The sequence below is a fragment of the Pseudomonas sp. DE0010 genome (assembly GCF_007680745.1).
GTDB classification, from domain to species: domain Bacteria; phylum Pseudomonadota; class Gammaproteobacteria; order Pseudomonadales; family Pseudomonadaceae; genus Aquipseudomonas; species Aquipseudomonas parafulva_B.
The window spans coordinates 1-57,671 of the sequence record NZ_VEJQ01000026.1 but is presented as its reverse complement, the minus strand read 5'-3'; the positions used below and the strand labels follow the sequence as shown (position 1 = coordinate 57,671).

Annotated in this window: 43 protein-coding genes (1 of these 43 running past the window's edge); 22 read left to right on the top strand and 21 right to left on the bottom strand. The window is 56.8% G+C overall.

The features are described 5' to 3' along the window. From FS767_RS18210 to FS767_RS18185, 6 genes are all read left to right on the top strand, one after another. Positions 1–1,128, top strand: partial view of a DUF4214 domain-containing protein gene (locus tag FS767_RS18210; protein WP_144967227.1) — the 3' portion only. Its footprint begins 318 nt before the window's first position; only the last 1,128 of its 1,446 coding nucleotides appear in the window; its start codon lies off the left edge, out of view; its stop codon occupies positions 1,126–1,128. A 145-nt stretch (positions 1,129–1,273) separates the two neighbouring features. Continuing rightward, positions 1,274–3,745 carry a glycosyltransferase family 2 protein gene (locus FS767_RS18205; RefSeq protein ID WP_144967247.1) on the top strand — a complete coding sequence of 824 codons (2,472 nt, stop codon included), beginning with the start codon at positions 1,274–1,276 and terminating at the stop codon, positions 3,743–3,745. After that, a complete protein-coding gene (locus tag FS767_RS18200) occupies positions 3,742–6,189 on the top strand; it encodes a glycosyltransferase (protein ID WP_144967225.1) in 2,448 nt (815 codons plus the stop codon). The genes FS767_RS18205 and FS767_RS18200 overlap by 4 nt, the downstream gene beginning before the upstream one ends. A 20-nt stretch (positions 6,190–6,209) precedes the next feature. Continuing rightward, a complete protein-coding gene (locus FS767_RS18195) occupies positions 6,210–7,814 on the top strand; it encodes an aldolase catalytic domain-containing protein (RefSeq protein WP_144967223.1) in 1,605 nt (534 codons plus the stop codon). Beyond that, positions 7,811–8,506: a cytidylyltransferase domain-containing protein gene (locus FS767_RS18190; RefSeq protein ID WP_144967221.1), complete on the top strand. Its 696-nt coding sequence runs from the start codon at positions 7,811–7,813 to the stop codon at positions 8,504–8,506. Before FS767_RS18195 ends, FS767_RS18190 begins: the two co-directional genes overlap by 4 nt. Beyond that, complete coding sequence (locus tag FS767_RS18185; protein ID WP_144967219.1) at positions 8,503–9,162, top strand: HAD family hydrolase; 660 nt, start codon at positions 8,503–8,505, stop codon at positions 9,160–9,162. The genes FS767_RS18190 and FS767_RS18185 overlap by 4 nt, the downstream gene beginning before the upstream one ends. 478 nt (positions 9,163–9,640) lie before the next feature. Here the strand turns inward: FS767_RS18185 and FS767_RS18180 are convergent, their stop codons facing one another. Beyond that, complete coding sequence (locus FS767_RS18180) at positions 9,641–10,741, bottom strand: hypothetical protein (protein ID WP_144967217.1); 1,101 nt, start codon at positions 10,739–10,741, stop codon at positions 9,641–9,643. A gap of 27 nt (positions 10,742–10,768) precedes the next feature. After that, positions 10,769–14,206, bottom strand: a complete 3,438-nt coding sequence (locus FS767_RS18175) for a glycosyltransferase (RefSeq protein WP_144967215.1) — start codon at positions 14,204–14,206, stop codon at positions 10,769–10,771. A gap of 517 nt (positions 14,207–14,723) precedes the next feature. On the opposite strand from FS767_RS18175, the gene rfbB reads away from it, so the two are divergent. From rfbB to FS767_RS18140, 7 genes are all read left to right on the top strand, one after another. Next, on the top strand, positions 14,724–15,824 hold the full coding sequence (gene rfbB, locus FS767_RS18170; protein ID WP_144967213.1) for a dTDP-glucose 4,6-dehydratase: 1,101 nt from the start codon (positions 14,724–14,726) through the stop codon (positions 15,822–15,824). Continuing rightward, on the top strand, positions 15,821–16,726 hold the full coding sequence (rfbD, locus tag FS767_RS18165; RefSeq protein ID WP_144967211.1) for a dTDP-4-dehydrorhamnose reductase: 906 nt from the start codon (positions 15,821–15,823) through the stop codon (positions 16,724–16,726). Before rfbB ends, rfbD begins: the two co-directional genes overlap by 4 nt. 8 nt (positions 16,727–16,734) lie before the next feature. Further along, on the top strand, positions 16,735–17,616 hold the full coding sequence (rfbA, locus tag FS767_RS18160; protein WP_144967209.1) for a glucose-1-phosphate thymidylyltransferase RfbA: 882 nt from the start codon (positions 16,735–16,737) through the stop codon (positions 17,614–17,616). Continuing rightward, positions 17,616–18,164, top strand: coding sequence for a dTDP-4-dehydrorhamnose 3,5-epimerase (gene rfbC, locus FS767_RS18155; RefSeq protein ID WP_144967207.1), 549 nt, complete (start codon positions 17,616–17,618; stop codon positions 18,162–18,164). Before rfbA ends, rfbC begins: the two co-directional genes overlap by 1 nt. A 504-nt stretch (positions 18,165–18,668) precedes the next feature. Then, positions 18,669–18,911, top strand: coding sequence for a hypothetical protein (locus FS767_RS18150; RefSeq protein WP_144967205.1), 243 nt, complete (start codon positions 18,669–18,671; stop codon positions 18,909–18,911). A gap of 90 nt (positions 18,912–19,001) precedes the next feature. Continuing rightward, positions 19,002–19,265: a DUF3077 domain-containing protein gene (locus tag FS767_RS18145; RefSeq protein WP_144967203.1), complete on the top strand. Its 264-nt coding sequence runs from the start codon at positions 19,002–19,004 to the stop codon at positions 19,263–19,265. A gap of 353 nt (positions 19,266–19,618) precedes the next feature. Next, positions 19,619–20,563: an NAD-dependent epimerase/dehydratase family protein gene (locus FS767_RS18140; protein WP_144967201.1), complete on the top strand. Its 945-nt coding sequence runs from the start codon at positions 19,619–19,621 to the stop codon at positions 20,561–20,563. 42 nt (positions 20,564–20,605) lie between these two features. Here the strand turns inward: FS767_RS18140 and FS767_RS18135 are convergent, their stop codons facing one another. The 12 genes from FS767_RS18135 to ihfB all read right to left on the bottom strand — a co-directional run bounded on the left by FS767_RS18135 (position 20,606) and on the right by ihfB (position 38,116). After that, positions 20,606–22,225 (bottom strand): glycosyltransferase family 4 protein, encoded by a 1,620-nt coding sequence (locus FS767_RS18135; protein ID WP_144967199.1) that lies wholly within the window; start codon positions 22,223–22,225, stop codon positions 20,606–20,608. Then, positions 22,222–25,107 carry a glycosyltransferase gene (locus FS767_RS18130; RefSeq protein WP_144967197.1) on the bottom strand — a complete coding sequence of 962 codons (2,886 nt, stop codon included), beginning with the start codon at positions 25,105–25,107 and terminating at the stop codon, positions 22,222–22,224. Before FS767_RS18130 ends, FS767_RS18135 begins: the two co-directional genes overlap by 4 nt. Positions 25,108–25,125: 18 nt before the next feature. Further along, on the bottom strand, positions 25,126–26,511 hold the full coding sequence (locus tag FS767_RS18125; protein ID WP_144967195.1) for a class I SAM-dependent methyltransferase: 1,386 nt from the start codon (positions 26,509–26,511) through the stop codon (positions 25,126–25,128). Between the two features lie 179 nt (positions 26,512–26,690). Then, positions 26,691–27,899: an ABC transporter ATP-binding protein gene (locus tag FS767_RS18120; RefSeq protein WP_144967193.1), complete on the bottom strand. Its 1,209-nt coding sequence runs from the start codon at positions 27,897–27,899 to the stop codon at positions 26,691–26,693. 1 nt (position 27,900) lies between these two features. Next, positions 27,901–28,701, bottom strand: coding sequence for an ABC transporter permease (locus FS767_RS18115; protein ID WP_144967191.1), 801 nt, complete (start codon positions 28,699–28,701; stop codon positions 27,901–27,903). Between the two features lie 105 nt (positions 28,702–28,806). Continuing rightward, positions 28,807–30,003: a glycosyltransferase family 1 protein gene (locus FS767_RS18110; RefSeq protein ID WP_144967189.1), complete on the bottom strand. Its 1,197-nt coding sequence runs from the start codon at positions 30,001–30,003 to the stop codon at positions 28,807–28,809. 8 nt (positions 30,004–30,011) lie between these two features. Then, positions 30,012–31,373 carry a phosphomannomutase gene (locus tag FS767_RS18105; RefSeq protein WP_144967187.1) on the bottom strand — a complete coding sequence of 454 codons (1,362 nt, stop codon included), beginning with the start codon at positions 31,371–31,373 and terminating at the stop codon, positions 30,012–30,014. 123 nt (positions 31,374–31,496) lie between these two features. After that, positions 31,497–32,939 carry a mannose-1-phosphate guanylyltransferase/mannose-6-phosphate isomerase gene (locus FS767_RS18100; protein ID WP_144967185.1) on the bottom strand — a complete coding sequence of 481 codons (1,443 nt, stop codon included), beginning with the start codon at positions 32,937–32,939 and terminating at the stop codon, positions 31,497–31,499. Positions 32,940–33,178: 239 nt separating this feature from the next. Then, on the bottom strand, positions 33,179–35,743 hold the full coding sequence (locus FS767_RS18095) for an acyltransferase family protein (protein ID WP_144967183.1): 2,565 nt from the start codon (positions 35,741–35,743) through the stop codon (positions 33,179–33,181). Between the two features lie 255 nt (positions 35,744–35,998). Then, on the bottom strand, positions 35,999–37,435 hold the full coding sequence (locus FS767_RS18090) for an MBL fold metallo-hydrolase RNA specificity domain-containing protein (protein ID WP_144967181.1): 1,437 nt from the start codon (positions 37,433–37,435) through the stop codon (positions 35,999–36,001). A gap of 102 nt (positions 37,436–37,537) precedes the next feature. After that, positions 37,538–37,801: a lipopolysaccharide assembly protein LapA domain-containing protein gene (locus FS767_RS18085; RefSeq protein WP_023536255.1), complete on the bottom strand. Its 264-nt coding sequence runs from the start codon at positions 37,799–37,801 to the stop codon at positions 37,538–37,540. A gap of 18 nt (positions 37,802–37,819) precedes the next feature. Then, positions 37,820–38,116, bottom strand: a complete 297-nt coding sequence (gene ihfB / locus FS767_RS18080; protein WP_056807345.1) for an integration host factor subunit beta — start codon at positions 38,114–38,116, stop codon at positions 37,820–37,822. Between the two features lie 249 nt (positions 38,117–38,365). Between ihfB and FS767_RS18075 the strand changes: the two genes are divergently transcribed. Next, a complete protein-coding gene (locus FS767_RS18075; RefSeq protein WP_144967179.1) occupies positions 38,366–43,045 on the top strand; it encodes a BAR domain-containing protein in 4,680 nt (1,559 codons plus the stop codon). A gap of 132 nt (positions 43,046–43,177) precedes the next feature. On the opposite strand, the gene moaB is transcribed toward FS767_RS18075, so the two are convergent. Next, positions 43,178–43,693 (bottom strand): molybdenum cofactor biosynthesis protein B, encoded by a 516-nt coding sequence (gene moaB, locus FS767_RS18070; RefSeq protein WP_144967177.1) that lies wholly within the window; start codon positions 43,691–43,693, stop codon positions 43,178–43,180. Between the two features lie 141 nt (positions 43,694–43,834). Between moaB and FS767_RS18065 the strand changes: the two genes are divergently transcribed. Together FS767_RS18065 and FS767_RS23565 are read left to right on the top strand one after the other, a co-directional pair. Continuing rightward, complete coding sequence (locus FS767_RS18065) at positions 43,835–44,722, top strand: LysR family transcriptional regulator (RefSeq protein ID WP_144967175.1); 888 nt, start codon at positions 43,835–43,837, stop codon at positions 44,720–44,722. A 191-nt stretch (positions 44,723–44,913) separates the two neighbouring features. Beyond that, a complete protein-coding gene (locus tag FS767_RS23565; RefSeq protein ID WP_144967172.1) occupies positions 44,914–45,657 on the top strand; it encodes an RHS repeat-associated core domain-containing protein in 744 nt (247 codons plus the stop codon). Positions 45,658–45,733: 76 nt separating this feature from the next. On the opposite strand, the gene xenA is transcribed toward FS767_RS23565, so the two are convergent. Beyond that, positions 45,734–46,825, bottom strand: a complete 1,092-nt coding sequence (gene xenA, locus FS767_RS18055) for a xenobiotic reductase XenA (RefSeq protein ID WP_027914248.1) — start codon at positions 46,823–46,825, stop codon at positions 45,734–45,736. A gap of 48 nt (positions 46,826–46,873) precedes the next feature. Here xenA and FS767_RS18050 point away from each other — a divergent pair, with 48 nt between their 5' ends. Next, on the top strand, positions 46,874–47,209 hold the full coding sequence (locus FS767_RS18050; protein ID WP_144967170.1) for a helix-turn-helix transcriptional regulator: 336 nt from the start codon (positions 46,874–46,876) through the stop codon (positions 47,207–47,209). A 160-nt stretch (positions 47,210–47,369) separates the two neighbouring features. Here the strand turns inward: FS767_RS18050 and mqo are convergent, their stop codons facing one another. Together mqo and FS767_RS18040 are read right to left on the bottom strand one after the other, a co-directional pair. Continuing rightward, a complete protein-coding gene (gene mqo, locus FS767_RS18045) occupies positions 47,370–49,010 on the bottom strand; it encodes a malate dehydrogenase (quinone) (protein ID WP_144967168.1) in 1,641 nt (546 codons plus the stop codon). A gap of 239 nt (positions 49,011–49,249) precedes the next feature. Continuing rightward, entirely contained in the window at positions 49,250–50,110 is an 861-nt protein-coding gene (locus FS767_RS18040) for a LysR family transcriptional regulator (RefSeq protein WP_144967166.1), read from the bottom strand. A 195-nt stretch (positions 50,111–50,305) separates the two neighbouring features. Between FS767_RS18040 and FS767_RS18035 the strand changes: the two genes are divergently transcribed. Genes FS767_RS18035 through FS767_RS18015 form a run of 5 tightly spaced genes read left to right on the top strand, consistent with a single transcriptional unit; the run spans position 50,306 to position 53,005 of the window. Beyond that, positions 50,306–51,052, top strand: coding sequence for a 2OG-Fe dioxygenase family protein (locus FS767_RS18035; RefSeq protein ID WP_144967165.1), 747 nt, complete (start codon positions 50,306–50,308; stop codon positions 51,050–51,052). Beyond that, positions 51,036–51,518, top strand: a complete 483-nt coding sequence (locus tag FS767_RS18030; protein WP_144967163.1) for a GNAT family N-acetyltransferase — start codon at positions 51,036–51,038, stop codon at positions 51,516–51,518. The genes FS767_RS18035 and FS767_RS18030 overlap by 17 nt, the downstream gene beginning before the upstream one ends. Next, positions 51,515–52,216, top strand: coding sequence for an AzlC family ABC transporter permease (locus FS767_RS18025; protein ID WP_144967160.1), 702 nt, complete (start codon positions 51,515–51,517; stop codon positions 52,214–52,216). Before FS767_RS18030 ends, FS767_RS18025 begins: the two co-directional genes overlap by 4 nt. After that, positions 52,195–52,515, top strand: a complete 321-nt coding sequence (locus FS767_RS18020) for an AzlD domain-containing protein (protein WP_023536306.1) — start codon at positions 52,195–52,197, stop codon at positions 52,513–52,515. Before FS767_RS18025 ends, FS767_RS18020 begins: the two co-directional genes overlap by 22 nt. Before the next feature lie 55 nt (positions 52,516–52,570). Then, positions 52,571–53,005 (top strand): hypothetical protein, encoded by a 435-nt coding sequence (locus tag FS767_RS18015; RefSeq protein WP_100851046.1) that lies wholly within the window; start codon positions 52,571–52,573, stop codon positions 53,003–53,005. Positions 53,006–53,166: 161 nt separating this feature from the next. On the opposite strand, the gene FS767_RS18010 is transcribed toward FS767_RS18015, so the two are convergent. The 3 genes from FS767_RS18010 to FS767_RS18000 are packed head-to-tail and all read right to left on the bottom strand — an operon-like array spanning position 53,167 to position 57,099. Beyond that, positions 53,167–54,381, bottom strand: coding sequence for a hypothetical protein (locus tag FS767_RS18010; protein ID WP_144967158.1), 1,215 nt, complete (start codon positions 54,379–54,381; stop codon positions 53,167–53,169). 10 nt (positions 54,382–54,391) lie between these two features. After that, positions 54,392–56,230 (bottom strand): hypothetical protein, encoded by a 1,839-nt coding sequence (locus FS767_RS18005; RefSeq protein WP_144967157.1) that lies wholly within the window; start codon positions 56,228–56,230, stop codon positions 54,392–54,394. Positions 56,231–56,238: 8 nt separating this feature from the next. Beyond that, positions 56,239–57,099, bottom strand: coding sequence for an SH3 domain-containing protein (locus FS767_RS18000; protein WP_058604344.1), 861 nt, complete (start codon positions 57,097–57,099; stop codon positions 56,239–56,241). Positions 57,100–57,671: the final 572 nt, after the last annotated feature.

Genomic DNA, 57,671 nt, shown 5'->3' with positions numbered 1-57,671 from the left:
GCCGCTCCAGCTGCTGACGTTCAACTGCTCGCAGCTGCTGTTGCACCAGCTGCTGTTGATACCTCTGGCATCGAGATGGTAGTTGCTACCGGTAACGGCAACGACGTTATCACCGTCAATGGCGACCAAAACACCCTGATCGATGCTGGTGACGGCGACGACACCATCGTCACCGGCAACGGCAACAACACCGTTATTGCTGGCAACGGCAACAACAACATCACCACCGGTTCGGGCGATGACACCATCATCCTGAGCGGCACCAACGATGTCGTCAACGCTGGCGCTGGCTTCGACGTTGTGCAGCTGAACGGCTCGCGCGATGACTACGAGCTGACCGTTGGTAACAGCTTCAATGTCAGCCTGACCGGCAACCAAACTGCCGCAATCAAAGACGCTGAGTTCCTGAAGTTCGTTGGTGAAGACGGCGAAGAGCAATCCATCGCACTGGCACACAACGAAGCAGAAGCAGCAGCCCTGCGCCTGTACCAAGGTGTTCTGGGTCGTGATGCTGACGTCGATGGCGCCAAGTTCTTCACCGCCGCCGTCAACAACGGTACTTCGCTGACCGACGTTGCCAACACCTTCCTGAACTCGAACGAGTTCGCTGGTGGCAACAACGCTGCTGACGTCAACGATCTGTACCAGGCCCTGCTGGGCCGTGGCACCGACGGTGACACTGGCGCTGAAGGCTGGACCTCGCTGCTGGCCAACGGCGGCACCCTTGCCGAAGTAGCTGCTGCAATTTCGGTTTCGGCCGAAGCTCAGGCTCTGGATGCCTCCAACGGCACCTTCGTTGAAAGCCTGTACGCCGCTGCCTTGGGCCGCAACGCCGACGAAGTTGGCCTGCAGGACTGGGTATCGCAGCTGTTCAACGGCGCCAGCCGTGCCGAAGTTGCTCAGGCAATCGTCGGTTCGACTGAAGCAGCTTCCAAAGCCAACGCCGACTTCATCGATTCGCTGTACCAGTCCTCGCTGGACCGCAGCGCCGATGACGCTGGCAAGGCCTTCTGGGCTGCTCAGATCGAAGCCGGTGCTTCGCAAGCAGACGTCGCCCTGGGCATCGTTGGTTCCAACGAAGCTGTTGCACACATCGACAACGTCGTTGTACTGCACGGCCAGGTGTAACTAGCCCTGTCGTAGCGAAACGTACACCCGGCCGCAAGGCCGGGCGTATGCCAAAGGGGGCGGCTTTCGAGTCGCCCTTCTTTTTATTTTTTGTAGCCAAGCCAAGCTTATGTCCAGACAACTCGACCATGGGCGAGAAACGCTCATGGACATCTTCCACCGCCACCGTCAGGCCAACGAGCACGACGCGGCGGCAACTGCACTCGAACGTGCGTTGCAGATTCCCGAGTACCGGGCCGAAGCACTCGTATGGAAAGGCATCGCGGCCTTGCCGCAGACCCCCAAGCTGGCTTTTTTATTTTTTGCCGAAGCCGCCAAGGCCCTGCCCGACCGGGCAGATATCCACGCCCTGGTGGGGCGTAGCCTGCTGGCGCAAGGCCAACCGTCATTGGCCACGCGCTACCTGACCAACGCCTGGAAACTTCAGCCTAATGACCTTGGCCTGCGCCTGACCCTGTGGGAGGCCCGCAGCCTTTCGGAGACACCTGCGGACTTGCGTCGGATGATTCTGGCTCACCTGCCCGATATCCATACAGGGAAAGAGCTGGCGGTTGTGCTGAAGCTGCTTGCCGCACAAAGCGATGCGCCCGCTACTGTCGGGGTTGTGCGTTATCTGCCTGATCAGAAGGAAATCCAGGGCTGGGCAGTCGATCTGCACAACCTGCAAGTGCCCGTCTCTATTCAAATTGAAGCCAATGGCGGGCGCATCAACGCGACCGCAAGCGTCAGCCATCCGCTGCTCAGCGCAGCAGGCCTGCCAGTAAGCCATGGCGGGTTACGGGTGAGTGTGCCCAACCCTACGCCTGCGGTTACACTGCAATTCACCAATGGCACCCCCCTACTCGGCAGCCCGGTTTACGCAATGCCAATCTTTGTCCCACCCGCCAGTGCGGGTGGTGGCGAAAACAACCCGGTCGATGTGCTGATCCCGGTTTATAACGGCCTCGAAGAAACACTGGAGTGCATCAACAGCGCGCTGGACGCCCGCAAATTGAACCGCACTGCGCATCGCCTGGTGGTCATCGAAGACAAGACGCCCGTCCCGGCGCTGGCCAAGGCGCTTAAAGTGCTGGCTGCCAAAGGCAAGATCACGCTGATACACAACGCAGTGAACCTTGGGTTCATCCGCACGATGAACCGCGCCATGGCCCTGAGCCCGAACAAAGACGTAGTGTGGCTAAACGCCGATACCCGCGTACACGGTGCCTGGCTGGACCGCCTGCGTGAAGTGGCCTATAGCGATGAACGCATTGCATCGGTGACGCCGTTCACCAACAACGGCGAGTTGATGAGCTTCCCACGCAGCCAGATTTGCCACGACATGCCCAGCGCCAAGGCCCAGGCCGAGCTGGATGAACTGGCCCGCCAAATCGCCAGCCCACCGGTGGAGATCGAGACGGGCTGCGGCTTTTGCCTGTATATCAAGCGGGCGGCACTCGACGAGGTGGGCTACCTCGATGAGGTGCACCTGGCCCGCGGTTATGGTGAAGAAACCGACTGGTGCCTGCGCGCCCGTAGTCACGGTTGGCGCCATATAGGCGCGCCCAACGTGTTTGTGGCGCACCAGGGGGGTATCTCGTTCGGGGCCGAGAAGGTACTGCGTGTGGCGATGAACAACGCCACACTGCGCAAACGCTACCCGGACGCATCGGCGCGCTATAAAGCCTTTTGCCTGCGTGACCCCATCAAAGCTGCACGCCAAGCCCTGCAGCAAGCTCGCCTTGAGCAATTGGCGCGTAAGCCGGCGAGTGAGCGGAACGCATGCTGGCAAACGGGTGCAGACCGCACGCTCCGCATTCACGATGGCACGATGCCAGAAGCCGACTTCAGCTTGAGTTATCACCAGAGCAGCCACAGCACCTGGGTGCTGTTGACCGCTCCATTGAGCCCTCTACCGCTGAATCTTGAATTCGAGCTGCCGAACGATTTCACCCGCTTGGTCGAGTGCCTGCGTAATCTGCCGTTGCAGGCGATCGTGTTTGAGCACTTGGCGCGTTGCCCGGTGGGCTTATGTGATCTGCCGGCAATGCTGGATATTCCATATAGCATCCAATGCCGTGATGACCGCTTACTCGATCAACAGGCCGACTACGACTGGCAACGGTTTGCCCGGGAGGCTGTAAGCGTCGTGGTCCCGTGGCCTGCGCTGAAGCCCATCTACAGCGACGCGCTGCCGGACGCCAAGCTAATGGTCGAATCAACCCCGGTTGCTAACGAGGCCCCTAGGCATGCGCCGCAGTCGCTGATGATCGGTGACAGCCTGCGCGACCAGGGAACTTCCCTTATCTGGCTGGATGCCGCTCGTCACATCAGCCAGGCCGGGCTACCCATCCGTTTGCTTGCGCACACCGATAGCCCTTGGCTGAATCAGTTACAGGCCACTGGAAGTGTCCAGCCTTTACCAGAAGTGGAAGGCTTCAGTCTGGCCGAGCGTGCTCGAGCCGCTGGCTGTGATGGTGTGCTGAGTCTAGTCAAAAAACCCGGCAGCGATTGGCTAGCGCCTCGCCTTGCAGCCCAACTGCACCTGCCCCTGTTGACACGCCCTAGCCCGCTGAGAAGCGACAAGCGGGTCACCAATTTTAATAATTTGTCTTTCACCCAGAGCCTGGCCCAATGACCGAACATGTTTTGGAACAACCGCAGCCGGAAGTGTCTGCAATTCAACCTCACTTCAGCGGGACGATAATCGGTCTTCAAGGCGATGTGCTGCACGGCTGGGCGATGGACAACACGCAGCAAGAACGTCGACCGATTGTGGAGATATTCATCGATGGCGCAAGCGTGGCGCTCGCGCGGGCTGACCAATACGAACCGAGTGCGCCAGCAGGTGACCAGTTCCACGGTTTTGCAGTACAACTCCGGCAACGTTGGCTTGATGAGGCACGGTCGATTACTGCGCAAATTGCTAACCAGCCATTCTTGTTGAATGGGCAACTATCGCTGCCTGTTACGCCTAGCGAGGACAACGCAGGTATTGCGTCTCAGGTTTGGCATAACGGAGGCCTCCGTGTGGCCGGCTGGTGTTGGGATCCTGAATCACCTAATCGCCACGTTGAAGTGACGGTTCGAGAAGGCGACCGAGTGATTTGTAAAGTCACTTGTGACGAACACAACCAAGCTTTGGTCTATCGCGGGTCGAGCGAGCACGGCTTTTCTATCGATCTGCCTTGGGAAATGGCGGATGGCAAGTTACATGTGCTAGAAATCGTAAACGATTTTGGTCAAACGCTAGCAGGTAGTCCTATCCGCCTATGCTGCCGGCCAGAGGGAATTGAAGGACTGCTTCATCAACTAAATGCGGCAGATGATAGTCCGATGCTGGCGCTGCTTAAACAAATTGCCAAGGAACAAACCTTGCGTCTGCCCAACAGCGCTAGTTGGCAGCATTACCCGCAGTGGTTCGAAGCATTTCAACGCTTGGATACCCAGCCGACCCCGGATTTTCAAGGTGCGCTGGGCCTGCTGGTATTAAGCGATGACGGGGAAGCGCTTGAACAAATCAACCTCAGCAGCTTGGGATGCTGTCGTACTGACGTTCATAAGACAGTAACAAGCACACCCGATGATCTATTACCAGCCTTGACTCAACTGCTAGAAAGCGGCTGCGATCGAGTCTTGCCGGTGACAGCAGGTGATCATTTGGCCCCAATGGCGCTGGCGCAGCTTAGCGCTCTGCTTGACGATGGCAGCGCCTGGGCATACGCGGACTGTGATCGTGATGGCCCACAAGGTGAGCGCAGCGTACCATGGCTGAAACCGGTGTGGGACATAGACCTCTTCATCGGCGCTGATATATTTTCACCCGGGGCAATATACAGCGCCAGCATCCTCAAACAAGCGGTAACGTTGCTCAACGCCGATGGAGTACAGCGCTCCATAAATTGGCACGATCTTGCAGCCGGAGTTGCACTGGCTACGGAAAATTCGAATGCGCGGGTTACCCATCTGCCCCAGGTGCTGTACCACCGTGGGTCTCACACAGCTGCTAGCCCAGAACAAGCCCAGCCATGCCCTCAGCGGTACCAAGCTCTCGTTTGGCTATGCGAACAGCTGGCGCCCGGCGCCCAGGTCAGCCAGGTGGCCCACTATCCAGCCCTTTTCAGAGCCCACTGGCCCCTACCAGCACAACTACCCCGCGTGAGCCTCATCGTGCCTACACGGGATCAATACGAGCTACTGAAGACATGCATCGAAGGTTTGCTAAATAATACGGATTATCCAAACCTCGAAATCATTGTTGTCGACAATCAGTCCACCGATCCGCAAACACTAGCCTACATCGCCGATATCAAGAGACGCGGGGTTAAAGTTATCGACCATCCGTATCCCTTCAACTACTCCACAATTAACAATCGCGCCGCAAAACTTGCTACCGGTGAACTGATTGGCTTGATAAACAATGATATCGAAATCATTGAAAGCGATTGGCTTAAGGAGATGGTTTCGCATGCTTTACGTCCTGGCATCGGGGCAGTCGGTGCCAAGCTGCTTTGGCCAAACAGGATGGTGCAGCATGGTGGGGTTGTTGTTGGTGTGAATAGCCTTGCTGCTCACACTGGTAACAACTTGAATCAATATGATGCCGGGTATTTAGGGACTAATCAGATAACGAAGCAGCAAAGTGCAGTGACCGCTGCGTGCCTTGTGATGCGAAAAACGCTATTCGACTCTGTCAAAGGTCTTGATGAACGGGCGTTCCCAGTCGCGTTTAACGACGTTGACCTGTGCTTGCGTATACAACAATTTGGCCTGCGTAATATTTGGACGGCCTTCGCTCAGTTGATTCATGCTGAATCGGCAAGTAGGGGTAAGGATGTTTCGCCGGAGAAGAGAGCGCGCGCACAACGAGAGCAGCAAAGATTCACAGAAAGGTGGGCTACCCGCTACACTGACCCGTATTACCACCCTGCTTTAAGCCTAGACTATCTGGCGGGCCCATATGGAGGTCTGTCGTTACCCCCTGCACACGAGTATAACGCACCTAGACAACCGCCAACTGACATGCGACAGACCGGAGCGTGCTCGCCTGATCTCGCTCACAAGTCGCATACTCATCAATGACCATACAGGGACACATCGACATGAAGCATTTGGATTGCACGTTACGAGACGGTGGTTACTACAATAACTGGAACTTTTCCGAAGCGGTTATAGTGCAATACATCAATGCCATGCAGGCTGCCGGTATTCAAACGATCGAATTAGGATTACGCTCACTGAAAAACAGCACGTTTAGCGGCGCTTGTGCTTATACAACAGATGCATTCTTGCGAACATTGGAGCTGCCTGCCTCCATGACTATCGGCGTCATGGTGAATGGCAGCGAGTTAGTGGGTAAACATGGCGCGCAGCAAGCGCTGGAGTTGATGTTTCCCAACCCTGCAAGCGAATCGCCAGTAGATCTAGTCCGTATAGCCTGTCATGTTCATGAATTCGCAGAAGCATTACCTGCAGCAAACTGGCTTAAGGAACAGGGCTATGAAGTTGGTTTCAACCTGATGCAAATTGCGAACTGCTCAGAGAGAGAGATCAAGGCGCTAGCCCGTGTAGCGAACGAGTATCCCTTAGACGTCCTTTATTTCGCTGATAGCATGGGCAGCATGTCGCCTGACGAAGCAGCCCACATCATCCAGTGGTTGCGCAGTGAATGGCAAGGCGCGCTAGGTATTCACACCCATGACAACCTCGGCCTCGCGCTTTCTAACACATTGCGTGCGATGGACGAAGGTGTGACTTGGGTGGACTCCACAGTGACAGGTATGGGCCGTGGCCCAGGTAACGCCCGGACCGAAGAACTTGCGATCGAAATCGCTGCTCGTACCGGCAGGGCAGCCAACCTGATCCCACTGATGACACTTCTGCGGGAGCATTTTAAACCCATGCAAGCTAAGTATGGCTGGGGTACCAATCCTTACTACTATTTAGCCGGCAAATACGGAATTCATCCTACCTATATCCAAGAAATGCTGAGTGACTCTCGCTTTGGCGAAGAGGATATCCTAGCCGTGATTGACTACCTTCGTGATGAGGGGGGTAAGAAATTCAGCGTGCACACATTAGATGCTGCTCGGCATTTCTACAGTGGTCCGCCTGTAGGTCGATGGACACCTGTAGATTTGTTTGAAGGCAAAGACGTATTACTGCTTGGTACAGGACCAGGTGTGGCTGCTCATCAGCAGGCACTGGAGCACTTCATTCGTCAAACAAATCCAATCGTCATGGCACTCAACACTCAGAGCTCTATCGCAGCAGAATTGATCGATGTGCGAGTGGCTTGTCACCCCGTCCGTCTGCTTGCAGACTGTGATGCCCATATTGGTCTACCACAACCCCTCATCACGCCATACTCCATGCTCCCGGCTAATGTCCAAAGCGCCCTAGCTAGCAAAAATGTTCTCGACTTCGGCCTTAATGTGCAGCCTGATACATTCACCTTCGAGAGTACATACTGCACCATACCGACCTCGCTAGTGGTAGCCTACGCGATGGCTGCTGCGAGCTCTGGCAAGGCTAAACGGATCCTCATGGCTGGGTTCGATGGTTATCCTGGGGAAGACCCACGGAACGCTGATACCAATAAGCTGCTGCGGCAATATCAAGATACAGCATCAAGTACTCCGCTTCTCTGCCTGACCCCTACTCGATATGATATTGACTGCCAAAGCATATATGGGCCACTTAAATGAAAATCAACAAAACTACTTGTTTCTTACCATGTCGCAAAGGCAGCGAACGAGTACCCAACAAAAACATCAAGCCGTTTGGGGGGCACCAGTTCGGATTGATTGAGATTAAGCTCAAGCAGTTACTGCAATCTGACGCTATCGATGCAATAGTACTTAGCACTAATGATGAAAGCATTCTAGAGTACGCTTCGTCGCTTCGAAACAGCAAATTGAAGCTTCATCAACGTCGAGACGACTTGTCATCAAGCCAGACCAGCACTGATCAGCTGGTTGCTCATGCTCTTGAGTTAATTGGTGATGGTAATATCTTATGGACCCATGTGACGTCGCCGTTTCTTAATGCGACGCATTACAACGAGATTGTAGAGGTTTACAACGAGAAAATGGCCGCTGGCTTTGACTCGCTGATGACTACTAACTTGATACATGGGTTTCTTTGGCAAAATGATATACCTGTGAATTATGACAGGGACGTCGAAAAATGGCCAAGAACGCAAACTCTTGCGCCAGTACATGAAGTAAATAGCGGTGTGTTCCTCGCGAGCGCAAACATTTATGACCAACTGGACGACCGGATTGGTCGCAGGCCCTATCTACATCCACTGGATAAACTAGTAAGTCACGACATTGACTGGCCGGAGGACTTCATAGTTGCGGAATGCCTGCTCGAAAAAGGCTTAGTTACGTTATGAGAAATTTTGAGGTAGATCTAACAAAGTACGCGACTTTGGTCTTCGATTGTGATGGCGTGCTATTAGACTCAAACAAAGTTAAGACACAGGCTTTCTACCAAGCCGCGCTACCTTACGGAGAAAAAGCAGCGAATGCACTCGCTGCGTATCACATAGCGAATGGTGGCGTATCCCGTTATCAAAAATTCAGTTATTTCCTTGAGCATATTGTGGCAGAGCCCCTCAAAGAATTAAAACTCGAAGACCTTCTTAGGAGCTACGCGGAGCATGTGAAAAGCGGCCTAATCAACTGTGATGTAGCGAGCGGCTTGCGGGATTTTCGAAAAAAAACTCAGGCTACTCGATGGCTGATCGTCTCGGGAGGCGATCAAGAAGAGCTGCGTGAAATTTTCTCGCTTCGACATATGCAGGATTTATTCGATGGTGGAATATTCGGAAGCCCTGACATTAAAGAGACCATTCTTAAACGCGAACTCGCAAATGGAAACCTGATCCGACCAGCTCTCTTTTTAGGCGACAGCAAATACGATTACAAAGCCGCTTCCGAAGCAGAAATTGACTTTGTTTTTATGAGTAATTGGACAGAAGTCTCAAATTGGCAGCAATGGTGCCTAGACAATAAAATTCACTCATTAGAAAAAATTTCATGCTTATGATGTTTTTGCTTGTCGAATTTAATAGAGATTAACCTGTCTAGCATAAATCCTAGCAGTGACTCCTTACGGGAGCACTGCTTTGAGTCGCACACTCAATTTATTGGTATCGGTAACGTATTTAGATATATAGGCAACCTTCATTTACAGCTACCTGGGCACGCGAAACACACAAAAAATTCGCAATAAACATTACGGACGCTATACAGCCAGTCTCGCCTAAATTTCAGGATCTCGAAAATTTCAATCCTGCTACCCCAATTTAGATATGGGATACTCTATATCCCATCAAGTAAATATTAAGTAATTTTTTATGCAGGAATGCTAAGTCGAACCTTGCCCGCTAAACAAGATTAACCTTAGCAGATAAAACTGGATCCAGCCAGACTCAATGAGTTAGTAATGCCCATAAGCAAAATGGGCATCACTATAAGCTTTTATTAGCTTTTATCGACCAGATAAAATATATTGATACCAATGATTACCTGTTAAACAGTATTGCCTTAGCATTATTAAGCCTATCTTTAAGCTCTATAAAATAACCAAGCTTTGGCGGCAGAGCCTTATCATGTCGACGTACTGCGCCAATAAAGTCTATGTAATAACCTTGCAAATCTACAGGATACTCGGCGGTACTACCTGGAGAAAATTCCACGCCAGTAAGCACTGCGTGAGCTGCGTAGGCATTTCTGCCAATTTCCACCAAAGCATTACAATCTGGATACTGACTCAATATACTTCTATTGCTCGTCGAAAAGATTTCTGTAAGACCACGCTGACATAGGATAAATGTGTTAAAGAAAACTTCAGAGGCTTTACTGAGATGCCCATCGCCATATAGGTAGAACCCGTACAACAGCATCGAAGAAGCAGTATTCCAGTAGACTATTCGTGCTCTAGCACTATCATCACGCATTTCGTAAATATCTTTAGCAATTTCAAAACCACTACTGCGGAGTTGGTAAAACTCTGCCAATGGCACAATGTTCGTACCTGATGAGATCCACCAACGTAAAGTAACCGGATCTAAAGCGTTCGCAGGCTTCTGAGCAATCAAACCTTCGCGAATGCGAACTAGCTCACGACCGACGTGTGAACGGCTCACAGGATCCTCTCCAACTCGGAAAGCCAACACTGACAATACGCCTAGGTAGAATTTGCTAGTCCGATCCATTGATAGCAAAAGCGATCGCAGATAGTGATAAAAAATAGTTTTATCGGAAATGCGAGTGCGAAAATTGAACACCATCTTATTAAGATAGTGAATATCGTGCGAACGCTCTACGTCGAATTCCAAGGGGGGTTGAACGGTTGTAACATTACCTTTAGCACATTTGACTAAAGCGCTATCTGTAACAAGCGAGAAATTATCAACCACTGGAAAAATGTGCACCCCACTAACTATTAGCGCTGGATCAACCCAAGTGCCCCCTCTATCGAAGCTAACAACTGCGCCCTCGATTGACTCAACTTTTAGTGTGACTTCATGAGCGCCATACTCGAATGTTATAGATGACATCAATTCACCTTTGTTTTCAATGCTCGACACTCTCATGCCATCAGAAAGTGTGGATGCAGGCATTTAAAATACGAGCCATAAAATTGGGCTCTATGAATCTTGGCACGCAACCTGCTCAGATGCCAGAGCCTGATAAATGACACTTAGATCTGAGGCTTGACTCGCAGAGGTTCTGCTTACAGCTGAAATAGACGGAAGCTTATGCTTGGTGACATGCTGATCGATATATTTAAGAACAGCCTGCAGCATATGCTTACTAGGCTCAATTACGTACCCATTCTCATTCTCAATGATATCCTCGCCGATACCCCCCATATTGCTGGCAACTACCCAGCATCCGCTGGCTATGGCTTCGCGCGTAACAAGACCAAAGCTTTCAGGCCACGTTGACGGAGCAAAGAGAACATCTATTTTAGTGTAGAGATCAACAATACCCGTTTGACTTACTCTACCAACGAACGTGACAGGGACCTTACCCCATAGCGAATGATGCTCATAGCCTTCTTCTTTAGAGTGATCGACAATGAGGAGCTCTATATTTTCCGGTTGAGACGCAAGGATCGCTTCCTTGAGCAAGTAATAGCCCTTGTGCTCAGACATTCCGCCGATATGCCCGCAAACTACTCGCTGTGTGAAAGAGGTATCTTTTGGCTGCCAGTTAATATCACTAGACACGCCATTGGCTACAACCTCAATTTGCCGGATACCATTATTACGGTATATTTCAGCAAAGCCGTTTGATACAGTTAATACTCTGGAAGCGCTATGTAACAAATCCTTCAAATCACGACGTCGTGCGATTGAGTCATCTAGTTTAATATTTGTCGGCATGTCGATGACCTGGTACGGATCCGGATGCCCTTCTGGATAAACCTTCGAATTATGATCAACCAAGAACTGGAAGTCCGAAATCCACCAGGCGTCATGAATAGTTACTATGTAAGGGACTTTTGAGTCTAGAGCCGCTTCAACTATTGAGGACGTCAGCCGCTGGACACAGTGGAAATGTATCAAATCAGGCTTCTCAAGCTCTAAGAATTCTTGAAATAGACGATACATGTCTGGGTCTTTAGGGTGCCAATCCATGTGCTCACGCCACAGGGTTGTCGCCCGATATACCCGGCTGCCTTCATGAGTGTAGACCGTCATTTGGTGCGGCTGCTTACACTCCACATCTGCAGTGAATACACAAATATCCAAGTTCTCGGAATAAGTTTTCCTAAATTCGGAGAAATTATCAGCTACAACTCGAGTTGCTCCGCCAATCGATTGGGGAGGGAAAAAAACATTCACTAGCGCGAGCTTTTGCTTGCGTTTGCCTTTCTCTAGATTTGACGCAATATTGTCCAGCGTCGATGCCAGCCCATCACCAAGCGAATGCAAACTATAATCTGTCGTCACTCTTTTTTGAGCAGCCATGCCCACCTGCTGCCGAAGAGCTTTGCTGTCGACCAGCTGTTTTAGCGCCGCATACCATTCTTCTGCGGTAGCAGACAAAAATCCGTCAACTCTATCTTTGATAACGTCGCGATAATTCGCGGTACTGCTTAAGACTGACGGAATAGCGAAACAAGCTGCCTCGAACCATTTCAGCTCACTTTTACACGCATTAACCTTATCATCGTGCAGCACGGCAATATTGATATCAGCCTGTTCCAGCAGTGACCAGTAGCCTTGAATACTTCCCATCGCTGGCAGCTGTGTGAACTGAGCGGCATAGTTCCTGGTGAATGTCTCTGGCAAGCGTAGGTAACCTACCACCACCAAACGCGCCTGCGGCGTTTCGCTGAGCACGCGCTCAATGGCGGGCAGTGCTAGTTCTACGAAGTCTGTGTTATGCGCTTGAGTACCACTTCCATAGAATATATCGATGGTCTTCTTGTGAGACTTATCGGTTGTCCGAATCTTATTTAGTTTGTCCAGGCCATTTCGATGCAACCAACACTTGTTTTCCCTGACCAATTTGGCCAGTTCCTCGCGCAGTGGTTCTGTGGACGCAATCCCCTGACGACAAAGTCGTGCAGCAGCGTTAAACAGCGCCATGCCGCGCGTCAGCTCACGGTGAGTTGTAAGAGAAACGTAGCCTCCGTAGCTATCTATAGACGGAGGGTATTCAGGCACGAACAAAAGATCGTCAATTTCGTACAGACTGAGTTTGCCTGTCGCGTTCACTTGGGCAATTGCCCTGATCACCTGAACTACCGCTGGCACACGATAAAAAATCACAACATCATGGAATGCGAGTGCATTTTGATTTTTTTCGAGCTCAGTCCAGCTTATCGCTGTTACTTTCTTTCCAACTGCCTCAAGCTGTTCTATTTTCTGCTCGATGCGATAGCGAACGCATTGCGCTATATGAAAATCACCAACAATCAGTACCCTGTCAGTGTTGAGAGAGTTTAACGGCGGCAGCTCCGAAAGATCATCTATAGCATTTTTTGAAAAGTCGCCGTATACCGGCAAGTAAGCGTTATAGAGCTGAACCGCGTAGGAGACAGCGGTATCAATCAAACGCTGACGATCGAGCATGTCAACTTGGGTCATTAGCCTTGCATGAATTTCACGCCATTTCTGCTCTGCAAGTCGTTCCAATTCGTCTAATTGGGGACGATGATTAGGATTCTCGGCAATTCCAGCAGACAAAACTTGTATGGCTTCATCCAGTTGGTGCAGTTTAGCCAAACAATGCGCTCGATTGAACGCTGTCCATATAGGCGGATTAGAAAGTTGTGCGGCCGCGTTGAAGTATTGTAAAGCAATACTAAAATGCCCGTCCTCCATGTAGCTATTGCCCAACCGATTGAATGCAGATGCATCTGGTGCAATACTCAACGCAGCTTCAAGCAGGATTCGTCCTTCCTGCACCTTCTGGCGTGAGAGATAATGCTCACCGAGCTTGACATAGATCGCCTGATTTTTATTAGGCGTTTCCGCTAAATCAATTGGGATCACTTCCTGCCCCAGGAAAATGTTCATAATCCGTTGAGGGTCAAGCTCGATCCCTCGTCGCGCGCTTCGCTCGACAACTGCTGAAAGGCTGAAACTGCTTGGTAGCAGCTGCGAGGGAAGTTCATGCTTCGCGGCCCATGCTTCCAGATTAGGATGACGCCCTTCTGCTCTTCCGTAGCGCTGAAAATGTAGCTCTGCTACAGCTTGATTGCTTAGGCCGCCGGCTACAAGGTCAGGATAAAAAGTCAGATAGAAATCAAGATCGACCAAAGCCGAATCAGGTTTGGCTGGCACGCTGCTTTCGTCGTCATCGTTAACCGCCTCTGCGACGAGCTCAGCGTCGCCAGCCTCATGCGAAGCGGAGGCATAACGGCCCTCTTGATAACCAAAAGCATGCCAATGGTGCTCTAGCGCTTCATCCGTCAGGGAAGATAGGTCAGCGTATCGGCGCCGATAGTAGGTAACATCCAGCAAGAAGCGTCTTGAACCAGATCTTTTGGGGGGGGCGGCGACTGGGCTACCCTCAGCGCGCGCACCTTGCTTAAGACTCATATTTGGCACGCCTTCCGTAACAGACATTTCTCACTTTCCTATAAAGAATCAGGGATGTCAGACACTAAAACGCAGTTGGATGATTTTTATCCCCTATGCGCAAAAATATTGAACTTTTTGCTTCGAAGACTCCACCCGAATCAGCATTTCAGCTTCACTGGCATAAAATTTTCGACTATCGTATCAACGGCCTTGCCCGTGAAGCAGCCAGGGTGACCTCTCTGTCTATCCAACGACCAGCTGTAATGGCCTACACCTATTACCGTGCTGCCCATAGCTTGGTAAATCACGACGCCTCCAGGATGAGCCGCATTCAGCCGATATGCTTCGTACAGGGCGCCCAATCAGACTTCTCTGGTTCCTGGTGGTTCGGCTCAATGAGCATCTCCTGACGGATGAGAGCATTAGGCACACCCAATAGTGTATTTTTCGACATCACGGTGGTCTAATCCTGAGCGCTAGCAGCTCGCCTCGCGTCGCTGAGGCGAAGTTTCTCAATGTCGTGTGTCTACGACAACACATTTTGTCCAATCAGAGCCCAATTATGATCTTTGTAACAGGTGGGGCCGGTTTCATCGGCTCAAATTTCGTTCTGCAGTGGTGCGCCCAACACGCCGAACCTGTCCTCAACCTTGATGCCCTTACCTATGCGGGCAACCTAGCGAATTTGCAATCTCTGGACGGGAATGCGCAGCATCGCTTCGTCAATGGCAACATCTGCGATGCAGCCGTGTTGGCCGAGCTGTTTGCAGAGCATCGGCCACGCGCCGTAGTTCACTTTGCGGCTGAATCTCATGTGGATCGGTCCATTACCGGCCCTGAAGCATTCGTCCAGACCAACGTGATGGGAACCTTTCGTTTACTGGAGGCGGCCAGAGCCCACTGGAATGACCTGGAGGGCGCAGAGAAAGAAGCTTTCCGCTTTCTACATGTTTCCACTGACGAGGTCTACGGCACTTTGGCGCCTGCCGACCCAGCCTTTACAGAAACCACGCCCTACGCGCCTAATAGTCCCTATTCGGCCAGTAAGGCAGCCAGTGACCACTTGGTACGCTCGTACTTCCACACTTACGGCATGCCCGTTCTCACCACCAACTGCTCCAACAATTACGGACCCTTCCATTTCCCTGAAAAGCTGATCCCTTTGATGATTGTCAACGCACTGGCTGGCAAAGCGCTGCCAGTTTACGGTGACGGTCAGCAAATCCGCGATTGGTTGTATGTTGAAGACCACTGCTCAGGCATTCGGCGCGTGCTCGAAGCTGGTGCCACGGGCGAGACATACAACATTGGCGGCTGGAACGAGAAGGCAAACATCGACATAGTGAGGACGGTTTGTGCTCTGCTCAACGAGATGGCGCCTGCAGCATCGCGCCATGTCATCAACCAGAAGACTGGCAAGCCTGTCAAGTATTATGAAGAACTAATTGCCCACGTGGCCGACCGTCCAGGTCACGACCGTCGCTACGCCATTGACGCGCGCAAGATCGAGCGTGAACTCGGCTGGAAACCTGCAGAAACGTTCGAGACCGGTATTCGCAAGACTGTCGCTTGGTACTTGGCTAACCAGGAGTGGGTCAAAGGTGTCATGGACGGCAGCTACCGCGAATGGGTTGCCGAGCAATATGGGGCGGAGAAAAGGTGAAAATCTTGCTGCTGGGTAAAAATGGACAAGTCGGCTGGGAGCTACAGCGAGCATTGGCGCCGCTTGGCGAGGTCATTGCTCTTGATCGTCACGGAGCCAATGGCTTGTGTGGCGATTTGTCCAATCTGGATGGGTTGGCCGCCACAGTCCGCCATGTCAAGCCAAATGTGATCGTCAATGCTGCTGCCTACACCGGAGTGGACAAAGCTGAGAGCGACCAAATATCGGCCGCGCTAATCAATGCCGAAGCGCCTTCCTTACTGGCGCAGGAAGCCAAAGCGGTAGGTGCTTGGCTGATTCACTACTCAACCGATTACGTATTTGACGGCAGTGGTGAGCACCGCTGGCAGGAAGCAGCCCCTACCGGTCCACTCTCGGTCTATGGCCGCACGAAGCTGGAAGGGGAGCAGGGCATACTATCTAGTGGCGCAATGGCCATCGTGCTACGGACTAGCTGGGTTTATGCTGCACGCGGTCACAACTTTGCCAAGACCATGCTGCGTTTGGCTGCAGAGCGTGACACGTTGAGCGTAGTCGCCGACCAAATTGGAGCTCCTACGGGTGCGGAACTAATCGCTGATGTCACCGCACTTATACTGCAACGAATCGCTGCTGAGCGAGACAATAGCCAGTTGCACGGGATCTATCACTTAGCTGCATCTGGCGAAACCAGTTGGTATGGGTTTGCCCAGTTTGTACTGGCGCACGCTCAACGCAGTGGCATTACGTTAAAGGTGACCGCTGATCAAATTGCTCCTATCAGCACAGCAGCTTACCCTGTACCTGCTCCACGCCCACGCAACTCCCGTCTGGCGGTGGGCAAGCTGGAAAACACGTTCAATCTCAAAATGCCGCTTTGGGAGCAAGGCGTGCAACGTATGCTGGACGAAATCCAGCAATAGGGACTCTCATGGCTCGTAAAGGAATCATTCTTGCTGGCGGTTCGGGTACACGCCTGCATCCCGCTACGCTCTCAGTATCGAAGCAACTGCTGCCGGTTTATGACAAACCGATGATCTACTACCCCCTGAGTACCCTTCTGCTTGCAGGAATTCGGGACATTTTGATCATTTCAACACCTCAAGATACTCCGCGCTTCGAGCAGCTACTGGGAGATGGGGGTCAATGGGGTCTTAATCTGTCGTATGCAGTACAGCCGAGCCCCGACGGCTTAGCGCAAGCCTTCACAATCGGTGAACACTTCATTGGTAGCGACAGCTCAGCTCTAGTTCTCGGCGACAACATTTTCTATGGTCACGACTTCCAATCCCTCTTGCTCAATGCAGGCCAGCGCAATGCAGGTGCATCGGTCTTTGCCTACCACGTCCACGATCCCGAGCGGTACGGCGTAGCTGAATTCACTGAAACAGGGCGGGTCCTGTCGCTCGAAGAGAAGCCGAAGCAACCCAAGTCTAATTATGCTGTCACCGGTCTATATTTCTACGACAACCAGGTTGTCGATATGGCCCGAAGCTTGAAGCCCTCCCCCCGCGGCGAGCTGGAGATCACTGACCTCAATAATCTCTATCTGCAACAAGAGCAACTGCATGTAGAAATCATGGGTCGCGGTTACGCATGGCTCGACACAGGCACCCACGACAGCCTGCTCGATGCAAGTCAGTACATCGCGACCATGGAGCGCCGTCAGGGCTTGAAAGTTGCGTGTCCAGAAGAAATTTGCTTCCGCGCTGGCTGGATCAACGCTGAACAACTCGAGCGCCTGGCTCAGCCTCTGCTCAAGAACGGTTACGGCCAATACCTACGTAATCTGCTTAACGAGAAGGTGTTCTGATGCACGCTACATCCTTGGCAATTCCGGAAGTCTTCCTGTTTATCCCGAAGGTGTTCGGCGACGAGCGTGGCTTCTTCTATGAGAGCTTCAACGCTAACGTCTTCAAGGAAGTCACCGGACTACAGCCTGACTTCGTTCAAGACAACCATTCGAAATCGGTCAAGGGAGTGCTTCGCGGCTTGCATTACCAGCTCGCGCCCCATGCCCAGGGCAAACTGGTACGTGTGGTACAAGGCGAGGTCTTTGACGTAGCCGTTGATATCCGTCGCTCCTCCCCTACTTTCGGCAAATGGGTCGGTGCGGTCCTTTCTGCGGAAAACAAGAATCAGCTGTGGGTGCCGCCAGGGTTCGCACACGGGTTTGTCACCCTGAGTGAAACCGCTGAATTCCTGTACAAGACTACAGATTTCTACTCGCCTGCCAGTGAGCGTTGCATCGCGTGGGATGATCCGGAAATTGGTATCGAGTGGCCGATTGATTTCAGCCCTAGCTTGTCTGGTAAGGATCAACTCGGCGTGGCGTTGGCTAACGCTGAAGTGTTCGAGTAATTCTGCGACGGGGCCAAGCCGCTTGAGGCTTGGCCTTGTCAGCAATTGCAGTCTAAGCAGTTCTGATTGCCTAGCACCTGGGCTAGCCCTAGCAAGAAACGCTTATAAGTGACTTCAGCCGCTTTAATCATCGAGGCCTCACCGGTTTTCTCGGTAAACGACTGAGTCTGCTTTTGAGCCCGCAGGCTTAGGTTCAGAAAGCAAAAAGATCAGAATCTGCCCCTTCCCTGTAGTCCATTTCCCAAAGATACTCTTCCTCCCTATTTCCCGTTGCGGCCAGTCTGGAAGCGACCTAGTCTCGCCCTGTCGTTAGCTATCAACGACACGGCTTTGACAGGCCGTCACGGTACATAGAGATCAGCTCGTCCTTTATGGCGGCTGTACGTGCGGGCACGCTTGCGTGCGCCGGAACTTGCTATGTCCGCCGGTCTGTCAACCCACGTACAGCTGCCACCCACTTGTTTGACAGCAAGAGGCGGCCGCACAGATCAAAGGACATACGCGATGCTTAAGATCGTCCCCGACCCACCGCACCACATCCACTCCCTTGAAGACACCCTGATCCAAGCTTCGGACCACGCGCTATGCGCCGCAACCGTCGCCCATCAGGCCTTGCTGCTACAGCCCAAATCGCCGACATCGATCCTGATCATGACGTCTCTGCACGAACTCGAGACGCTGCGGGCATTGCTGGAGTCAGCGCTTGTGCACGTGCAAAAGCCGAAAGAACCTCGAGCAATGCATTGAAGCCAGCTGGCGCTGCGCCAGGCAGACCATTGCCAAGCAATGGTCGCCCACACTGCAGCATTGGCAGCCAACAATCAGGGAGATCAACCAATGACCGCACACCACACCGGCGTCACCGCCGGCAAAACCAAGTTCTATCAAGGCAAACAGCAAACCGAGCCACTGTTCTGTATCGAACCCGGCATACCGTGCGAGCACGCCCGCACTCAGGCCTGTGAGCTGATGGGTTACGCACAGGAGCTGACCATAAGTGGTTTGATGGATGAAAATCCCAAGCTGCTATGGGCGGCCTATTATTTAAACGCGCTAGCCAAAACCTTGATGGATGACGCAGAAGCCGGCATGGCAGACTGAGCAAAACACCTGTGATCGCAGATCGTATGCACGTGTACCAGTTACGCATTCAACACGATACTGACGTGTGCGGCTAAGCCATAGCGATCTGCGATCCATGCCTGGGCCATGCGCAGACCAGGCCTCTATTCAGTGGCAGGTCTGAGGCCAATTTTACGCTGCGTGCCCTCGTCAATATGACGTTCGACTTTTACCAGTGAGCATGCTGAACCGCCAATTTCACTGAACAAACATACCGTTGACTATCTTCCTGCCAGACGCACCGTATGATTCTGCGATTTCCCACTTCTGCACCTGTGCGTATCATGCATCGCCTCTGTCACGCTTTTTGATCATTCATCTCGGAACTCGACATGCCTACAATTCCTAAGCCCACGGCGCCCATACTGGTAACGGGTGGCGCCGGCTTCATTGGCTCTCACTTGACTGATACCTTGCTCGCCAAAGGCTATGCAGTGCGAGTGCTTGATGACCTTTCGACGGGCAAGCGCAGTAATCTTCAGCTGTCTCACCCTAATCTTGAGCTGTTGGAAGGTGACGTGGCAGACCCCAGTCTGGTTCACCAGGCCATGCAGGGCTGTGGGGCTGTAGTTCATCTGGCGGCAGTCGCCTCCGTGCAAGCCTCCGTCGAAGACCCTGTGCGCACACACCAAAGCAACTTTGTCGGCACGCTTAACGTATGCGAGGCCATGCGTTTGGCTGGTGTAAAACGCGTAGTATTCGCTTCCAGCGCCGCTGTCTATGGCAACAACGGCGCCGGCGCGGCAATCCGGGAATGCACAGCCAAAGCACCGCTGACGCCGTATGCGTCAGATAAATTGGCCAGCGAATACTATTTTGACTTCTATCGCCGCGAGCACGGCTTGTTGCCGATTGTGTTCCGCTTCTTCAACATCTATGGCCCGCGTCAAGACCCATCGTCACCCTATTCAGGTGTCATCAGCATTTTTGCCGAGCGCGCCCAGAAAGGGCTGCCGATTACAGTGTTCGGGGATGGTGAGCAAACCCGGGACTTTTTCTTTGTCAGCGACTTGGTGCAGCTGCTTGTGCAGGGCTTGGAAACGTCGGCTGTGGTCGATGAGGCCATTAATGTGGGCTTGAACCAGGCTACGTCGTTAAACCATATCCTGGATTCGCTGAACAGGGTGCTGGATGGCTTGCCCGACATCTCCTACCAGCCGCCTCGAGCTGGCGACATACGCCATTCGCGAGCAGACAATCAGCGCTTGATCGAGCTTTTTGACGTCTGCCAAGTAACCCCACTTGACGTGGGGTTGGCGCAACTGCTGGGTCGCTGAAGGCTTGAGCTGAGCAGGCTGGCAAGCCTGTTCAGCTCAGGACTAAGCCTGGATGATGACGTTGTCAGCGGCTGGTTTGGCTGCATAGTCCAGCAGGTATTCCAACCCAAGGGCCACTTGCGCCCCACCGCGCACCAACAAAGCCGACTCGGTGTTACGCGCAACCAACAGATGCCGCTCATCGACCACCACCTGTTTACCTAAAGCGCGATAAGCCTCGATCAGTTTCATCGCAGCATCTGGGTCTTGCTCGGTCGGTCCTGCAACCCAGAGTACATCCGCTTGCTCAGGGCTAATCCAGTTGGCTGGGATGCAGCATGGCTGGCTGGCGGGTTGCGGCCGGTTGGCAGGCACTGGGCACAGTGCCTGGAGCACGGTGTTGAACGTGCTGGCGGACGGGGCGCCGTGGCAGGCGATCAGTTGTGGCGTATCGGAACGCTTGGCACCAGGGCCCTGCAGTAATGCCTCGATACGGTCGATCTGCAAGTCGAAGGCGAATGCCTGAATGCGTTTACGCCCGGCTTCTCCATGCGCGACCAGCATTTCAGGGTGGTCGATGTAGCGGCGCAAGCAATCTGCCAGAGCCTGTGCATTGCCATGCTCGAACAGTTGCCCGGATACCCCCTCGTCCACCAGCTCGGGTATGCCACCGATGCGCGAGCCTACCACTGCCAACCCGCAAGCCATGGCTTCGGTAATGGTCACTGGCTGGTTTTCAGGGCACACCGAAGGCAGTACGAATACATGTGCCTGGGCAAACCGCTCGGCAATTCGACTGTTAGGCAGACGCCCCCAGAATTTGGCTGATACACCTGGCGCCTTGGCACTTAACTGTGCCTTGTATGCCTCAAGCATGTGCCCATCGCCAACCATATCGACGTGTACGCGCTCTGCCGGCAGCAGTGCCAGCGCTTCGAGCAGAGTGGGTACGCCTTTGTGGCCACCCATGTACCCAGTAAAAAGCACGTTAAGCTTCTTGCCTGGGGCGGGTGGTGAAGTCGTGCTGAAGCGTTCGAGTTCAATGCCATTGGCAATCACGTTCATGCGCTCAGCAGGCAGGCCATTGGCAATGTAGGTGTCTGCAAGGTAGCGGCTTGGCGAAATGAAATGGTCGACTGCATCCAACTGCCAGCGCAGGTAGTCCTGACGCATACGCTGTGGCAGGCGCAACGCACCGTTGTAGATGTGCGAATGGCATTTGTGGCATTGGGTGCTGTCGTGGCAAAGCACGTCCTGTGTGGTGATCCGGGTGCTGTTCATGCAGAAGCCCCAGTGATCGTGCAGGGTCAATGCAATGCGGATGCCGCGTGCCCGGGCCAATTGCAGGATACCCAACGACAGGCCAGCCATGTGGTGCGCATGAATTACATCAGGCTGCCATTTGTCCACGAGCTGTCGGAAAATGCGCTCCACTCCAGGGTGTGCGACGTTGTTACCGGTCGGCGCGAAGTCAAGGTAGGTCAACGACACGCGTGTCACCGGCATGCCATCGAACACTTCCTCTTCGATTGGATAGCCTGGCAACCCGCGACTGTTGTCCCCCGCCAGCACCCTCACCTCATGCCCACGCGCGCACAGCGCTCTGGCTTGATGGTGGGCAATAATTTCAGCCCCTCCGATAACATGCGGCGGGAAAAAATTGGAGATGACGAGGATCTTCATTGCTCAGACCCTTGTACCGACAGCGGGTACTGGTAGGCGTTAAAGCCCGGCAGATGAAGAGCAGGTTCCGAAGGCAGGCCAATTTTTTGCACCTGCTCGCTTGTGACTGCACCTGCTAGCAGCAGAAGGCCTGTGGTTTGCCCGGATAGCAAAGGGGCCAAGCTTTGGATAGATACGTCGCAATTCGCGTGCTCTGCCGATAAGACGACCAGGTCGACAGCGATCTCGTTGTCCTGCAGTTCACTGCTCAACAACGGAAGGACGACGTTTACAGGAGCATCGATTCGACTTACTGCGCCATTGCGAACGATATCGCCTGTGGACGCATCATCCACCACTTGCCACGTACGCAGAGCCTGATCCCCGATGAGCTCGGCTACCCATGGGGCATGCTCACCCAGCAGCAGCGCACATTGTGGTTGCTGGTGGCGCAACAGACAGGCCAGGGCCAGTTGACCTGGATCATCCACCAGCTGCAGTTTGGGATTGATCAGCAGATGTTGCCACTGACGCGGCAAAGGCTTGGCGAACGAACGCGACGAATGGCCGGCCAGTTGGCGCAACAGCGCCCGTGCGTAGCTGCGCCAGGTAAGAATCGGCCTGCTGACGGCTTCGCTGGCAAGCTGCAGGTAGGCCTGCGGTTCATTGGCAAGTGCGTAAATTTGCGCAGCCAGGGCATCGGGGTCTTTCATGTCCACCGTGCGGCAACCACCTTCGGCTGCCAGTTCGGCCATTACACCGCCGTTATGGCAGATGCAGGGACGGGCATGCCACAGCGACTCGACGATAGGCATGCCGTAGCCTTCAACAAGCGAGGCATACACACTGACATGAGCTTTGGCGTAATAGTCATTGAGCGTGGCATCATCGACTACACCATGCCAGACGATACGCGGGTCCATTGCGCTGGCTGCCCGAACACTGTCAACGATGTAGTCGGCGCCAGCATAACGATTACCGATCAGGTCCAGTTGCCAGTCCAGTTGAGGGTAGTCGCGGGCCAGACGTGAGACTGCCTCAAGAAGCACTTTATGATTCTTGCGGGGTTCGAGAGTCGATACGCAGAGAATACGCAGAGCTTCACCGGAGCGCGGAGCATCAGCCGGCGTTGTAGCGCGGGCCGATGCGGTCAACTCCCCAGGAATCCAGCAAGTCTTGACGTGAGCATGCGGCGTGATTTCTTCAAGGGCCCAGAAAGCTTGCAGTTGCTTGCCTGCATCCGGCGAGATCGGTAGTACTCGATCTACCTCTGCCAGACCACGCATGTAGGCTGCATGATTGTCACGGATGACAATATCGGCAACCCATTCAGGGTGCGTAACCGGGATAGCGTCGTAGAAAATCGCGGCAACGTTCAACCCAAGTTGTCGTGCAGCAGCACGGCGCGCCGGCCCCTGTCGTTCAAAGACAATCTCGCTTTGCAGCAACCAGCCACCGCTTAGTGCTCGCGCGCCCAGACTGGAAAGGGTTTGCCGGCGGCTCTGCGTGGACCGTGGCAAAACGTAATGCTCCGGGTGAGGTTGAGGCCCGCCGTACAACGCCAGGTTCTGGTACTCGCCTTCGGTGGGCAGTACATAATCGCGCAGCGTTTCATCCCACGTAACGAATAGCGGTTCGCCTAGATCCTGCAGTTTGCGGGTTAGGCTTCGCACAACTCGGGCGACCCCAGTATTGGCGGTGTCGCGCAGGCATGCACTGGTATCGATGATCAGCTTGGGCGCCGGAAGCTCTCTTACTGGCTTCAGGGTTGCAAGGAGGTCGGCATAAGCCTTGATGGTGCGCTTCCAGGTAAAGGTCTGCTGGAAGGTATCGAGATTGGCCTGCCACTGAGCATCTGCCAATAATTCACCCGCAAGCACACGCAGTGCCTTGTCGCTCATTTCCTGCTCATCGGTGCAAAGCTGATTTCGATCAGCCACGACTTCGGGATGGGCACCGATATTCAGCACGAGTACGGGTTTGCGTAATTGCTGCATTTCCGCAAGCGGGAGATTGAAGCCTTCCCATCGGGATACACTCAGGCCCAACTGTGCGCTGGCCATCAACGCGTTGAGTTCGCTATCGCTTGGGTGGCCTAGAGGGACTATGTGGCCCACTAAATCCGCAGGCAAATTCAATTCGTCGGCAGTGGCCAGGACGCAGATGCGCGCATTGGGGTGCTCGACGATAATCCGCCGGGCTATAGGATAGAGCCCTTCGCTGTTTTTGTAGTTGCCCGTTTCCCACCGGCCCAAGTTAATGATCGTGGGCCCGTCGGCCACACGCTCTGCCGCTGAATCGCCGTGCAACTGATGACCATGCTGCCAAAGCCCTTGGTCGACGCCGCCGTTCAGGTGGTCAGCACCGAGGTGAATCATGGCAATTTCTACATCAGGCCCGGCATCGGGCAAACTCTGGCTGCGGGCTATGAAGTGGCTGATAGGCGTGACGACCTGAGCTTCAGGAAGGTATTCGCGACGCTGGGCACGCAAACGCTCCTGAACATGTCGCGCTGGCCCTTGCATGTCTTCGTAGGGAACACCGCCGCAGTCAAGTGCTACGGTTGGCACGCCCCATTGCCGGAACACCGCGATGGACGAATAGAACGGCCAGCCGCCGATCAGCGCTACTGTACCCGATGGGTCTGTACCTACGGGTACAAACAGCTTTCGGTGGTCTTGCAGCCATTGGGATGTAATGAAATCGAGTTCGGTATAGGCGCCCAGGTGTTCCGGCGGTGTGTGAACACGGTCGGTGATGCGGCGCAGTACATCGTGGTTAGCACGGTGCGCGATGAATGTTATGTCCCATCCCGCTGCCTTGAGGCCTTGCGCCAACAACAGCAATACTCGATCAACGCCAAACCGAAAAAGCAGGCGCTCATTGCAGATAATCAAATGCATGGAATCAACTCAACCTGTTCAGGGCGCATAACCAATGGCAGCGTAGTCTTGCGGGCCGAAAAGCAAGCGGTTCAAGGGGACGTTGATCGCCTCATCGGTACCTTGCAGTAAAAGCGACGGGTCCCCCGGATGCCTTGGATCGATCTCGACGCGCTCAAAACCTCGTGCTTTAAGCAGGAAGGCGACCAATGCCGGTGGCAACGGATTGCGGTGCGTGGGGTCGACGTAGAAGTTGCAGGCGCCTGTGATCAGGTTTTCAGGGTTGGGTGTCTCAAAAATCACCACGCCGCCTGGGCATACCACACGACGCGCTTCATCGATCAGCCGTACCAACACGCCCAAAGGTAGGTGTTCAATGATATGGAAGGCAGTCAAGCCCCCGAGGCTATTGGCAGGGAGAGCGGCTAGATACTGCAGCGCATCACCCATGTGAACTTCAAGCCCCGCCTGCTTGCAACTCTCGATCATGGCAGTGTTGGAGTCGACCCCAATAGCTCGAATGCCCTCCTCCTTGAGCAGTTGCAACCACTCGCCACGACCGCAACCCAAGTCCAGTACTGGCAGCGAAGGTTGTTCCGGGTCAAATTGGAAGTAATCGAGATTGCGCTTCAGGCGTTCGCGCACCAGCTCGGGCGACCCGCGGAAGCTTGCTTCAAACTCCAGGTAGAGATCGGCCGGCATGCCGGTGTCCTCTATAGGTGCCTGGACGGTTCCTACCGCTCGCTCAACAGCGGGACGCGCCGCCTGGAGCCCCGCAATGGTCAGCGCCTGCTCACGGAGCACGTGCTCCAAGCGGCGCATGCGTTCGATCAGGTACTGCTCGTTCTGCTGGATGGCCAGGCCATGGGTGTACAGGCTCTGGTTGGTCTGGTTCTGAACCTGTACGCCAATATTGCGCAGGCGTGCCTGACCGTCAGCAATATGCCACTCCAATGCGCTCAACCGTTGGGGCAACTCGCCCAAGACAGCAAGCTGCTGCCGCAAGCGCAGTGCACCTGGTATCCGCACGGCACCAGCATGGGCCAGGGTGAGCGACACATTTTTGAGGGTGGCGCCGCCTGGCCGCTGCCGTGCGCGGGTGAGGAAGTTCATGATCCGTGGATGGCTGAGCAAGCGACCGACCACCGGCAACTGCCTCAGGCGGCGATACAGACTAGGCGGTGGTGTTTGAGCAGGTGGTGCATCGTCGGGTACAGATGCAGCCACCGCTTCGGCTGGCGCGGGTGCTTCATGCCTGGGCGGGAGGAAGCCTTCCAGGTCAAGCAGTTCGAACGTATGCACCAGATCGTTGGGCACGTCACTGGGGCGCTGTGCGGCCTCGGCGCTAGCGGTTACCCGCTCGTACTCCCTAAGGTTCACCTCAGCTTCAATGGTCTTTTGCAGTTTTTTGAGATCGATAGTCATTATTTGGGTTCAAAACTGGTTGAGTGGCCAGCGTATGGCACTTGATGAGTACGCTACGGGAACACCATGGGTGGTCATTCTACGCAGGTCGTCTTGCCAGCGTCGAGCAAGCCCCCATAGGCCAATAACAGCTGCAAACCGTCGCTGATTTAAAAACGCGCTGCACGGTATGCTGCACCCTAGTCGAGCTTGAATTCTGCTTGAAGGGCGCAGACGCCCGCAAAGTGCTTGTAGCTGCTGTTTCCAATGACGTTGAACACAACCGCCTTGTCCCACCAGTCAAAGTTGTCCTCGATGTGGTCGGCACCGCCATGCAGCGCTAAGGTCAGGCTATAGCTGCCCGGCCCTACATTGAAGGCAGGAATTGTGACGGTCACGGTCTGCTCTATGCCAGCCTCGACACCCAGGTCTCGCAGCTCTCCCCGTAGCCAGGTATTGGTACCGAAGATGTCATAGCCTGTACGGTCTTTGAACATGAAACCCAAGGACAGATCGTAGATGGGCTCGTTTGCCCGGATCTTGAGGGCCAATGTCAGAGGCGCGCCTACATCCAGCATGGTTGCAGCACGGCCATCACTGCTGAGCGTTAGCTCCTCAATTCGTGCTTTCCCGTTACCTGAACGCCCCGCATAAGGTGCATTGACCGCCTGCGCCTGCAAGGAGCCTTCTTCCTTGCGCGCGATGAGTGCATTGTAATAGTCGAGCACTTCATCAGGGCGTCCGTCCATGAGCATCTTGTGGTCACCCAACAAGATGGCGCGATCGCACAAGCTCTTGATAGCACCCGGATCATGGGACACGAAAAGCAACGTTGTTCCCTGTTCTCTGAACTCACGAATACGCGCGAACGATTTGTGCTGGAAGTACGCATCGCCAACCGCCAGTGCTTCGTCAACGATCAGCACCTCTGGGCGAACTGCCGTTGCCACGCTGAACGCAAGACGCACGAACATCCCTGAAGAATAGGTGCGCACGGGCATGTCAAAGTAGTGCCCAATTTCAGCGAACGCTTCGATCTCTGGCATAAGTGCGACAATTTCTGCGCGCTCGAGCCCCTGCATACGCCCGGCTAGTGCCACGTTCTGACGGCCAGTGAACTCTGGGTGAAAACCCATGCCCAGCTCCAACAGCGCCGCGATGCGTCCGGTGGTTGAGATCGAACCCTCAGTGGGCATGGCGGTGCCGGTGATCATCTTGAGCAGCGTACTTTTGCCAGCACCGTTAACGCCGATAATGCCTACTGACTCGCCTTGACCTACATTGAAGCTGACGTTCCGGATGATCCAGTTCTGGTCACGCTTACAAAAGCCCAACCACGTACCAAGCGCGTGCCAGCGGCCTTTGAGTTTCGGGTAGGCCTTGCCTACATTGCTTACTTGAATTGTCATATCAGATCTGATCCAGGAGGTCGTTGTAGCTGCGCTGATACAAGACAACAGCAAGGACAAGGACAATGACGGCGAAGACGAACGGGTAGCCCAGCTGGGCCAAGCCTACAGGTTCGCCCAGCAAGGCTTTCTGAGCGGTGAGCACCGTCGGAAACACCGGGTTCCACGAGAGCACAGACTGGGTATGTTCCGACAGGATACTCAAGGGATACACGATTGGCGTTGCCCAGAACAACGCCTGAAAAAAGACGTCACTCAGTTGGCCGATATCCCGGAAGAATACATTCAGTGTCGCTAGTAAAGCCCCTACGGCAATCCCCAGCAAAACGGTAGTCGCCAGCACGGCAAGCAACACCCAGGCGGTGGACATGATCGGGAAGCCAGAAAACAGCATGAACAAGACGACCAGAACCAACAGTATGAAGCTGTTGAGGGCTGCCGTGGCAATCACGGGAATGAAGAGAATGAACTTGGGAAAGCTGGACTTCTTGATCAAGTTCGCATGTTCAAGGAACACGCCCTTGCCTCGCTGAACCAGCTCCAGCAGCAAGTTCCACGTAATCAAGCCGGCGCAGAGATAAATACTGTAGGCGTATTGATGTTCAATCCCAGGCATACGGGCTTGCATCAAACGCGAAAAGATCACGGTATAGATGAAGACCATGAATATCGGCGGGACGACCAACCATAACGCGCCGAATGTGGAGCCTGCGTAACGACTCTTGATTTCACGCAGCGTGATCGCGAATATTAACCCTCGGTAGCGCAGAACGTCTCTCACCAAAAACAGCGGCGTTTTCATATTACTTGGCTCACAGTAGTCATAAGGTTTCCTGTCAATAAGGCTCCAAAAGCCCGTGGGTAATGCCCTACCCAATAGAAAAACAATGTGGTCTTTGCTTGTCGGTCAAGATCCAACCGCACGGTAGACCTCCAACGTCTCCGAGGCGCAGCGCCTCCAGGAAAAATCGGCAGCTCGTCGCAGGCCGCTCTCAGCCAAGGTGGCGCGGTCAAGGGGGTTGCTCAAGAGATGGTTCAGCTTTTCACTCATCTGCTCGACAGCACCCGCCTGCACCAGCAGAGCACTTCCTGCGGTGAACTCTGCCATTGAGGTACCTGCAGTACATATCACCGGCACCCCACTTTGCATCGCTTCCAAGACTGGCAAGCCAAAGCCTTCATACACTGAGGGATAGGCAAAGACTGCCGTACCTGCATAGAGCGCTGGCAAATCTGAGCTAGGTACAAACGACAGCTGGCGCACACCATGGCTTGCCTCAAGCGCTTTGATACGATTGCCAAGCGCCTGATTGTGCCACCCAGGTGCACCAGCAAGTACCAGTGGGTACTCGGCACGAATGGCATTGGGCAGCCCACACCAGGCCTCTACCAGCGTGTCTACACCCTTGCGTGGCTCGAGTGTTCCCACAAACAGTACATAGCGGCCGTGGTGCAGACCATAACGCTGCAAGGTCGCCTGGGTGAGATCCGCTGTTCTCGGCCGGTAAGCCTCGGATGCTCCCAGATACACCGTTCGGATCTTGTTACCTTGTATGCCGAAGTCACCCATCAGCTCGTCTCGAATCACATTTGAGTCGGTAATCAGGTAATCGGCGCGCTTGAGCGTCTCAGGCAATTTAGAGGTCAGCCACTCCACCCGTTTACGCGGATGGAACTGCGGGTAATGTAGGAAGGAAAGATCGTGGATAGTCGCTACGCAAGGACCTGCGTGGGGCTTGAGGATGAAGTTCGGCTCATGATAAAGGTAGTTCCGGCGCTCGCCCGCACGCACGTAGCGGCGAGCATTAAGCAGCATCTCTCTTGCCCTAGACGTGAACGTCCACCGCTTCAGAATGCTCCGCACCTGGGCTTCGAGTAGTTTAGGGACACTTTGCCCGGGGGCGCCCACCGAGGGCGTTGCGTAGCGCTCACTGTCAGCAGCACAACGCATCAACGCATGCTCAGCGGTGGAGAAATTTGCACCTTGGAAGCACTCGGCATCCACCCCTTCCATCGTCAGGAACTGCTCCAGAAGATTAAAGGTGTAGTTGCCGATTCCTGTCAGTGGCGGGACTAGGGATTCTGTATTGAGCAGCAGCTTCATCTGGCTATTCAGCCCCTGATCAAACGCGCAATCTCATTGACGCGATGCTCGATCAATGAATGGTCACCGCGGCTTTCCACGTTCAGGCGCAGCAGGGGCTCGGTGTTGGAGCCGCGCAGGCTGAAACGCCAGTCGGCGAATGCCACGCTGATGCCGTCGGTGCGGTCGACGCTGGGGTTTTGCGGCAGGTAGTGGTTCAGGATCTTGTCGATGGTGCCTTTCACATCGGCCACTTCGTAGTTGATCTCGCCGCTGCACGGGAACTTGGCGATACGCTCGTCCACCAGCTGGGCCAGGGTCTTGCCGGTCACGCTCATCAGCTCGGCCACCAGCAGCCACGGGATGTTGCCGCTATCGCAGTAGGCAAAGTCGCGGAAGTAGTGGTGGGCGCTCATTTCGCCGCCGTATACGGCGTCTTCGGCGCGCATGCGCTCCTTGATGAAGGCATGGCCGGTCTTGCTCTGGATGGCCACGCCGCCGGCTGCTTCCACCTGTTCAATGGTGTTCCAGGTCAGGCGCGGGTCGTGGATGATCTTGCTGCCAGGGTGCTTGGCCAGCAGCATCTCGGCCAGCAGGCCGACCACGTAGTAGCCCTCGATGAAGCGGCCCTGGTTGTCGAAGAAGAAGCAGCGGTCGAAGTCGCCGTCGAAGGCAATGCCCATGTCGGCACCGGTGTCGAGCACGGCCTGACGGGTCAGGTCGCGGTTTTCCGGCAGCAGCGGGTTGGGAATGCCGTTGGGGAAGTTGCCGTCCGGCTCGCCGTTGATCAGGGTGATGTCCAGGGGCAGGCGTGCCTTGAGCAGCTCGATCACCGGGCCGACAGCGCCGTTACCAGGGTCGGCCAGCACCTTGAGCGGCTTGAGGGTGTCGAGGTTGACGTAGGTGAGCAGGTGGTCGATGTAGGCGGTCTTGTCGAACACCTCGCGCACCTGGCCCGGCTGGGCGGCAGGCTCACCCAGGCTGCCGGCTTCGACGCGCTGGCGGATGTCGTTCAGACCCGTATCGCCGCTGATCGGGCGCGACTGCTCGCGCACCAGTTTCATGCCGTTGTAACCCTTGGGGTTATGGCTGGCGGTGATCATCACGCCGCCGTCGGCCTGGTGGTGGCTGGTGGCAAAGTACACTTCTTCAGTACCGCACAGGCCGATGTCGATCACGTCGGCGCCGCCTTCGGTCAGGCCTTTGATCAGCGCCAGCGACAAACCGGGGCTTTCCAGGCGCATGTCACGACCAACGACGAAGACCTTGCCATTCAATTCCAGCACCAGCGCTCGACCGATGCGGTAGGCAATATCGTCGTTCAGTTGAGAAGGAACCTGGCCTCGAATGTCATAGGCCTTGAAGCATTGGGTCTGGATGGGATCGAACATTGTCTTCCAACTCAAGTGCCGGGGCCACCCTTGGGTGGCCATCGGTGGAGAATGAAACGCGAGCCGTCCCCGCGCCGTTGCGAGCCCGTATGGCAACAAAGATCGGCGCAGGTTCAGTGACGGCTAGTTAGTGCAGCGGCCGTAATTGTCTTCGAAGCGGACAATATCGTCTTCGCCCAGGTAGTCACCGCTCTGGACTTCGATCAGCACCAGATCGATGACCCCGGGGTTTTTCAGGCGGTGCTTATGGCCAGCACGGATGAACGTGGATTCATTGGTGTTGAGCATCAGTTCCTGGTTGTCGTTGACCACGACGGCCATGCCACTGACCACGATCCAGTGCTCACTGCGGTGGTGATGCATTTGCAATGACAGGGATGCCCCTGGCTTGACGACGATACGCTTGATCTTGAAACGCTCACCGTTTTCCAACGTGGTGTAGGTGCCCCACGGACGGTGTACCGTCTGGTGCAGCAGATGAGCCGTATGGGATTGTGCCTTGAGCTGCCCGACGATGTGCTTGACGTCCTGGGCGTGATCCTTGTGAGCGACCAGCACCGCATCGGGTGTATCGATGACCAGCAAATCCTTTACACCAACCAACGCCGTCAGACGACCTTCGCTGTTGACGTAGTTATTGCTAGCGCCATGAGCGAGGACTTCGCCTTCGAAACGGTTGCCGTCCTGGTCGACCGAGGTCAGTTCGCTGACCGCATTCCAGGAGCCGATGTCGTTCCAGCCGATGTCGCACGGTACTGTCGCCACCTTGCTGGAGCGCTCCATCAGCGCGTAGTCGATGGAGATGTCCGGGGCCTTGGCAAACTGCTCAGTGTCCAGCGTGAGCCAACTGTCGGCACCGCTGGTGGCCAGGCGCGAGGCTGCCAGTGTTTGCTGGGCCACTTCCAGCACCTCTGGCGCGTGCTGGTGCAGCTCGGCCAGTACGGTACCAACCCGGAAGCAGAACATGCCCGAGTTCCAGAAATAGTTACCGGCGGCGATATAGCCTTCGGCCGTTTTCAGGTCGGGTTTTTCGACGAAGCGGGCGACGGTGAGGCCGCCGGACTCACCACAGCTGTGGGAGGCCTCGATGTAGCCAAACCCTGTTTCAGGGTATTGAGGCTGAATACCGAACGTCACCAGCCAGCCCTCGGCGGCCAGCTGTCGTGCGGTGGCAACCGCGCGGGCAAATGCCTGCTCGTCCTGAATCAGATGGTCTGCGGCCAGCACCAGCATCTGTGCGTCGTCACCTTGGGCCTTCTGCAGCTGCAGCGCAGCCATGGCAACAGCGGCTGCCGTGTTACGGCCGAAAGGCTCCAGAATGTAGCTTTGCGCATGGCCGCTCTGGTTGACCGTGCGGTATTCGTCTTCAGTCTTGAACAACAGTTCACGATTGGTGACTGTCATGACCTGAGACACGCCTGGCAATCGCGAAGCGCGCAAGAACGTTTTTTGAATGAGGTTCTGACCACCAGGCAGCGTCATGAATGGCTTGGGGTGCGCCTCTCGCGACACGGGCCATAGCCGGCTGCCGACGCCACCTGAAAGAATTACTGGGACCAGGTCCATATATCTAATCCTTAACTGCCACGGTCATGGCATCTGACAATTTACTGAAAAAGCTTGATTCATCACGACGATAACCACGCTTAATGTTTTTGCATGCTCTGCTATTAACGGAGCGCATCAGCCAGCACTAGTCCATATGCCGAAAGAATATCAGGAAACCCCCTACCAGTCTTGCCTGCTGCGGTCCTGCGCGCAGCGTGCCGCCGAGCAGGCTGCCAATCGGCATCCACAGTGCGCTGTCAGAGTCGCTCACTTGATGGCGCCCGCTGCAGAGTTGCGTTTGATGACTGCGATGCTGAGTGCTCCTCTGCCGGCTGCAACCTGACGTTTGAAATACCAAGGCCCAAAAGGCGCTCGTCAGCGCTGGCCCCTAGCGCGCTAGGACTGGTCGGAGCCGATGGCATAATTTCAATAGTGTTCCCCTTGACTCCCTCGAAGGTGATCTTGCGGATGCTTTGCGTGTCGCTGAACACGGCTTGACGCGTGACGCCACCCGCTACTACCGTGACCGGCACACCTACATTCGGACCGTAGGCCAAGGCGCTGATTTGGAGAACAAAAGCCGGCGGCAACGGGTGCTCGAAGACAAGACTGGCAGGTCCTAAGCGGGCGTCGGTCCAGCGTCCCCAGTTTTCAGTGAGGGAGAAGCCGGTAATCTTTTTTAGAAAGTCCGGGATGCCACCCTTGTTCAAATCGATGCCCTGCTCCAGCGCTGCTGGATATCTACCTAGCCGCGGCTCGAGGAACTCGGTAAAGCTTGGCAGCAGCACCATGTTGCCATGCCCACTCAAATGGTCACCGTCAAAAAACAGCGGCTTGTTGCCGTCCATGGCGTTGCAGACCTCATCTGAACACAGAACGGGGAGCGGGTCCCATACCTCGACATTGGACAAACGCGAAGCGATGTTGGCGTAGCTCGTTAATACGGGCGCCCTCAATGCCTCGAGCATGCTACGCGGCATTTCGAAGCCGGGCGCGCAGATTGGATTGTCCTGGTCGAACCAGTCGGCACACCTGAATAGGGGCGCCTTGTACAAAGGTTTTGGCGCCTCGAATACAACCCGTACTCCCCGGTCTGTGAACTCCTTAAGCACAGCCACAGCATAGTCTTCGGTTCGTTTGCGATCTGCATCCGCTTGCGGGCCAAACGTTTTACTTCTTACCGTCGCGTCACCTATATACGCCCACTGATCCACGAAGCGCCACATTCTAAGGGAGGGCAGAAATAAGATATCGCCACCTTTTATACGCATCCGAAGATCAGCCAGCGCGGCATCGGTGTTACGTCTGCAGTCGCTGTTGTCCATATCGCGTTCAGGCTGGAGGCTAATGAAAGGACAACCCCCGTTGTTGTAAGCATTGATCTGCGTTGCATGCCGAATGGCGTATTGCTTGAACATACTCGCGTAGGCAAGCGCATGTGAGTCGCCGATTACATAAAGGCTTGCGTCATTGCGCGGACGGTCGTCCCTGCACCCTACAGGGTTATAGCTGAACATCCAGCCGCCGCCCACAAGGTGCCAATCCGGTTCTGCAACGCAACCTGGGTAGTTAGGATCGCGCGAATAGCCGTCTGGGTACCAGAAGTCCGGATGCTTTGTCACTTGACTCAACGAAAGCTGCGGGACGGCATTGTTGATGCCGCTGGCCAGCCAACAGGACAGCCCCACGACAGCCAGCCCACCCACAACGACGCCCGTTGGAGGCAATTTACGCAGTACTTTGGAGCGGCGAAAAGGGGTTTCCACAAAGCGGTATGACAGCCATGCTAATGTCACAGCTACTACAACAGCGCTCACCCACTGGGCTGGTGCATCAAGGCCATAGGTCCAGCGGAACAACACGAATACTGGCCAATGCCAGAGGTAAAGGGAATAGGAGATGCGCCCTATCATTACCAATGGTGCACTACCAATGAGGCGGTGTATTGCATGAATCTCTGGGTGATTATGCAGGGTATAGATCAAGCCAAGCGTCCCTAGCACCGCTAATAGCGCACCCGGCATGGGGAAGTGCTCAGGCCGAGAGACCCAAAACGCGACCAGTAGCGCGGACAGAGACAGCCCAGCTAATCCTGTTCGCCACCATCGAGCGGGCGTGTGGGTTGTGTGATCACAAGGGTTACGGCTGATGTACTGGTACAGCAGCACACCGCTTGCCAGTTCCCAAAAACGGCCAGGGCTCAAGAAAAATGCCTGCGTCGGGCTGACTTGAGTTTGCCAGGCGGAAAAGCCTATGGACGCCGCCAGCCCGATACCGAACAGCACGACAGAACGCCAACGCGTGTGAGCCCCGCCCATCCATGCCAAGTACAAGACCGGAAACACTAAGTAAAATTGTTCCTCCACAGCCAATGACCAGGTATGGGTGTAGGGGTTGAACTCGGCGGTAGGTGCGAAATAGTCGCGACCGGTGCCGGCTAAGATGAAATTACTTATGCCTAGAAAAGCATAGAGTCCAGTTTGTTGGTTGACATTGCTCAGCCAAGAAGAGGGAATGAACAACGCGGACACATACGCTGTGAGCAAGAGACACACAATCAGTGCAGGGAAGATCCGCTTGATGCGACGGGCATAGAAAAACGCAAAAAACTGTAAAATCGAGCCACTTCGGTAATTGGCGATAGAGGCGCTGACGATGAAGCCCGAAATGACGAAAAAGACGTCAACGCCGACGAAACCGCCGGGAAGCCATGCGGCATGCAGGTGATAGATCACTACCGACAAAACGGCAAATGCACGTAAGCCGTCTATATAGGGGTAGTAGGAACCATGAGCGCTTTGCCCCGGCACTTTCTGGATCATGTTGTGTCCTAAACTGCTGAATCGTCTGTGAGGAGAGAAATTGGCGTCTTGTTCTCATACGGCCGGGCTGGTCCCAAGCGGCGCTTAAAATAGCACGGGGGCTGGTTTTTTGGACGGCAACGGCCCATGGATGAGCCCCGCACGATGCACCGGCTAAGGTGGACAGCGCGCAACCCTCGCAAATACTCACCTGCGACGTGACTGCAAACCGTGCCATCAGAGTTCAAACCCAGAAAATAATTCACCCCTGTCTGCCTATTCTTCTGGAATGCTGATTTTCGTGGGCCATTGCAGGCGCCGATAGCAGCGTGCCAGTGCCTTGGACAAGGCAACCTTTGCTGTGCGCTCGCCGTGCACCAGCACCACCGCATGGGGTGCTTGCATCATGTCCGTTGCAAACGCCACCAACCCCGCCTGGTCGGCATGCCCCGAGTACCCCGACGCGTTCAGGACTTTGGCTGCGATAGCGTAACCCTGCCCCTCCAGTTCCACCTGCACCACACCCGGCGCCCTACAGCTGGCCTGAATCACTGCCCCAGGCGTCCCCTTGGCCTGGTGGCCTACGAACATCACTTCATGCCTGGGGTCGCCCAGCATGCCCTTGAGGTAATTGACGATGCGCCCGCCCGAGCACATGCCGTTGCCTGCAATGACGATGGCGGGCCGGCCGGTGCTTTTGAGGTAGTTGACCACCTGCTGGTGACGGGCGTGGGTGTCTACGCTGATCAGCTGGCCGAATGCGAGCGGGTCGCGGCCACCTGCCAGGCGCGCCCGGGCCTGTTCGTTCCAATAAGGGTGCAGGTCGCGGTAGGCCTGGGTGATGCGCTGGGCCAGGGGTGAATCGAGAATGATCGGCAGCTGCGACCAATCCACGGTCTCGCCTTGTGGCGAGGGGCCCGTGTTGCCCAGCAGGGCCTTGCGGTGCAGGACATCTTCAAGATCATGGAGCAATGCCTGGGTGCGCCCCAGGCTGAAGGCCGGGATCAGCAAGGTGCCGTGATCGGCCAGCGCGCGGTCGATGGCCGCTTCCAGTCGCTGGATGCGATCACCCATGGGTGGGTGAAGGCGGTCGCCATAGGTGCTTTCCAGCACCAGCACATCGGCACGCTCCGGAGGCTGCAAGGGGCGCAGCAAGGGATCGTTGCCAGGGCCCAGGTCACCTGAAAATACATAGCGCGTGTTGTTTGGCCCGTGCTGGATGTCGCATTCGACGTAGGCAGAACCCAAGAGGTGACCGGCACGCTGCAAGCGAATGGCGCAGGCCACTTGCGGGTGCTGAACCACGGCGTGCCAGTGCCCGAATGGCAGGGGCACGATCAGGCTGTGCACCAGGGCGATGTAGCGGGCCACCTGGGCAGGTGCGCTGTCGATGCCAAGCTTGAAGGCGTCTTCGAGCACCAGGGGCAACAACTTGGCAGAGGGCTCGCTGCAATAGATAGGGCCGCGGTACCCCTCGGCCAGCAGTGCCGGAATGCGGCCTACGTGGTCCAGGTGCACGTGCGTGACAATCAGGGCCTGGATGCCGGTGATGTCGAACCCGAGCGCGCTGCCCTGCGCGCCCGGCATCACATCGGCGCCCTGCTCGGCACCGCAGTCGACCAGCAGGCTGACGCCAGGGCCCAGATGAAGCTGATGGCAGGAACCCGTCACGCCGCGTACAGCGCCATGGTGGGTTAGGCCGGGGTAATCCATGCTGCGCACTCTCGCCGGGGGCTATAACGAAGTGGGCAATTAGTCCATGGTGACCGTGGCTTTAATAGGCAGGCATTTCCTAAAGCACTATAAGAAAAATCCTTACTTGCCGCTCAGCGCCGCTTCACGGGCAGAAGCCCGGATTTTGCGCTTGCTGCGCTGCACGCCATAGGCGCCCAGCAAAGGCCCAACGGCCAGGCCAATGATCAACGCGGCCAGCACGACCACTGCCACCGGCACCTGTGGCGCAACCCAGCCAAACAGGGTCAAGGCTACGGTCTGCTGGTTTTCCAGTACGAAGAACAGCACTACAGCTGCCAGCAGCAGGACGAAGACAGCTGCCAGTGCACGCTTGAGGTTACGCATCGGGTTGCTCCTAGGGAATCAGGTGTGGGCCTCGTCTTCTTCATTGACCCGATCACGCAATTCCTTGCCGGGTTTGAAGTGCGGAACGAACTTGCCTTCGAGGCTGACCGACTGGCCGGTCTTGGGGTTGCGACCTACCCGTGGTGCCCGATAATGCAGCGAGAAACTGCCAAAACCGCGGATCTCGATGCGATCACCGGTAGCAAGGCATTGTGACATCTGTTCAAGCATGGTCTTGATGGCCAGCTCCACGTCCTTGGACGAGAGTAGCCCTTGATGGGTAACAATACGTTCGATCAGCTCCGACTTCGTCATGATTTTCCCTTCGTTATCAAGCAGCTAGATCATTGCTTAACCAGTTTGTAGCACGGTGCGAGGGATTTGAACAGGTCGGTTCTTGACTTATTCGAAGAATGTTGGTCCAGGCTGGTGGGCAAGAGCGGACAGCACCGCGCCGTGCCTGGGCGCAGCCAAAGGCCCTGACCGATGTGCAGCATATAGATAGCACCGAGTGCCGTGGCACGCTTGGAACATTGTGGAAAGAACCCACAAGGAGCTCCACGCATGTCCTCTGCCCTCCCCCCTCCACCTGCACATGACCTCAATCGTGCCATCGCCCTGCGCTTTGCACGCCGCCCCACCTTGCGCCAGGTGGTAGGCGAGCAACTGATGAACCTGATCATCGCGCATTACCCCAAGGTGGCTGTTCACCGCCCCGACATGAAGTGTGCCGAACCGTTGAAATTTCTTCGCTGGCACGTTGACAGCTACTGGACAGTCACCCCGCTGGTCGACGTTGTGCTGCAACGCTTTCTTGATGGCGAGCCGGTGGATTTTTCCAGCCAGGACCGCTTCAGCCTCAAACCACCGCTTCGCTTTTTTGCCATCCCCGATGCCTTCGAAACAGCCGATGATGACCTTGTCGATCCTGGCACGCTAAACGATGCATTCAATGCATTTCTGCCGACCCTTCCTGCGTGCTTTGAACAGGCTCAGATCGATTACTGGAATGCAGGCTATGGCAACGATCACGATACCTGGGTTCAACAGGTGCTTCGTGCCGGTCTTCTGAGTAGCTTGACCGATCAAACGTTAACCGCCGATGAACACCGCTGCTTGCAGGATTTGCTGCTCGAACGCACCGAGGGTTTGGCCGTGCATACCGTATGCATGCATTGGCGCCTGGGCGAAGACAGCACCCGTGAATTGCTACCTGGGCTGCTGGTGAGCGCCAGTAGCGAAGTGGCCAACGTGACACTCTGGTGCACGTCCGCGGGCGCTGTGAAAGGTTTCCCTTCGCTAGACGCCTTTGGCACCTACTTGCAGACGCAGTACAGGCCGACGCAGACCGACGACGGTTTTTCGTGGGCGCTGTACGAAGCTGACGGTGCCGCGTTTGCCTTGTTGTCCGGCGTACTGCTTGAAATCCTGTTGTCGCGGTTGAACCGCGTACGGTTGAGCGATCTGAATACGGTGGATGAGTTGGTGTCTGCCTACCAGGCCGTGGTCGACCCCTCGCCGTTCTTCGCCCAATGGGCCGATCTGCCCACTCAAAAGCTGGCCATAGAGCTGCCTGAGAAGTTGTTGAACGCCGGCTTCAATGGGCAGAGCCGCTATCTCCAGGCGCTGATAGATGTTGCCGTGCTGCAGGCCTCCCAGGCAAATGCTCAGCCCCTGACAGAACCGGATGACCTGCAAACCTATGCGCGGCGCACGTTGCGTGAACAGATGCTGGCCGATCATCCTGCAGACGGCGCCTTCGACGCGGATGACCTGATTCTTACCGTCAATACCTATGCCAATGACGGCCATGGGCTGGGTTTCGGGCAGCTGATAGAAAGCAAGACACTGACGTTGACCGAGTACGCCATCGGTCGCCTTGAAGCAACGGGTGCAAGCCCTGTGGCAGCAGTAGCCCATCGCACTCATGAAGAGATCCCTGCCTGGCTTGACCCCGAGTACTTGCGCCAATTGGTTGCCACTGTTGACATAGGCGGCAACTATCCGCGCTACCTCGATGGCTTGCTTGGGGATGAACAGTACAAAGCCACGCACCTCAACGCCTTTGTGGCGCAATGGCGGATGGGCCTGATGCTCGATGCCGCCTACGCGCTTTGTATTGGGCATATTGACCCACGCAGCTATGCGGCGGTGGCCAGCTTCTGCCGTGTACCAGCCAGCAATGAGCAAGCGTTGGCCATCGCGCCCCTGGCCTTCAAGCGCTCGCCCGAGTCGCAGTGGATCGACAAGGCGCACGGTTTCTTCGTCATCCAAGTGGCCGATAGCGGCGAGCTGTTGCTGTATTGCCCGATGTACAAGGGTGCGCTCAAACAATTCAAGAACCGGCAAGCTCTCATGCAGGAGATCGCCCAGCCCGGCCGCGTGCAGGAAGGCGTGCTGGCATGGCTCGACCAAACGCACCGCGCCGTGTACGACAACGGTGGGTTCAAGGAGCCTCACCTGCCGCACTGGGTGTTCGACCCATACGCTCCCCTGGACAAACCAGCCCCTGTCGAGCTCGCCCTGACGTTCTGGACGCATGACATCGATGCGAACCTGTTCGAGGCCAAGCGCTCGATGCTGCTCGAACTGGCCGACCGCAGTGCCATGAGTAACAGCGAGGTACGCTGGCAGTCCATCAAGACGTTCGCCTGGCAGTTGCTGAACATCGCCGCCCCCGTTCTACCGGGGCCGATCTCTTCGATTGCCTTGCTGTACATCGGTATGACTGCGGTAGCCGAAGATCTGAAATTGCTGCTTGAAGGCAGCGCTACGGATCGAACCCAAGCTGTGGTGGATCTGCTCAACAACACACTGATGGTGCTGATCCATGCACAGCTACCCAAAACCGAGCCGCCACATACCGGGGCAACTGCGCTGGCGGTCGATGCAGCTTCGGTCCGACTGGGCGGCGATACCGATCCGTTGCCGCTGCCTGAGCCGGGCAGTGTGTCCACTGTCGAGGCAATGCAGGCCCAAGCGACCACACAACTCGATTTTTCGTGGCGGGGCGCCCAGGGTTTCAACGCGCTGTCCGGGGCTCAACGCACGCGATTGCAAGCCATGGCGGCCTCGGTAAGCCTGGAGGGCCAATCGGCGATCGGACGAGGGCCGCTCGCAGGGTTGTATGAACTTGAGCATGGGCTCTATGTGCGGCTGCAAGGACAAGTTTACGCGGTCGAGTCTGCCGATGGGTTTACCCGCATCGTCGGGCCGAATGGCAGCCAGGGGCCACTGATCAGGCGTGATGAGCAAGGTTGGCGTATCGACACCCGACTGCGAGGCGGCGGCGACCGACCCGGCTCAAGCACCCGGCAGCGATTGCGCGAGCGCTTGGTAACACGGATCCAGACGGCGCAGCAGGCGGTCGAACAAAGTCTCGACAACGCTGATAGACGCACCGCTGAATATGAAAGCCTGCGCCAACGCATCGAGGCTGCTCGTGCACAATGGCTGAAAGTGGAGGAGCGGCTCAAGCAACCGCCCCCGCTGGATCCTGAACAGCGTGCTCAGTTCGAGCGGGCGACCAGCCTGTTTGCCAAACGGCAAACGGAGCTGCTGGTCCAGATAAAAGACCTGCGTCGCCAGCGTATCGAATCCGCTGTAGGCATTTTCCAGAACTACCTTGAGGCCGAGCGCAACATGGTTGCGCTGCTTGATGACCGTAGCTATATGGCAGGCACCCGCTATGCACCAGAACAGCGGCGAGCGTTGGCAGATGTAAGGCGCAATTTGATTGGTTATGCGCAGTTCATCATCGAAGAGCAGCTGTATACCGGCAGGTTCGCCGAGTACGATCGACTGACCACGGCGCTCAATGACGCCTTGCCGCAAGAGCGGCAAGCTGCGTATGAGCAGTACCGTGAAGTACTTGAAAGCATCGTTATCGACCAGCCTTTAATTATCGAATACACAGCGGCGCTTGATCGGCTGCTTGCCGTTACCGATCTGGACATGACGGCACCGAGCATTCAAAAAACGGACAGGACCGTTGCCCAGATCATCGAAACCCGCACCACTACCACGGTAAACATACGGTTCTTCCAGGCCATGGGTTTGGTTGAGCTGGCGCTGCGCTTTGAAGCTTTGCAAGACTATTCGCACTATGCGGTGTTCAGGGCTGCACTCGCTGGGGAGCGCCTGCGGGTGGCCGCTAATTCTCACCACCTGTCCATGTTCGCCGATCTGCAGACTGCTCAGCGTATCGACATTCTGCAGAGTGCCTGGGATGAATATTCGGCGGCCATCCTCAACAGTAAGCGCATTGCCCAACTGGGCAGCGAACTTGTGGATATCGAGCGCCTGGAGGCGTATCGGCAACAAATAGTCGAGCTCAAGACCATGGCGGGCGACGCGCTGGTTACCGCATTGCGGGAGCAGGCTATTGGCCAGCAACACTCCACCACCCGTCCGGTATATCCCCGGCAGGCGTTACAAGTGGCCACAACAGCAAACGGCCAGACAGTGATCGGTTCGGAGTCGATCGTAGAGGGGCAGCCTGTGCTGCAAGTTCGCGGGACCTTCAGCAAGACTGTACTGCATACCTTTACCCAGGAAAGTGGCACGTGGGTCGAAAAACTGCCTGCTGCTGGCACCTCATCACCACCCAGAGCGCCTACACCGGAGAGCGAGCGTCAGGAACAAGCGCTGGCTGAAGGCATGCTTGCTCAGAATCAGAACGTACTTGCCAACGCGCGCAAGCTGGTTGAAGAAGATGTCGATAGCCATTCATTGACGTCGATGCTCGATGCCCAGATCGAGGAAGTGCAGACACTGCGGGATCAGCTCGCCGACAGCGAAGCTGAACCTGAACTGCTGCAACGCCTGGACGATGCCTTGGTGGCCTTGCGCGATGGGAAACGTGAAGTGCTGGTCAAACTGCACAGCACCACACGCTTTCCCAGCGCAGAAGGCTTGCACTACTTGCACAAGCAAGGGCTGTTACGTGTGACCTATCAGGGGCCGCGGCAGCCACTGGCCGAAGGTTATCTTGATGAATACCGCATCGATGTGCTCGAAGCGCCGGGCAGCGAGCGCGGCAAGCCGCTGTGGGCCGCGCACTTTCATTTCAATGATGCGGGTGCCGCGCCGACGGCGTTCGGCAAAGGTCACCTGAAACTGTGGCCGCAGCGCAAGCTGGGTTACCGGGAACAGGTCAGAAGCGCTGCCAGGGGCGAGGAGTTACGTATCCACCGCGGCAACCTGACCTACGCTCAGGCACGAGGGGTGATCCCTTTCAACTGACCAGTCGTCGGCGTGCCTTGAGGGCTGCGAGCAATCGGGGCTAGCGCGCAGCCGGTTCGGCGCCCCGGCAAGGCCGCTCAGCGGTCGGTGGATGCTGCTGAGCCGGAGAGCCTTGATAGGCTCGACGTTCTGCTAAACCCGCAAATGCTTGACGAAATTGCAAGGCCGATGCCGGGCGTCGAGCTGTTCGGCAAGGATACCTTCCCAGGCAGTACGACAGGCCCCGGTAGAGCCTGGCAAACAACAGACCAGCGTACGATTGCTCAGCCCTGCCAAGGCGCGGCTGTGCACGGTCGAGGCGCCGACATCCAGAATGGACAGTGCACGGAACAACTCGCCGAACCCGTCCACGCGCCGTTCGAGCAGGCATTCGACCGCCTCCGGGGTGCTGTCCCTGCCACTAAAGCCTGTGCCACCGGTGATCAACACCACTTGCACCTGCTCGTCGGCAATCCAGGTCGCCACCTGGGCGCGTATCTTGTAGACGTCATCCTTGAGCAGAACCCGTGCAATCAGGCGGTGCCCCATGTCCACCGAGCGACTCGCCAGCAGTGCACCTGAGGTATCGTTGTCGACAGTGCGGGTATCGCTGACGGTCAAGACAGCGATGTTGAGCGGCACGAAAACCGCATCGGGTTGAACACGCACAGCACAGCTCCTTGCAATAGGGTTGCGGCCACGCTAGTAACACGCACTGCCAGCGTCCAATCGATAGCGCAAACGGCTCGATCAATGGCATCTATCGCCACGGTACGTTACTGTCGACGCTACCCTTTAGCAGGCACAGGCATGGATATCAAGCAACTGAAGTTTCTCATCGCCCTGGACCAGACTCGCCACTTTGGCCAGGCGGCTGCGTTGTGCCACATCACCCAGCCCACGCTGTCCATGCGCCTGCGCAACCTGGAAGACGAACTGGACCTGGTGCTGGTCAAGCGCGGTCAGCGATTCGAAGGGTTCACCGAGGCGGGCGAACGCATTCTGGCCTGGGCGCGGACCCTGCTGGCCGCCCATGACGGTTTGCACGCCGAAGCTGCCCATTGCCGCGGCCAGGTGGTCGGGAGCCTGCGCCTGGGCACGGTGCCGCTGGCCAGTTTCAACCCGATGCAACTGCTGTTGCCATTGCGGGCCAAGTACCCGGGCCTGCACTTCGAGCTCAGTTCGCTAAGCTCCGAACAGGTGATCGACGGCCTGAGCCGTAACCAACTGGACTTGGGCATCTGCTACCTGGACCAGGTCAACACGCAGTTTTTCGACGTCATCGAGCTGGGTACCACTACCATGGGCCTGCTGCACGATACCCGGCATTTTCAGTTCGAGGTCCAAAGCCTGCGCTGGGATCAACTGGGCGATACGCCGCTGGGCCTGTTGAGCAAGGGGATGCACTACCGGCAGTCGCTGGACTTGAGCTTTCGCAGCCGCGGCCTGGAACCGAACGCTGTACTGGAAAGCGACTCCAGCTTCCAGCTGATCCAGGCCATCACCACGGGCCTGTGCTGCGCCATCATGCCGCTGGGCTGCGGCCTGGAAGGCCTTAGCGAGCACCTGCGCATCGTGCCGGTCACCGATGCTGCCATCCACAGCCAGGTGGGCCTGCTACTGCGCCGCAGCGAGCCCCGCTCGGCAATTGCCGAGCAGTGCTTCGCCGAGGCGCAGGCGGTATTGCAAAATACCTAGGCTCATCAGCGCAGATCTTAGCGGGATGATCTAGACAACGGCGTTTACAACGCCCGCCGTAGGTGCGCGAACGTAGAAGGCCTACCAAAACTGACAGTATTAGAGGGTCGACCTCGCCGTATAAGCTGTGCCTGAATGCCATTTACGTACAATGGCTCGAGCCAGTTATTCTTGAAATGGGCTAGGTGCACATGCATACGCACTTTGAAATTAATTTACGACGTGTAGCATACCTGCCTTGGGGCTTCGGCAATGTTGGTTCGAACGTAGGTTTCGTAGGTCAATTTTATGACCACGGGGCATGCATTTACCCGCTCGGAAATGGAGTAAGAAGCTTTAGTCCTAGGCTAATGCGATTTTTGTCAGTGGATGCACTGACCCCGTTTGATCAAGGTGGACTTAATGGTTACGCCTATTGCAAAGGCGACCCTGTCAATATGCACGATCCATCGGGACGAGCCCCTACGGTCCTGACCGTTCTCAATGGTCGTCTAAGACCTCCACGAACAGTTCACCGACCTCCACGAACAGTTCAGCGCATTTCGGATCACCGCCTTGGGCAGCTTGCCGGCCATACGGTCGCTCGGAAGCACAAGCTGACGGAGGCAGCATTGCATCGAGCTGAAGCAGCTCGTCTTCGCGAAGCTGCGGTCCATCTTCTGTCGCAAAGCACCCGAGCGCCGACGCCCCGCCTCAAGCTGGAGTGGCGAGCCCAGGCTTCACAGCTAAAAAAGGATGCTAAAAGCGCAAAGATGCGCGCAGTTGAAGCCCAAGCGCTGAGTGCGTTTCACAACAGGAAAGCCATTGAATTGGCGCAGGCGTTGGAATTGCTTGAGAATCTAGAACCCCACCCTGCTCATCTACAGCCACTGCTTGCGCCTGGTATGCCGTCTGAACTCCATCTTGCCAGTAATACGATCAGAACTGAGGTTTGAAGCGGTGCCGTGTCTGATCAACTCGCACTGGTAGATCGAAATAAAGAGGGGGGGCTGCAGGTGCAGCCCTCCTCGTTCAACGATACCGTTCAAGCCAGTGTGCATAGGGCGCTGGCAAGGTCCATGCAGCTTTCTCCACCCCCAGCTCCTTGGCCGCGAAATAAGCCCAGTGCGGGTCAGCCAGATGCGCACGCCCGACCGAGACCAGGTCCAGCTGCTCGGCACGCACGGCCGCTTCTGCCAATTCCGGTTTGCCAAAGCCCCATGCCGAGGTGACGGGGATACCCGCTTCGCGGCGCACGCGCTCGGCAATCGGGCCCATGAAGGCAGGGCCCCATGGAATGTTGGTGTCGGGAATAGTGAAGCCCACGCTTACGCTGAGCAGGTCCAGGCCACCCGCCTTGAAGCGCCGCGCCAGCTCGATCGACTCTTCCAGGGTTTGCTCGTCACGACCATCGTATTCCAGCACCCCGAAGCGAGCGGTCAGCGGCAGGTGCTCAGGCCACACTTCGCGTACCGCTGCCAGGGTTTCGAGCAGGAACCGGCTGCGGTTCTCGAAGCTGCCACCGTAGGCATCGGTGCGCTGGTTGGAGTGCTCGGAGAAGAAGCTCTGGCCCAGGTAACCGTGGGCAAAGTGCAGCTCGATCCACTCAAAGCCGGCGTCGCGTGCGCGGCGCGCTGCATCGACGAAGTCCTGCTTGACCCGAGCGATGTCGTCCAGGGTCATGGCGCGCGGCACCTTGGGCAGGTTGGCACCGAAGGCGATGGCCGACGGGGCGATGGTTTCCCAGCCGCGCGGATCATCGACCGCGATGTGATCATCGCCTTCCCATGGGCGGTTGGCGCTGGCCTTGCGACCGGCGTGGGCGATCTGGATGCCTGGCACGGAGCCCGCCGCCTTGATCGCCTGCACCACAGGCACGAACGCCTGGGCGTGGGCATCGCTCCAGATACCGGCGCAGCCTGGGGTGATGCGGCCTTCGGGCGAGACCGCCGTAGCCTCGACCACCAACAGACCGGCGCCGCCCCGGGCCATGCCAGCCAGGTGCACGTGGTGCCAGTCGTTGATCATGCCGTCTTCAGCGCGGTATTGGCACATCGGCGGGATGGCGATGCGGTTGCGCAGGGTGACGTCTTTGAGGGTGTAGGGTTCGAACAGGGCTGCCATGGAACACTCCAGGATCATTGAATACTGTAGTTCGATCATAATCGAACTATGGCAATAATGAAAAGCCCCGGTATCATGCAGACCATGCGAGCCTACAAACATCCCAATCCTGATGACCTTATTCTCGAACGCGTGCTGTACGCCTTGAGCGACCCAGTGCGCCTGGGCATCGTCCGCCATCTTGCCGGGGTGACCGAGGCCAGCTGCGGCGAACTGGACGGTGGGCGGCCCAAGTCGAGCATGTCCCACCATTTTCGTGTGTTGAGGGACGCTGGGCTGGTACACACCCGCAATGTGGGCACCACGCACATGAACTCACTGCGCAGCGAAATGCTCGGCGAGCGTTTTCCAGGGTTGCTGGACTGCATTTTGCGGCAGGCCTGAGTGACCTACGCCCTGCCCAGGTTTCCCTAAGCGATCGCCTCGCGCACCATCAAGGCTGCCGAGTGCCTGCGCGGGCGCGATCTTGCCCAAGCCCTGCCTAACCGTACAAAAAAAGCCACGAGGTCACCCCCGTGGCTTTCGATTACGTCAGGGCCGTGAGTTACAGGGCCATGTCGTTCTCGGGCTTGCTTTCAACCGGCTGGCTTGGCGCAACGACGCTGGTGCCGACGCTCTCGTCGATGACCGGCGGCTTGGCCAGCTGCAGCACTTCGGCCGTGTAGTTCCACTCTTTCTGCGTAGCGGCAGCCGAGTCGTTCAGCTTGGTGCCGTAGCTCGGGATGATTTCCTTGATCTTGGCCTGCCACTCTGGGGTAGCGACCTTCTCCTTGAACACGGTTTCCAGCACGTTCAGCATGATCGGCGCAGCGGTCGATGCACCTGGCGAGGCGCCCAACAGACCGGCGATGGTGCGATCCTGGGAAGCCACCACTTCGGTGCCCAGCTTCAGCACGCCGCCCTTCTCTTCGTCACGCTTGATGATCTGCACGCGCTGACCGGCCTGCCACAGTTTCCAGTCTTCCTTCTTGGCATTCGGGAAATAGGTGCGCAGGGCGTCGAAACGGTCGTCGTCAGACAGCATCAGCTGGCCTGCGAGGTATTCCACCAGTGGGTACTGGTCGATGCCCACGCGGGTCATTGGCCACAGGTTGTGGGTGGTGGTGCTGCTGAGCAGGTCCAGGTACGAGCCGTTCTTCAGGAACTTGGTCGAGAAGGTCGCGAATGGGCCAAACAGAATCACACGCTTGCCGTCGAGCACGCGGGTGTCCAGGTGGGGTACCGACATGGGCGGCGCACCGGTGGAAGCGATGCCGTAGGCCTTGGCCATGTGCTGCATGGCAACGGTTGGGTTCTCGGTCACCAGGAACGAGCCACCCACAGGGAAGCCTGCATATTCCTTGGCTTCCGGAATACCGGACTTCTGCAGCAGCTTCAACGCGCCGCCACCGGCCCCGATGAACAGGAACTTGGCATCGGTAGCCGACTTGCTACCGTCCTTCAGGTTCTTGTACTCGACGTGCCAGGAGCCGTCCTTGTTGCGGCTGATGTCCTGCACTTCGCTGGACAGCTTCAGGTCGAAGCCTTGCTGGGTCTGCAGGTGACCGACGAACTGGCGGGTGATTTCGCCGAAGTTCACGTCGGTGCCGATTGGCGTCCAGGTGACGGCCAGCTTCTGGGCTGGGTCACGACCTTCCATCATCAGCGGGACCCACTTGGCGATCTGCGCGTGATCCTCGGAGTACTGCATGGGGCGGAACAGCGGGCTTGCCTGCAGCGCTTCATAGCGCTTCTTCAGGAACTTGATGTTGTCGTCGCCCCATACGAAGCTCATGTGCGGCGTGGTGTTGATGAACGCGCGCGGGTTCTTCAACACGCCCTGGCGTACCTGCCAGGACCAGAACTGACGGGAAATCTGGAAGGCTTCGTTGATTTCGATGGCCTTGGAGATATTGATGTTGCCGTCTTTGTCTTCGGGGGTGTAGTTAAGCTCGGCCAGCGCGGAGTGACCGGTACCGGCGTTGTTCCAGCCGTTGGAGCTTTCTTCGGCCACGCCGTCCAGGCGCTCGACCATCTCCATCGACCAGCTTGGCTCCAGCTCGTGCAGCCAGACGGCCAGGGTGGAGCTCATGATGCCGCCGCCGACCAACAGTACGTCGACTTTCTTGGTTTCTGCGGCGTGTGCGTGCATGACAGTTGTAGCGACAGCCAGACCCAGCAAGGTCTTGCCAGCTTTCTTGAACATTGATCAATTCCAGTCAGGAGAACGGAGGTGGGCCTGTGGCTGACCCAGGTAACGCGTGTTCTTCAGCGCAGGCTTGTTATTGATCATTGTTCAGCAGCCAGAGAACCGGAAAACGAATCAGGCTTTTGTCGCATTGACCTACATCACTGAATCGTTTTTCCGATTGTAACCGAAATGCCAGCACAAACAAATTGTGCGGCCAAGCGCAAGACGACAGGTTGTCTCAGGCTGACGGCGCTTCAGGCATTGATCGACTCGAAGGCGTGCATCGGCGCTGTCTTGGGGTAGAACTGAGGAAACTCCTCCTCCACGATCCATGGCTCTTTCATCACCAGGTACACATCGAGGTATTCGGAATACCCTTCCCAGATGTGCAGGTCGTTCGTCTCGGCCACGGCCCGCGACAGCACGCCCATGCCGCCAAAGCTCTTGATCATCGACACGCTGACGATCTCGCTGCCGGAATGGAACACGGTAGCAGCCTCGAGCCCGCCGCCCTGATGGTTGGCGAAACGCGAGAAAATGGAGGCGTACGGGCATTCGGGCAACGGCTTGATGACCACCGAAGGGGCGGTGTCGGCACTGACCGAGCAGGCCACCACCTCGATGCGCAGGCCCTTGAGCGATACCGAGTAGAACCCCTCAGGCATGCTGTCGCCCAGGATCACCACCATGTCGGCTTCGCCCTTGGCCAGCTTGGTGAGGTTGTCGGGGGATTCGGAGCAGCTGAAGATGGGGCTGCACCCGGACAGATTGCTGGCCACACCGGCCATGATCTGCTGGTTGATTTCCATCGACAGGGTGCTGTTCAGGGCGACCCGCAAGGGCTGGCTCTGGCGCTCGCGCAGCTGTTTGATTTTCAGTTGCATGCGCTCGGAGCAGCGCACGATCTCCAGCACATGGGGCAGGATCCCGACCCCTTCCTGCGTCAACGACACGCCTTTGTTGGTGCGGTCAAAGAGCTTGAAGCCGCAATGGTCCTCCAGCTTTTTCAACTGCGCCGCCAGCGCCTGCACCGTGACGTGGACCTGCTCGGCGGCATCGGTGATCGACCCCGTCCTCGCGACATTGGCGATGTTTCGCAGCACCTTGATATCCATTCGACACCCCTCCCAAGACGTGCTCAAGCCCGCATGCAACAAGGCCTGGAAGGATAACGCACAACCGCCGCCGCTGTCTGCTCAGTACGTCGGCTGGCAACAAGCGACGGTTGAGGCACCTCAAAAAAAAGTGAAGTTTCTGCCATCATTTCGCCTGCTAGATTGGCGCCCAGATTTCAACGGGAAGAGATGCCAATGCTTACACTCAAACGGAATATTGATGACGCACTGCGCCGGAACAAGACAGTCAACGTGCTGGGCAACGACTTTGCACTCAACGGCGGTTTTGGCCATTTCGTGGCGTTTTCCAAGAGCTGGGAAACCATGGGCGTGGACAAGTACTACGGCCAGGCCGACAAGGGCACCCGCTATCGCCGCTACAGCGATTTCGACTTCAACCCGGCGACCGGCGAGCTGCAGCAGCTCGAACACCGTGCCTATGAACAGTCCGAGGCCCATAACCAGTATGTGGGCGGCATGCGGCGCCACTTTGACGATGTGTCCAGCGATGTCTTCAACTCACCGGTGCTGCGCGCCCTGATCAAGCTGGACTTCGACGTGTACAAGGCCGTGCTCCCCGAAGAGCTGCACACCGTGCCTTGGCAGTGCCAGGTTCACCAGATCCGCATCGAGGTCAAACCCGGCGAGCAAATCGAAATCACGCCCGAAGGCATCCATTGCGACGGCTACCCTTTCAGCGGCGTGCACTTCTGGGGCCGCCACAACATCGAAGGCGCCACCAGCAAGGTCTACGACAAGCAGTCGAACGTGATTGACTCAGGCACCTATCAGGAAATTCTCGACACCACCTATTTCCTCGACCGCGAGCTGCAGCACTACGTGACCCCGGCCACCAACCCCAGCGAATCGGAAATGGGCTATCGGCAGATCATCGCCATCTCCTTCTCCCGGCCGGGGACTGAACATGACATTGTCAAATAGCCTTGAGCAGGCAACGCGCAGCGTTGCCGTGCCCGACCGCATGAACGGCCTGACCATCAAGAAGGCCACGCCGTTTCATGCCACGCGCCTGGTCAATTTCCTCAAGCGGTTCGACGAGATTGCGTTCTGCGACTGGCAGAACGAGGACCTGCTCAAGGGCCTGCTGAGCCATGACAACACGTTCTGCTACCTGGCGGAAAACCACAGCGGGGCGATCATCGGTGCCGTGGCCGGAGGGTCGATGGGTACGCGCGGTACCATCAACCACCTGGCCGTGTCGCCAGACTATCGCCACAGCCGCATCGGCACGTCGTTGACCACCTCGATCCTCAACGACTTCCGTCAGCATGGCATCCGCCGGGTGTTTCTGTTCATCGACCAGGACAATGCGTCGGCGGTGCGCTTCTGGAACCGGCAGGGCTTCAGCCAGACGCGCGGCGAGATCACCTGCGAGGTCGATCTATGACAGACCTCGCCTTGCACCCGGTCTCGCGCAGGGAAAGCTTCGTCGATGCCTTGCCGGTGATCACCGGCTACTTCGTGGTGAGCTTCGTGTTTGGCGTGATGTGCATCAATGCCGGGCTGCCCTTGTGGCTCCCGGTGGCGATGTGCGTGTTCGTCTACGCAGGCGCCGCGCAGTTTGCGGCGCTGGCGTTGATCACCTCCGGTGCGCCGTTGCTGACCATCGCGTTGTCGACGCTGCTGATCAATTCGCGGCACATGCTCATGGCCATGTACATGGCCAAGCAGAGCGATGGGCTGGGCATCTCCCGGTCGCAAAAGCTGATGTATGCCTTTGGCCTGACCGACGAATCGTTCGCCTTGCACAGCCAACGGCTACAAGCCGGCAAGTACACCCCGCCTGGCTATCTGCTGCAGTTCAACACCTGGTGCCATGCCAGCTGGATTGCCGGCGCCCTGCTCGGCGCCGTGGCCTCCGATGCGCTGAGCCGCTTCTCCGCGTTCAAGCTGGACTACGCGCTGACCGCCATGATGATCTTCGTGCTCGTGTCGCTGTGCAACAGCCGGCCCAAGCTGATCGTTGCCCTGGTGGTGATTGCCGCGACCTGCCTACTCAACGAGCTGTACCCCTCCCCTTTGAATGTGTTCGTGGCTACGGCCGTGGGCTGTGGAGTAGGCCTATGCCTGAAGAAAAATACCTGATCGGCGCGGTGGCCTTGATGATGGCCATCACCTACTTCACCCGGGCCACGCCCCTGCTGTTCCGCATGCAGGGCACGCCCAAGGTGTTCAACGATGTCATCGAGTACCTGCCTGTGGCGATCATCGCCAGTATCACCGTGCCTGCGTTGCTGATGGCCAAGGACGGCTCGCTGATGGCAGTGAACGCCGACATGCTGGCCGCAGTGCCGGTGGTGATCGTGGCCTACTTCACCCGGAGTTTGATTTTCAGCGTGGCGGCAGGCATCGCCGCGCACGTCGCCATCACGCTTGTGGCGTGACGTCGACCTCAATTGCACCTGTGCCTGAGCGCATCGAATCTACAAGGACACCGGCATGAGCCCTGCTCGTAAACACGTGACACTGGAAAACCTGAGCGAGTTTGCCCGCCTCATGCCTAAGGGCTTGCCACAGGAGCAGGTGATCGCGGCACTGGGTGAGCTGTCGCTTGAATGCTCGCTGAACTACCAGCTGAGCAAGACGTTTCTGGCCGACGGCTGGATCGTGGAGTACCGTCACCTGCGCGCCGCAGCCCGGCTGAGCACCATCAACGACCTGCTTTTGTTCGCAACCGCCGGTGGCTTGAGGGTCATCAAGGCCGACGGCACGCAGCAGATGATGAAAAGCGGCGACCAGCTTCTGCTGGCAGCGGACACCCAAGTGACGGTATGGCCGGAGGGCGAGGATGGAAATGCGAGTCTGATTGCATTGTCTGTTGAACTGGATTTGGGGCAGGTGCTTGAGGATGTGGGGGATGAGCGAGTTTGGTAGATGAGTGACGCCGGGGGGTGGGCCGTTATATTGCACTGCACCTCAACAGTCGCGAGTTTACTTGTGTGAGTGGTCTTGCCAGGGCGCTGTAGCAGCCGCAATGGGCCGCAGGGCGGCCCCGGCATGCTTGCGGTTTGCACAAGGCCCGCCCCGACAACGTCCTAGTTCGTCTCCAGCTCATACGCCTTGCTCACGAACAACGCGGCGTACAGGCTCTTGCCTTCCTTGAAGGTGTAGGTTTCCTCGAAGTCGTCCCCGGCCGCCAGCTTCTGCGCAATGGCGCATTCCGAATCGCTGTGCTGCTTGGCCTTGGTGCCAAAGTCGCTGCTCCAGGTTGAAAGCCCTACCTCTTGGCAGAAGTCGGCGAACTTGGCGTTGGGCGTGGTGTGCTGGAAGGCTTCGAATGCCGTGCGCATGGGCTTGAACCCGCTGTAGCTGACCTCATAGCGCTCCACTTTGGCCTTGCGCGCCAGGTCCGACACTGCGCCGCTGAACATGGCCAGGCCAGATGGCGGGCTGAAGGCGGCGACGATCTGGCCGCCCAGGGCTGCCTTGAACTGTTCCTGCACATCATCGAGTTCGGGCATGGATTGCAAGGTGGCCTTGCGCACGATTTCGCCCACCTTCGAACCGTCGTTGCGGTGAGTGACCACGAACGTCATCACGCCCTCGCCATCGCTTGAGCGCTGCAGCGTGAGGTCAAGATCGATCTTGGTCCCGAATTGCCCCGTGCTGTTGACCAGGAAAGCGCCCGTGACCGGCTGGCGCGCCGCCAGGTTCACACCCCAAGGCATCTTCGCCTGGGATGCGCGCCCGTTGGCCGTCAGCTCGGCGCCCGGCTGGATTTCGTCGCTCACATCGGAGACACGGACGATGTCCTGGCCCTGGGCCGCGATATACGGATCGGCCATCTGCATGCCCAGCAACTGGACATGGATCTCGCCATCCTTGCTGTCACCGCTGTGCGACAGTTTCAACGCATCAGCCTTTAGAAAAACGCCGGTCACGTAGCGTGATTCGAGTGCGTTCATCTGGTACTCGGCCCAGTTGCCCAGGCCCTCCTGCATGTCCATGCCACGCATCGAGGCCACTAAGCCGGCCATGCTGCGCATGAACTGTTGCGCGCCGTTGGTCTGCACGGCGGCCACACGGATCTCCGGGTCGGCCACTGTCAGGTTACCGGAAAGTGCCGAGTACGAAATGTCGCCTTCGGATAGCACGTCTTCGAGGAAATAGCGTTCCTTGAAGTCTTCGTAGTAGGCCATGGCTTGCTTCTTGCCACTGCTCGAAACCACGGCATAGGTGACGCCGAGCGCTACCGCCACGACCGCCACACCGCCAATCAACTTCTGCTTTGCGTTCATCTGCTTGATCATGGGTTATGCCTCACTGGACCTGTGCCGACGCGTTGTTCCAGTCGTTCACAAACTGTTGGGAGACTTCGGGCGTCCAGTTGGAGTCGATGCCTGCATTGGGGAATTCCTTGGCCAGCACGGCGCCATAGGACACGCGGTCGGCGCAGCGCTCCTGCTCGCAGGCCTTCGGCTCGCCCACGCTGTAGGCGCGGTAGGTAGGGATGGCGCGACCGTCTTCGAGCGGGTAGTAAGGGGTAGCGTTGGCCACCTGGGCCACGTACCAGCCTTCGGGGTACTGCTGCTCGGCAACCAGGCGCCCTTCGCCTGGGTAGTCGAGGGTGTAGAACTCGCCCTTCTTGCCGGTGACATGCACCATCATCGGCGTCACGTTCTGCGACGACGTAGGGTCCTGCTGCTGCAGCGGCGAAGGGTAACGCACCTTGATGCCGGCCATCTGCGCCAGTGCCTCGGTTTCGCGCCCCTTGAATTCCCCCATGCGCTCCTGCAATTGCTGGTAACGCTCAAGCACACGGGTGTGTTCCCAGGCCAACTGCTGCTGACGATTGCGGGCTTCCCGCACGCGCTGCTTCTCACGCTGCTGCGCCCAGTTGGCGCCGCTGCGCACATCGAAATACAAGCCCTGGCGGCTCATGCCGATGCGGTTGCGCACGATCTTCTGGTCATCGTTGCCCCAGATTCTGTTGGAAATGGCCGACAGGTCCTTGACGATGAGCAGGTCTGCCACGTCGGTGGTGCTCGGCGATGCGTTCTTGATCAGGTCGAAAACCTGCAGCGCAGTCTCCTTGTATTTCACCGGGTCCAGGGCGAAGGCGTCGTCCGGGGTTACGGCGACGTAGTACGGGTCGGCGAGGAAAGGTCCCACAGCGCCGTAGGTAGGCCGGGAGAACGCCAGGTACACCTTCATGTTCCGATCGGGAATTTCGCCCACCAGCAACGCCACCTGGTCCGCTTCGGCCGTGAGGTAGCTGACCGACTTGTCCTTGACCGCCGCCTCGTAACGCTTGCTGAACATCAAGGCACTGGGATGGACGTAGATACGATTCCAGTCGTTGCCGCGGTAGGTGCCTTCGGCTTTCCAGCTGATCTTTTCGAAATTACCTGCACCAAAGCCGGAAGTCGGACAGGGCATGGCCGGCGTGGTGCCAAACGTGAGGGTATCGCCCTCACTGATGATGGTGCTATTGAGCACCCACTTGCAGCCCGCCGCATCGGTGATCTGCATCAGCTTGCTGTTCTTCAGCACCACTGAACGGCCATAGTCCGAGGTGGGCGCAGCCGCGACGGCTGCGCCGGCTACCTTGGGCGCGACGGCAGGTGCTGCCGTCGGTTCAGGTGCGGGCGCTGGGGTTGGCGTGGGGACCGCGGCCGGTTCTGGCTTGTTGGCCGGCGCTGGGGCCTCGACAGGCGCAGGCGTAGCGGCAGGTGCGGATGCCTCTGCTGGTGCTGGTGCAGATGATAGCGCTGGCGTTTGAGCCTGCTGGGGGGCTGGCGCCGTGGCTGCGGCAGGTGCAGCAGCCAGGTTCATCAGGCCCAGGTTGCTGGCAGTGCCAGCGCCGCTGGCATACAGCGTGCCTTTGTCATCGACCGCTTTCCAACTGACCTTGGCCGTGGAGCAGTCCTTGGCGAACACGAACGGCAACTTGTTCAGCAAGCCCGAAAGCATGTCCGGGTTGTCCCAGGCAGGCCGGGTGATGGTCAGCTCGACTTCAGGCTTGCACCAGGTCGCGGCCTCACCGGGCACTTCGACCTTGATATTGTCCTTTTTGGAAAACGCCAGCTCGTGGGCGAAAGCCTGCGGTACCAGACCGCAAGCACCGATCACGGCGAGCGCAAGGGCGTGCTTTTTCATGGAGGTTCTCAAATCAGTTCCCAGGTGCCATTGGCCTGTTTGCAGAAGGTGTTCTGTTCCTGTTCGGTCTTGCCTTCCTTGGACTTCAGGCTGACCGTCACGGGGCGGCAAGCCGCTTCGGCAGCGACGGTCTGGGTAGGCAGGTTTTGCAGCGTATCCAGGTCGAAGCCTTGGGTTTCGCTACTGGCCGCCACGTCCAGCTCATCCAGGTTCACCGCCGGGGTAACCCGCTTGGCCACGGCCTGAGCCTTGGGCTCGACGTAGTCCTTGTGCACGTAACCGACCGTCACGCCTTTGCGCCCTACCAGCACCCAGTCGCCCGTTGAACCGACGGCCGTGAATTCGGTGTGGTTCTTCAGGCTGCCGACTTTTTCGCCCTTGGCGTTGGGCGCCGCGCGCACATTGAGGTTATCGCTGGTGGTCACATAGGGTTCGTTGATCAGCTTCATCGACGGAACGGCCTGGATCTTCGGCGCACGCTTGACCTCGACCTGCTTGGTCTTGGTGTATGTCTTGCCCGTCACGATCTGCGCGGTGGCGCCGGAGTGGTCGGACTTCCAGGTCACCGGCTGTGCACTGGCCGTGGCCTGCTGCTGGCTGAGCACTTCCTGGGTGCGCAAGGCCAGGGCCTGCTGGTCTTTTTCATCGAGCATGTTGCCGATGCGGTTACCCACGTAGGCACCGATGCCGCCTGCGATCAAGGCGGCTGCCAGCTTGCCGTTGCCGCTGCCCATGGTCGAACCGATGGCAACGCCCGCCAAGCCGCCGATCACAGTGCCTGCCTGTTCCTTGCTGATGCCAAGCTGGGCGCAGGCGGTGGTCGAGGCGATGGCGACGGCCAAGAGAGAGGCGATGAATTTCTTATGCACGTGGATCACTCCATTTTCCAGTGGACGCACAGCCGTGAACCGCAGCCTTCGGGCAGCAGCGTGGGCGTGGTGTGGTGGGTTTGCAGAGGGGCGCCAGTGGCAGCCGCAGTAGGCGACGCCACGGATGAGCGAACAGTGATGGGTAGGTATAGCGAAGCGCAAAGCATCCAACGAATCCATGTCAGGAAGCGTTCATCGCCCGGCGCGCGTAGTCATTACGGCGTGTTGTCCGGGCGTGAGTGGCGAACAGAAGGCGGCATTGTAGCGCAGGTGGTGAATGGCAGATCAAGACAAAATGTTGCGGAGGGCTGAGCGGCAGGGGATCGCTTTGATCGAAACCTCTATCGCCTATTACCTTAGATCAATCCCCCTTTCTTCTAACCGTTCCGAACACTTTACCCCTGCTCACGCAGTTGCGCCGGGGCAGATTGCGGTCATTGAGTCGCTGTGAATCTACGACCGGCTTCGCCAGGCCGAGCTTGCTTCGCTGATCTGGGGGGTGTCAGAAATTTTGTGTTCGGGCATAACATGAGTAAGAGGTGCATGTATGCCAACCAAAAAGAAACCCCTGC

What these genes read in the sequence shown, in the direction of transcription:
- FS767_RS18205 (WP_144967247.1), top strand. Translation starts at nt 1,274, where the DNA reads ATGGACATCTTCCACCGCCACCGTCAGGCCAACGAGCACGACGCGGCG.
- FS767_RS18200 (WP_144967225.1), top strand. Translation starts at nt 3,742, where the DNA reads ATGACCGAACATGTTTTGGAACAACCGCAGCCGGAAGTGTCTGCAATT.
- FS767_RS18195 (WP_144967223.1), top strand. Translation starts at nt 6,210, where the DNA reads ATGAAGCATTTGGATTGCACGTTACGAGACGGTGGTTACTACAATAAC.
- FS767_RS18190 (WP_144967221.1), top strand. Translation starts at nt 7,811, where the DNA reads ATGAAAATCAACAAAACTACTTGTTTCTTACCATGTCGCAAAGGCAGC.
- FS767_RS18185 (WP_144967219.1), top strand. Translation starts at nt 8,503, where the DNA reads ATGAGAAATTTTGAGGTAGATCTAACAAAGTACGCGACTTTGGTCTTC.
- FS767_RS18180 (WP_144967217.1), bottom strand. Translation starts at nt 10,741, where the DNA reads ATGCCTGCATCCACACTTTCTGATGGCATGAGAGTGTCGAGCATTGAA.
- FS767_RS18175 (WP_144967215.1), bottom strand. Translation starts at nt 14,206, where the DNA reads ATGTCTGTTACGGAAGGCGTGCCAAATATGAGTCTTAAGCAAGGTGCG.
- rfbB (WP_144967213.1), top strand. Translation starts at nt 14,724, where the DNA reads ATGATCTTTGTAACAGGTGGGGCCGGTTTCATCGGCTCAAATTTCGTT.
- rfbA (WP_144967209.1), top strand. Translation starts at nt 16,735, where the DNA reads ATGGCTCGTAAAGGAATCATTCTTGCTGGCGGTTCGGGTACACGCCTG.
- rfbC (WP_144967207.1), top strand. Translation starts at nt 17,616, where the DNA reads ATGCACGCTACATCCTTGGCAATTCCGGAAGTCTTCCTGTTTATCCCG.
- FS767_RS18150 (WP_144967205.1), top strand. Translation starts at nt 18,669, where the DNA reads ATGCTTAAGATCGTCCCCGACCCACCGCACCACATCCACTCCCTTGAA.
- FS767_RS18145 (WP_144967203.1), top strand. Translation starts at nt 19,002, where the DNA reads ATGACCGCACACCACACCGGCGTCACCGCCGGCAAAACCAAGTTCTAT.
- FS767_RS18140 (WP_144967201.1), top strand. Translation starts at nt 19,619, where the DNA reads ATGCCTACAATTCCTAAGCCCACGGCGCCCATACTGGTAACGGGTGGC.
- FS767_RS18135 (WP_144967199.1), bottom strand. Translation starts at nt 22,225, where the DNA reads ATGAAGATCCTCGTCATCTCCAATTTTTTCCCGCCGCATGTTATCGGA.
- FS767_RS18130 (WP_144967197.1), bottom strand. Translation starts at nt 25,107, where the DNA reads ATGCATTTGATTATCTGCAATGAGCGCCTGCTTTTTCGGTTTGGCGTT.
- FS767_RS18125 (WP_144967195.1), bottom strand. Translation starts at nt 26,511, where the DNA reads ATGACTATCGATCTCAAAAAACTGCAAAAGACCATTGAAGCTGAGGTG.
- FS767_RS18120 (WP_144967193.1), bottom strand. Translation starts at nt 27,899, where the DNA reads ATGACAATTCAAGTAAGCAATGTAGGCAAGGCCTACCCGAAACTCAAA.
- FS767_RS18115 (WP_144967191.1), bottom strand. Translation starts at nt 28,701, where the DNA reads ATGAAAACGCCGCTGTTTTTGGTGAGAGACGTTCTGCGCTACCGAGGG.
- FS767_RS18110 (WP_144967189.1), bottom strand. Translation starts at nt 30,003, where the DNA reads ATGAAGCTGCTGCTCAATACAGAATCCCTAGTCCCGCCACTGACAGGA.
- FS767_RS18105 (WP_144967187.1), bottom strand. Translation starts at nt 31,373, where the DNA reads ATGTTCGATCCCATCCAGACCCAATGCTTCAAGGCCTATGACATTCGA.
- FS767_RS18100 (WP_144967185.1), bottom strand. Translation starts at nt 32,939, where the DNA reads ATGGACCTGGTCCCAGTAATTCTTTCAGGTGGCGTCGGCAGCCGGCTA.
- FS767_RS18095 (WP_144967183.1), bottom strand. Translation starts at nt 35,743, where the DNA reads ATGATCCAGAAAGTGCCGGGGCAAAGCGCTCATGGTTCCTACTACCCC.
- FS767_RS18090 (WP_144967181.1), bottom strand. Translation starts at nt 37,435, where the DNA reads ATGGATTACCCCGGCCTAACCCACCATGGCGCTGTACGCGGCGTGACG.
- FS767_RS18085 (WP_023536255.1), bottom strand. Translation starts at nt 37,801, where the DNA reads ATGCGTAACCTCAAGCGTGCACTGGCAGCTGTCTTCGTCCTGCTGCTG.
- ihfB (WP_056807345.1), bottom strand. Translation starts at nt 38,116, where the DNA reads ATGACGAAGTCGGAGCTGATCGAACGTATTGTTACCCATCAAGGGCTA.
- FS767_RS18075 (WP_144967179.1), top strand. Translation starts at nt 38,366, where the DNA reads ATGTCCTCTGCCCTCCCCCCTCCACCTGCACATGACCTCAATCGTGCC.
- FS767_RS18065 (WP_144967175.1), top strand. Translation starts at nt 43,835, where the DNA reads ATGGATATCAAGCAACTGAAGTTTCTCATCGCCCTGGACCAGACTCGC.
- FS767_RS23565 (WP_144967172.1), top strand. Translation starts at nt 44,914, where the DNA reads ATGCATACGCACTTTGAAATTAATTTACGACGTGTAGCATACCTGCCT.
- xenA (WP_027914248.1), bottom strand. Translation starts at nt 46,825, where the DNA reads ATGGCAGCCCTGTTCGAACCCTACACCCTCAAAGACGTCACCCTGCGC.
- FS767_RS18050 (WP_144967170.1), top strand. Translation starts at nt 46,874, where the DNA reads ATGGCAATAATGAAAAGCCCCGGTATCATGCAGACCATGCGAGCCTAC.
- mqo (WP_144967168.1), bottom strand. Translation starts at nt 49,010, where the DNA reads ATGTTCAAGAAAGCTGGCAAGACCTTGCTGGGTCTGGCTGTCGCTACA.
- FS767_RS18040 (WP_144967166.1), bottom strand. Translation starts at nt 50,110, where the DNA reads ATGGATATCAAGGTGCTGCGAAACATCGCCAATGTCGCGAGGACGGGG.
- FS767_RS18035 (WP_144967165.1), top strand. Translation starts at nt 50,306, where the DNA reads ATGCTTACACTCAAACGGAATATTGATGACGCACTGCGCCGGAACAAG.
- FS767_RS18030 (WP_144967163.1), top strand. Translation starts at nt 51,036, where the DNA reads ATGACATTGTCAAATAGCCTTGAGCAGGCAACGCGCAGCGTTGCCGTG.
- FS767_RS18025 (WP_144967160.1), top strand. Translation starts at nt 51,515, where the DNA reads ATGACAGACCTCGCCTTGCACCCGGTCTCGCGCAGGGAAAGCTTCGTC.
- FS767_RS18020 (WP_023536306.1), top strand. Translation starts at nt 52,195, where the DNA reads ATGCCTGAAGAAAAATACCTGATCGGCGCGGTGGCCTTGATGATGGCC.
- FS767_RS18015 (WP_100851046.1), top strand. Translation starts at nt 52,571, where the DNA reads ATGAGCCCTGCTCGTAAACACGTGACACTGGAAAACCTGAGCGAGTTT.
- FS767_RS18010 (WP_144967158.1), bottom strand. Translation starts at nt 54,381, where the DNA reads ATGATCAAGCAGATGAACGCAAAGCAGAAGTTGATTGGCGGTGTGGCG.
- FS767_RS18005 (WP_144967157.1), bottom strand. Translation starts at nt 56,230, where the DNA reads ATGAAAAAGCACGCCCTTGCGCTCGCCGTGATCGGTGCTTGCGGTCTG.